The organism is Bacillus sp. K2I17, from assembly GCF_002209985.1.
In the GTDB taxonomy this organism is placed as follows: domain Bacteria; phylum Bacillota; class Bacilli; order Bacillales; family Bacillaceae_G; genus Bacillus_A; species Bacillus_A wiedmannii.
Map to the genome: position 1 here is coordinate 1 of NZ_NJGF01000030.1, position 53,338 is coordinate 53,338.

The 53,338-nt window shown below is 34.9% G+C and carries 25 protein-coding genes and 1 pseudogene; 4 read left to right on the forward strand and 22 right to left on the reverse strand.

Going from position 1 to position 53,338, the window contains the following annotated elements; all coding sequences use genetic code 11:
* The 5 genes from CER22_RS24225 to CER22_RS24245 form a co-directional block, all read right to left on the reverse strand.
* A partial coding sequence (locus tag CER22_RS24225; protein ID WP_142293545.1) for a TetR/AcrR family transcriptional regulator occupies positions 1-270 on the reverse strand: 270 nt, incomplete at its 3' end.
* Between the two features lie 39 nt (positions 271-309).
* Complete coding sequence (locus CER22_RS24230; protein ID WP_088609770.1) at positions 310-1,512, reverse strand: MFS transporter; 1,203 nt, start codon at positions 1,510-1,512, stop codon at positions 310-312.
* Positions 1,513-1,586: 74 nt separating this feature from the next.
* Positions 1,587-2,636, reverse strand: coding sequence for a Gfo/Idh/MocA family protein (locus CER22_RS24235; protein ID WP_088063402.1), 1,050 nt, complete (start codon positions 2,634-2,636; stop codon positions 1,587-1,589).
* Between the two features lie 17 nt (positions 2,637-2,653).
* Positions 2,654-3,514 carry an HAD-IIB family hydrolase gene (locus CER22_RS24240; RefSeq protein ID WP_088063401.1) on the reverse strand — a complete coding sequence of 287 codons (861 nt, stop codon included), beginning with the start codon at positions 3,512-3,514 and terminating at the stop codon, positions 2,654-2,656.
* The gene (locus CER22_RS24245) at positions 3,501-4,826 is read right to left on the reverse strand and encodes a DegT/DnrJ/EryC1/StrS aminotransferase family protein (protein ID WP_088063400.1); all 1,326 of its coding nucleotides are present in this window, start codon (positions 4,824-4,826) and stop codon (positions 3,501-3,503) included. The genes CER22_RS24240 and CER22_RS24245 overlap by 14 nt, the downstream gene beginning before the upstream one ends.
* Positions 4,827-4,924: 98 nt before the next feature.
* Between CER22_RS24245 and CER22_RS24250 the strand changes: the two genes are divergently transcribed.
* Positions 4,925-5,914: a LacI family DNA-binding transcriptional regulator gene (locus CER22_RS24250; protein ID WP_088063399.1), complete on the forward strand. Its 990-nt coding sequence runs from the start codon at positions 4,925-4,927 to the stop codon at positions 5,912-5,914.
* 174 nt (positions 5,915-6,088) lie between these two features.
* Here CER22_RS24250 and bla read toward each other — a convergent pair whose 3' ends face one another.
* Both bla and CER22_RS24260 read right to left on the reverse strand, forming a co-directional pair.
* A complete protein-coding gene (gene bla / locus CER22_RS24255) occupies positions 6,089-7,036 on the reverse strand; it encodes a class A beta-lactamase Bla1 (RefSeq protein WP_370513124.1) in 948 nt (315 codons plus the stop codon).
* Between the two features lie 207 nt (positions 7,037-7,243).
* Positions 7,244-9,379, reverse strand: coding sequence for a peptidoglycan D,D-transpeptidase FtsI family protein (locus tag CER22_RS24260; RefSeq protein ID WP_088609771.1), 2,136 nt, complete (start codon positions 9,377-9,379; stop codon positions 7,244-7,246).
* 349 nt (positions 9,380-9,728) lie between these two features.
* Here CER22_RS24260 and CER22_RS24265 point away from each other — a divergent pair, with 349 nt between their 5' ends.
* Positions 9,729-11,450 carry a peptidoglycan D,D-transpeptidase FtsI family protein gene (locus CER22_RS24265; protein ID WP_088063396.1) on the forward strand — a complete coding sequence of 574 codons (1,722 nt, stop codon included), beginning with the start codon at positions 9,729-9,731 and terminating at the stop codon, positions 11,448-11,450.
* A 46-nt stretch (positions 11,451-11,496) separates the two neighbouring features.
* Here CER22_RS24265 and CER22_RS24270 read toward each other — a convergent pair whose 3' ends face one another.
* From CER22_RS24270 to CER22_RS24330, 13 genes and pseudogenes are all read right to left on the reverse strand, one after another.
* Positions 11,497-12,324, reverse strand: a complete 828-nt coding sequence (locus CER22_RS24270) for an anti-sigma factor (RefSeq protein ID WP_088063395.1) — start codon at positions 12,322-12,324, stop codon at positions 11,497-11,499.
* Complete coding sequence (locus tag CER22_RS24275; protein WP_060488847.1) at positions 12,314-12,847, reverse strand: RNA polymerase sigma factor; 534 nt, start codon at positions 12,845-12,847, stop codon at positions 12,314-12,316. Before CER22_RS24275 ends, CER22_RS24270 begins: the two co-directional genes overlap by 11 nt.
* 601 nt (positions 12,848-13,448) lie before the next feature.
* Positions 13,449-15,416 carry a penicillin-binding transpeptidase domain-containing protein gene (locus tag CER22_RS24280; protein ID WP_088609772.1) on the reverse strand — a complete coding sequence of 656 codons (1,968 nt, stop codon included), beginning with the start codon at positions 15,414-15,416 and terminating at the stop codon, positions 13,449-13,451.
* Positions 15,417-15,810: 394 nt separating this feature from the next.
* Positions 15,811-15,882 (reverse strand): annotated as a pseudogene (locus CER22_RS34135) (SDR family oxidoreductase); the annotation flags it as partial.
* A 189-nt stretch (positions 15,883-16,071) separates the two neighbouring features.
* Positions 16,072-16,794: a thioesterase II family protein gene (locus CER22_RS24285; protein ID WP_088063392.1), complete on the reverse strand. Its 723-nt coding sequence runs from the start codon at positions 16,792-16,794 to the stop codon at positions 16,072-16,074.
* A complete protein-coding gene (locus CER22_RS24290) occupies positions 16,781-17,485 on the reverse strand; it encodes a 4'-phosphopantetheinyl transferase family protein (protein ID WP_088609773.1) in 705 nt (234 codons plus the stop codon). The genes CER22_RS24285 and CER22_RS24290 overlap by 14 nt, the downstream gene beginning before the upstream one ends.
* A 362-nt stretch (positions 17,486-17,847) precedes the next feature.
* Positions 17,848-32,730 (reverse strand): non-ribosomal peptide synthetase, encoded by a 14,883-nt coding sequence (locus CER22_RS24295; RefSeq protein WP_088609774.1) that lies wholly within the window; start codon positions 32,728-32,730, stop codon positions 17,848-17,850.
* On the reverse strand, positions 32,727-39,197 hold the full coding sequence (locus CER22_RS24300) for a non-ribosomal peptide synthetase (protein WP_088609775.1): 6,471 nt from the start codon (positions 39,195-39,197) through the stop codon (positions 32,727-32,729). Before CER22_RS24300 ends, CER22_RS24295 begins: the two co-directional genes overlap by 4 nt.
* A gap of 2 nt (positions 39,198-39,199) precedes the next feature.
* Complete coding sequence (locus CER22_RS24305) at positions 39,200-43,756, reverse strand: non-ribosomal peptide synthetase (RefSeq protein ID WP_088609776.1); 4,557 nt, start codon at positions 43,754-43,756, stop codon at positions 39,200-39,202.
* Between the two features lie 13 nt (positions 43,757-43,769).
* Entirely contained in the window at positions 43,770-45,023 is a 1,254-nt protein-coding gene (locus tag CER22_RS24310) for an MFS transporter (protein ID WP_088609777.1), read from the reverse strand.
* A 1,085-nt stretch (positions 45,024-46,108) separates the two neighbouring features.
* Positions 46,109-46,699: an SGNH/GDSL hydrolase family protein gene (locus CER22_RS24315; RefSeq protein WP_088609778.1), complete on the reverse strand. Its 591-nt coding sequence runs from the start codon at positions 46,697-46,699 to the stop codon at positions 46,109-46,111.
* 311 nt (positions 46,700-47,010) lie between these two features.
* Positions 47,011-48,336 (reverse strand): D-alanyl-D-alanine carboxypeptidase family protein, encoded by a 1,326-nt coding sequence (locus CER22_RS24320; protein WP_088609779.1) that lies wholly within the window; start codon positions 48,334-48,336, stop codon positions 47,011-47,013.
* Positions 48,337-48,802: 466 nt separating this feature from the next.
* Positions 48,803-49,462 carry a CatB-related O-acetyltransferase gene (locus CER22_RS24330; protein WP_088609780.1) on the reverse strand — a complete coding sequence of 220 codons (660 nt, stop codon included), beginning with the start codon at positions 49,460-49,462 and terminating at the stop codon, positions 48,803-48,805.
* 453 nt (positions 49,463-49,915) lie between these two features.
* Here CER22_RS24330 and CER22_RS24335 point away from each other — a divergent pair, with 453 nt between their 5' ends.
* Positions 49,916-50,386: a DUF5065 family protein gene (locus CER22_RS24335; RefSeq protein WP_088609781.1), complete on the forward strand. Its 471-nt coding sequence runs from the start codon at positions 49,916-49,918 to the stop codon at positions 50,384-50,386.
* A gap of 585 nt (positions 50,387-50,971) precedes the next feature.
* Here CER22_RS24335 and pepD read toward each other — a convergent pair.
* Positions 50,972-52,441: a beta-Ala-His dipeptidase gene (gene pepD, locus CER22_RS24340; RefSeq protein ID WP_088609782.1), complete on the reverse strand. Its 1,470-nt coding sequence runs from the start codon at positions 52,439-52,441 to the stop codon at positions 50,972-50,974.
* Positions 52,442-52,657: 216 nt separating this feature from the next.
* Here pepD and CER22_RS24345 point away from each other — a divergent pair, with 216 nt between their 5' ends.
* Positions 52,658-53,047, forward strand: coding sequence for a YxeA family protein (locus tag CER22_RS24345; protein ID WP_060488821.1), 390 nt, complete (start codon positions 52,658-52,660; stop codon positions 53,045-53,047).
* An 18-nt stretch (positions 53,048-53,065) separates the two neighbouring features.
* On the opposite strand, the gene spoIISB is transcribed toward CER22_RS24345, so the two are convergent.
* A complete protein-coding gene (gene spoIISB, locus CER22_RS33205; protein ID WP_046959435.1) occupies positions 53,066-53,242 on the reverse strand; it encodes a stage II sporulation protein SB in 177 nt (58 codons plus the stop codon).
* Positions 53,243-53,338 lie beyond the last annotated feature (96 nt).

Genomic DNA, 53,338 nt, shown 5'->3' on the forward strand with positions numbered 1-53,338 from the left:
ATAATCAAGTAAAAATATTTTTAATCTTTCTTTTGCTGGCACTTTAATATCATCTAAAATAGAAAAGGTGTCTTGAAAGCTAATTAATAAGATTTTAATTGTTTCACTAATCAATTTTTCTTTTGAGCCAAAATGGTAATTTACAAGCGCAATATTTGTATCCGACAATGCCGCAATTTTTCTTATTGTTACACTTTCGAAGCCTTCGTCTTTAATGAACTCCAATGTTGTATTTACAGAATTTTTAACTTCATCAATCTTTTTGGAAATTCCAAATATAATTATCTTTTTCACATTTTAAAAATTTTTCTATAAATTTTTCATATTTTCTACTTTTTTGGCACTTTCATTACTGTAAGTGGAAAATTTTCTCATTTTCAAAATAATACAACCTAAACTAAATGCGAAAAGTGAAAATATCCCAAAAGTAACCTTTATAGTATTTAAGGACAGACTCCAGCTAATTAGAAAAGATACTAGTGCCCCCCCTAAACTGGCCGATGCAATAAATAAACTAGTCACTTCATCAATATTATTTTCCATAATACGGGAAGCTAAGATTAATGTTATTGGAAAAACACCCGCTATAACTAAACCAATAATGAATATGATAAACAAATACATACCTGTACCTTGAACAAAGGGGAATAGAAATAATAGAATCACTAATGTAAAGCAACTAGATGTAATGTATGTCCAATAATTAAATTTATGAGCAAACTTACCTACAAGTATTCTTCCTATAACTATGGCTAGCCAAAAACAAGATATACTTACTGAACTGATTAATTCATTATTGGTAAGAATCATTATTGTAGATAAAAAATTTGCAAGATTGGTTTCTATGCCTGCATATAAGAATGCAAAAAGTGAAATAAATACTATAACTTTCATCTTTTCACTTTTAAATTTAAGAGTGAATGAGGAAAGGGATGCTCCTCCCTTTTCATTTTTTTGAGGAGAAAAATTTAGAAATTTTGTACGTCCAAGCATGTACCAAACAAATAGTGTAAAAATAAAGAATAGTAATATCCCATAAAGAATAAAATACCATTCATAAAATTTTGTAATATAATTAACTAGTAACGGAAATCCTAGCGCCCCAACCCCAAACCATACTTCGAGAATACTAAATTTAGCAGCACTATTCCTTTCTGCTGAAATAATAAAGGAACCCACCGTAGTTTCTAACAAACCTGCTCCATAGCCTAATACAAAGCAAATAACGGCTAAATATGCCCATTCTTTAATATATATAAAACCTCCTAGGACGATGGACATTACTAAAACACCTAATGTTATTGTTTTAAAATAATGATACTTTCTTACTAGTATGGGTGAACTTAGAACACCAAATAAAAAACCCGTAAATTGAAAAAATATTAAAACACCTAATTGATCAGGAGTTCTTCCATAATATTGTATTAATGAAGGAATTAAACTACCTATGCAAACATGTATTATTCCTACAATAAAATAAAACAAGCAACCATAATAAAATATTAACCGCACCTTTTCTCAACTCCAATCCAAAATAAAAACAGGGATTTAAGTAAAAGTTTTAAACCCCTGTTTTTACCATAAAACTAAATAGTTGCTACAGATCGTTCTTTATTACTACTGCTTTTATCAAAAAACATATCCAATATTACTTGTGAACGAAATCCATCTTCAAATGTTGCTACAGACTTATTTTGCCCACCTTCCGCAGCCTTAGCCCATTCTATAATTTCACTTCTAAAAGAATCAGACCATTCAAAAATCTCGTTTTCTGGATCGACTAGTAAAGGTAATGGTAACGGGATTTCATGTTTTTCCAATCCATCAAAGAGTATATATTTATTTGGCTCTTTAGAAGAATACTTATATTCTTTCTTCGTACCTATTACCTCTATACTAAAACCACAATCGTCAAGAAATGAACTTTTAGATGTTGTAATATTAACAAAAACCTTATTTTTCAATTGGCCATAAACCTCAGCATAGTCATCAACAAAAACTGGTTTACTTTCTTTTTCCTTAACATTTGTTTTAATTTTAGTTCGAACAGTATCCTCTCTGAAATCACTCTCAAATAAAAACCATAATAAATCTATTAGATGAATTCCTAAATCTCCCAAGGCCCCGCTAGTTCTATTACTTTGAAAATCATCTCGCCAAGTAAACGAAGTTCTCCTAAAAGCGCTATTCTTTTTAAAATGCAATCTTACCACTACTATTTCCCCTAATTCTTCATTTTGAATTAATTGTTTTAAAGCCTTAACATAAGAAAGGTGGCGATAGTTAAACCCCATTGAAGCGACTAAATTAGTATTTTTTGCTATTGTCATCATGTATTTTGCTTCTTCACAAGAAATTGCCATTGGCTTTTCACATAACACATGTTTGTTTTTTAATAACGCTTGAACAGCTTGAGATCTATGACAAAAATTCGGTGAAGATATTATTACCCCATCAACTACTTCAAGTAACTCTTCATAGCTATTAAAAACCTTCCCACCAAAATTCCCTACCAACTTTTGGGCATTCTCATTATTAACATCATACACTCCAACTAATTTACAACTATCAACAGTTGATAATGCTCTAGAATGAGCTCTTGCAATACTTCCTGCACCTATAATCCCAATATTCATTATATGAACATCCCCTTTTAATTAATAATGTGCTTTAGAGTATTTAAAATTCCAATCGAGTATTCACCTTCAGCTAACATTGAGTGTGTGTTTTTGGCTTCTTCTGTTGCATTTTCTACTAAATAACCATGTCTTACAGCTTGTAGCATTCTTAAATCATTCCCACTATCTCCAAAAGCAATGGCATTTGTTTTATCTAGTTCGTACTTGTCTAAAATAAACTTCACTATCTCATCTTTACCTGTTCCAAGTGGAATAAAATCTACATCATAGCAATTTTCTGGATCACCAGCTAGTGGATTACATTTGTTAATATTAACTCCCACTTGGAATATTTCTCCGATTTCTTCTATCTTTTCTAAATTCTTTGCATCAATAAATTCATTTTGCTCTTCATAATAAAAATTAAATTTGTACTTAGAACTTCCTAATTGTGTCTGAGGTCTTAAAAAAATTTCATATTTTGATTCTAGCAATTTAAGAATTCTTTCAATCTTTGAAGAATCAAAACCACCCCCTATAATTCTCTCCTCCCAAATTTGATCATCTATAGTAGTCCCATTACTATCAAAGTACGTTATTTCTGTACCTAACCCACTCGCCACAAAATGAGGGAAATACTGAATACCACCCTTTTTCATTTTTTCAACAATTGATTCTAAACTACTTCCCGTTACCCAACCAATTACTAGATCCCCTTTACTTCCTTGTTCATACAAATACTTTTCTAACAATTTCATATTGCTTCTTTTAGAATCATCCATGTTATGAGGATAATAAGTTTCATCAAAATCACAGAACACTACATATTTAGGCTTTTTAACCTGTGGTAGTCTTTCAAAATTTAAAGACTTTAAAACTTCATTACTTATTGACATTGAATAATCCCTCCAAAACGAAATTTTGCTCTTCTAACATCATATTTGGGTGTAAAGGTAAATGTAATATTCCTTTATGAACTTGCTCTGTATTTAATATATTGTTTTGCAAATCATTTTCCTTTATCCACTTAGTATTTTGTTTATGAGATAATACCGGATAATAAATATCTGTTTCAATGTTATACATTTGGTACAATTTATTTTTCAACTCGTCTCTTCTTCCATTTTCAACTCTAATCGGAAAAAGGTGCCAGACATTATCTTCTGTCATCATAGGTAGCTTAATTAATTCTCTATCCTCTAATTCCTTTAAATCACGTATATATCGTTGAGCTAAATACGCTCTTTTTAAATTGTTATATGATAAGTACTTAATTCTTTCCAAACCAATAGCTGCTTGCAAATTATCAATTTTAGAATTGAATCCAAAGTCTAATACCTTTTTATTTTTTTTATCAATCTCAAATCCATGATAACTATATTGATTGCAACGAATTGCAAGAGTTTCATTATTAGTAACTATTGCACCTGCCTTACCACATACACCAAAATTCTTATATGGATTAAAACTAAGGACAATTATATCTCCATATTCTCCAAGATTTGAAGAACCAATAGCTTGACATGCATCTTCAATAACTGTTAATTGATATAGATCCGCAATTTCACGAATTTTTTTCATTTCACATTGTTTACCATACAAATGTACAGGTAAAATGCATTTAGTTTTTTTGGTTATAGCTTCTTCTATTTTAGATGGATCAATACAATAACTCTGCTGATCTATATCTACAAATATAGGTTTTGCTCCGACTGCTAACACGGCATTTTCAGTAGCAGCAAAACTATTAGCTGGCATAATTACTTCATCTCCCGGCTGAATACCAATAGATAACAATGACACCATAAGGGCATCTGTACCACTACTTGTTGCAATTACAAACTTTTTATTTAAATAATTTCCGATTACTTCTTCTAGCTTTTTTGAAAATGGTCCACTTGTAAATTGACCTGTCGGTAAGACATCTTTTAAAACTCCTATAATTTTTTCAACCTCATCTTGAGAAATCAACCGATTAACTGGCATAAATTCTATTTTCTGTATATTTTTTCTGCTATAATTGAAAATATCTTTTTCTATATCAATATCTATTTTCAATTTATTTTCCCTAAATAATTTCTCTTTCATCTTGTGATTCGGCAATATATTACTAATTTCAAATTCTTTTTCTTTTGTTTCCCCCTGTAGGCACTTTAATAAAGCTAAATTGTCTTTACTATGTCCAGAAATTGTAGTAAGAGTTTTCACGTTAAATCACCTCTAAGAAATTATTTTGAAAATCATGAGTAGACTATATTTTATGTTATCGATTACATGTCAACATTTTTTTTACGGAGGGTTTCTCTATGGTAACAATTAACGAAATAGCTAAATTATGTAATGTATCAAATGCTACGGTTTCAAGAGTTCTAAATAATCATCCATATGTAAATTCAGAAAAACGTGAGAAAATAATAAAAGTAATGCAAGAATTCAACTATACTCCTAGTTCTATTGCTAGGAATCTTAGGATAAATAAGACACAAACCATTGCTCTATCAATTCCAAATATAGATCATCCTTTTTTCGGAAAATTAGCTAGAGAAATTTCTAAAGAATTATTAAAACACAATTACAAATTGCTAATTTATCAGACTTTTTATGAGAAAAAAATAGAGCTAGAATTACTTTCATTACTAAAGAATAAAGCTGTAGATGGTGTAATTCTCGCATCCCTAGAAAATAGTTGGGAAAATATAGAGCATTATTTAGCATATGGGCCCATATTACTTTGTAATGAGTATGAGGAAAATGCACCTATTCCAATAATTTGTTACGATGAATTTGAGGCTGGATACAAAGCTGTTAAACATTTAATAAACAAAGATCATAAAAAAATTGGCTTTTGTTTTGATTCTCTTAATAGTCAAGCACAATTAAAACGCCAACAAGGATATTTGCATGCCTTAAAAGAAAAGCAATTACCATTCAATAAAAATTGGCTGTTTGGAGATGCAATTACTATTGAAGATGGATTTAGAATTTTTGAGAAATTAGATAAATTAAAAGATAGACCTACTGCATTATTTACTGGAAATGATCAAGTTGCTGCTGGAGTCATTAAAGGAGCTACTATAAAAGGATATTCTATTCCAACTGACTTAGCTGTTTGTGGTTATGATAATCAATTAATTTGTACAGTTACAACTCCAACAATTAGTACCATCGATATTCCAATTGTTGAACTGAGTAAACGTACCGTTAACGAGATTCTACTATATATAAATACAGATGAATCTATTAAACGTAAAATTATTGAATATCCTACAAACTTAATTATCCGTGAATCGACATAATTAAAACAAAAGTTTCTGCTTAAACTTATCTAATAAATAAAAATAAAAAGAGGACGTAAATAATAATGCGTCCTCTTTTTATATCAAATTAAATTAATCCATCAAAATGCTTTTCACATTAAAAAAAATCACTTTCCAAGTTCATATTTTATTACATAATGAATTGAGAGATTATCACTTAAGAGCCTTAACTATAACTTCAGTTGCCTCTGCAATGAGTTGATTATCATAAGTAGCTTCTTTCTCATCTTTACTAGATAAAATTGCGATAATAATTGGTGCTCTATTTGGCGGGCAAACGATAGCAATATCATTTCGTGTCCCATAACTTCCAGCACCGGATTTATCTGCAACTATCCAGTCAGTTGGTACGCCTGCACGAATAAGTTTGTCTCCTGTAGCATTTCCTTTCATCCACCCTGTAAAAATGTTACGTTTATGAACCGGAAGCACATTTCCGACCGTAAAGGCTTTCAGATTCGTAGCAATTGCTTTCGCTGTACTAGTATCACGAATGTCTCCTGGAATAGCCTCGTTTAATTCTGTTTCAAAGCGATCAGACATAGTAACCCGATCACCCATCTGTCTAAGCGCTTTTTCATATCCTTTTGGTCCGCCTATTTTGTTAAATAAAATGTTCCCTGCAGTATTATCACTGTTACGAACAGCAGCCTCAGCAATTTCTCCTAGTTTCATTCCAGTATCTACATGTTTCTCGGTAACAGGTGAATAATCCACTAAGTCTTCTTTCGTATAAGTAATAACTTCATTTAATTTCTCAGTAGAGTTTTGCTGTAGTAATACCCCTGCCGCTAACGCCTTGTAGGTTGATGCAAAGGCAAACCTTTCGTTAGGTCGATAAGAGATTGTTTGATTTGTACCAGTATCAATCGCATATACACCTAATCGTGCATCGAATTTTTTCTCAAGTTGAGAGAACTCTTTATACGTCGCCTGATGTTTATGCTTCACTTGTCCTGTCTTTTCTTTCGCCTCAACTTGCAATGGCCCTCCTTTAAAAGCTTCTAAGCTTGTAAGACTTAAACCTAATATACCAACGCATATACCTATTTTTAGCATCCTCTTGTTTTTCAAGATCATCATTCCTTTCAAATTCTTAATACCTTTTTATACGTACACATAATAGACAATCACCGAAACAAATCTGTTCCATAAACTTAAAAAACTTTATAACTAGTATCAGAGGTATTAACAAAATAAGTGATAGCAACTATGATCGCCACTATCGCTTATTTCACATCTCATCTTTTTACTTATTAGTGCCTTTATATATACAAGGGCTCTTCACCTGAGAAAAGTGCACAAATTTTACTCGTTTTGATTCGAAGCATCTATACCAGCAACTTCACCATTTATACGCTGCTGTTTCAAATCAAAGTATACATCTAAAACTTCTTTTCCAATTATAGAATTAATTCCACTTTTATCGTTATGAAGCCATGGAACTACTACAGAAAATGCTACTTCTGGATTATCATATGGAGCATATCCAACTAACGTTAAGTTGTAGCATTCCATACGTTCTCCTTTTGCATTTCTACCAATTGGATCATCTCCACCATATACAGTTTGAGCTGTCCCTGTCTTTCCTGCTGGTTTATATGGCGCGTTTTTGAAATACTTCACGCCAGTTCCATCACCTTCTTGGAATACCCATCTAAACCCTTCTTTTATCCGATCAATATGTTCTGTCTTCATATCAATTCGATTTAATACGACAGGCTCTATAGAGCGTATAACTTTGCCAACCTCTTCTTCTTTTATTGATTGCTCTCGTATTTCTTGTACAATTTGAGGTTGCATTCTATACCCCCCATTAGCAATCGTTGAAATATATTGCGCCAATTGCAACGGTGTATACGTATCATACTGCCCGATAGAAAAATCTAGTAAAAAACCAGGCTGACTATCTACTTTTCTAGTTTGTCCAATTATTTCATTCGGTAAATCAATACCTGTTGGAACTCCTAATCCAAATTGTTTAAAATAATAGCGCATCGTATCAAATGCTCCTTGTTTTATATCCAACGAACCATTTGGTACGTAATTAACTCCCGCAATTTTTAAAGCTGTCTGGAACATGTATACATTCGAAGATACTTGTAGCGCTCGTAAATCATTAATATTACCAAATCCGGATACATTCCACGATTTCTTAGCTTGTGTACCTTTAAATTTCATGGGTGCATCATAAAATTGATCTCCTGGCTGTATTGCCCCTGTCTCATATCCAGTTAATAAAGTTGCACCTTTTACAGCTGACCCTAGCTCATACGAAGTTGTCATGTTACCTAATGCCAAATCCTCAATCTCTAATTTCCCTTCTTTTTCTACAATCTTTTTGCCTGCCATAGATAGAATCTGTCCGTTATTTGGATTCGTCATGACGACAAAAGCTCGGTCCAACAGTGGCTCTGAACTCTTAAACGCTCTCAAATTTTTCTCTATACTTTCTTCCACTTTCTTTTGTAATTCCATATCAATCGTTAATGTTAAACTATTACCACTTTTTCCTTTAGAGATTATTTCTGTGTTTATAATGTTTCCTGATTTATCAGTAATGTTTTTCACTTCTTCTTTTGCACCGTGCAAGACATCTTCATATCGTTGTTCAATATAACTTTTTCCTACACGATCATTTCGGTTATATCCACGTACCAAATAAGAATCTAAGTTTTCTTTCGGTAATCCTTCTTCACTACTCGTAATATTACCTAACACGGAACGAAATAAATTACCATTTACATAATTACGTTCCCAATCAACTGTTGCATCTACTCCTGGAAACTCAGCAAGGTTTTCACTTATTCGCGCATACTCTTGATCTGTTACATCTTTTTTTATAATTTGTGGTGTTAGTTGATAACCTGAACTCATTTTGCTTTTAATAGCTAACACCTTTAAATCTTGTGCTGTTAATTCTGCCAATTCTAATTCTGTAACACGACTTCGTCTTAAGTCTTCTATTTTTTTATCTAACTCTTTTCCCTCTATTCCCTTATCTTTTAACTTTTTTATATCTTTTTTAGTAATCATTGTCTCCGCACGTTTCGTATTCAACTGCATCCAAAAATCTTTTTTATCGATATCTGTTAATTTATTTATATCTTGTTCAGACATTTCAAGCACTTTCGCTAAGTCTGTTGCTGTTTTTAAAATATCTTCATTAGTAATTCCCTTTACCCTTGTATACGTAATTGTGCGAAGAGATTTATTATTAACAACTGTTTTCCCTTCTCGATCTAGTATTTGTCCACGTGGAACTGGAATGCTAGTTGTTGCATTTTGACTGCTTTCTATTTGATTCTTATAAGCCTCTCCCTCTACGATTTGCACCTTTCCTAGCTGAACAATAATAGCTGAGAATAGTAAAAATATGCAAAGGAACATTATATTTAATCGAATAGATATATACGTCTTGTTCTTTCCTTTTTGATTCCCCATAAATCCTCCATTTAATTCCTTATATGTTACATACCGATGGCCGGTTATAAATATCGTTTCGACTTTTTTGCTAAATCCTTGTTAGCATTCATACCTTTTCGTTTAGCTACGTAATTCATAACTCTCCTTTCCTATTTTCTCTCTATTTTTTGTCGCTAGCATTAGAAATGCTAAACTATATACTGGCCCATATAAAACTTACACATAGATTTGCTAAAAACTTTTCATACTGATTATTCCTTTCTTCATGCTGTAATACTTAATAGACAATCTAAATAATAAAGTTGTTCCACATTTACAAAAAAAATAATTAACTATAAGATGAAATAAGCTAAAAAGGGAGGGTTTTATGTTACATACAAAAATAAAAAGATGGAGATTTATAGCGATTCTTTCTATTGTAGGTTTGATATTAATAATTTTGTTAAAAAGCCATTTCTTTTCAATTACTATCGAAACTTCTTCGGCCGAAAGAGGACAAATACTTGATCGAAATGGTGTAATACTAGCTACAAATAAGAAAGTTAAGTCTTTATATTGCACTTTTAATGATGAGAAGCTATCGAAACAAGATACAGCAAACACATTAGCTTTTTTCAATCAATTTTCAAGCGAATTTCAACATGACATTTCTACAGAGGACATAAAATCTCAATTACAACAATCTTGTAAAAAGCAGACTATGAATGATATACCGTTATACTCTGACATAACTGAGAATGAACTTGCATTCATAAACAAAAACAAACCCAATAATGTAATAATCAAAGATGAAGTGATTCGATATTATCCTAAACGTGAAATTGGTTCACAGGTAATTGGGTATGTAGAAAATGACCTTAATGTACCCGTTGGAAAAAGCGGGATTGAGCTGCAATATGAAAATGATTTAAAAGGAAAACCCGGAAAAACTCTTATTTTTAAAATGAATAATAAAAAGTTCTTATGGAACATTCAAAAAGTACAAAAAGGAAAAGATATCTGGCTAGCTTTAGACTCTAAGTTGCAGCAAAAAACAGAGGAAGCATTAAGATCTCAAATCAAGAAAATAACTGATGTTAATGCTGGTTATGTTGTGGTAACCGATGTGAAAACTGGCGCAATTTTAACTATGGCCAACTCAACAGTGTTTGATCCAAATACATTATATGAACAAGTATCATCTAAAAAAGAAAACATCAAATCACTTTCGCAAAATAAAGCAATTCAAAAATTAAAGTATGGTGAATCTTATGTAAATATGGCCTCAACTATAAAGCCACTTACTATTTTAATTGGATTAAACGAAAAGCTTTTTCAACCTGAAGATACTTATTTAGATAAAGGTACTTTTCAATATGATAATCAAAATAACATTACGAATGCACCTGGAACGCCAACAGGTGAGATTACACCGAGGCAGGCTATCATTAATTCATCTAACACATTTATGACAGCAAAAGTAGCTCTACCCTTATTCAACCAAAATAATGGGAATATAGAAAAAGTTGCACATATATGGACAGAGTATTTAAAGCAATTCGGCCTTCGTTCTAAAACTGGGATTGATTTACCTTTTGAAGAAGACGGACAATATGAATTTCATCCAACAAACAAGTTTGAAAATGGTATCTCCGCCTTATTAAATGCCTCTTGGGGAGGAAATGAAGTACACACTCCTCTTCAACTTGCTCAATATGCAGCAACTTTAGCAAGTAAAGGTGATAAATATAAACCTCAAATCGTAAGTGCTATTATTGATCAAAATGGTAAGGAAACAAAAAAGTTTAAACCAATTTTAGAAAGTTCAAATTGTTACCCGGTGAAATTTTGGAGTGTCGTGCAAGGTGGGATGAGCCAAAATATAGAGGAAATTAAAAACTTACCCTTTCATGTCGCAGGTAAAACAGGCATAACAGGTGCTCCGAATGAGCAAGAAAGAATGATAAACCATTCTCTTTTCATTGCATATGCTCCTACCGAAGATCCACAAATTGCCGTTTCTGTCGTTATTCCTGGTAGTAATTCAGAAAAAAACATTGCTGCTCTCGTTACATCAGAAATTTTAGAGTACTGGAATACTCTTCAATAAGAGAATAAAAACATAGAGGAAGGTTCATTAAAGTGAACCTTCCTCTTTACCATATAGAATCTATATTCGTTATTTTCCATTTACCTTCATGATCCCTTTCGAACATGAAAGAATATTTAATATCAGTTAAAACATACTCTTTTTGTACATATCCAGTATTACCGCTAATTGTCGATACTTTTATATATCCATTATTCTGCACTTTTTCTGGAATCCAAGCTTTTACCATTTCATTAGATACTTCATATAAAACTTGTGATTCTCGCTTTGGTTCAGCTAAAATTTTCGTTTTATTTCCAGTAACAGTTGCATATACATAATGCGCTTGCTTTGGTTCGTTACTTTCTGTCAATCCACTTGGTACTTTGTATGCTTGCTTTGAATCATTTGTAAATTCTCCCCCCATGGTAAGAGCAACTTGCAACTCATGAAAAATATCTTCATCAAATTTCAATTCATCCTTCTTATAACTCTTCCCTTTAAATAGAACTTCATCATTTAACGCTCTATACAAGTCATTTTCATTTTTTGAATTTGTACTTTGATATAATTCATTCATAAATTGTTTTAATGTTGGATCTTGAGCAGACTCATCTTTAGTTTTAGGCTTAATTTGTGTACTACTTTGGACCGGTGATTTATTATCATCAAGCCATGGTTGTTGAACGATAACAAATAACATTGTACAAACAAAAACAACTATAATTGGCAGAGCTTTTTTACGAAACGGTCTTTTATGTTTTACAGAATTCACTTCATTATTTTCATATATAGACTGCTTTATTTTAAAAATAAATTCTTCTTCATCTTTACGATTCTCCATTGGACCTTTTTTTAATTTACTATACCAGTCAGGATTTTTTTTATTGTTCATCACTACTACCCTCCCCTATTAATTTTGAAACCTTACTTCTCGCTCGGCTTAATCTAGATTTAACAGTTCCAATGGATACTCCCAGTGTTTCAGCCATTTCTTCATAAGATAATTCATATTTCGCGTCTAAAATTATTATTTCACGGTGTTTTTTAGGTAGTTTTAAGACAACATCCCACACTTCATTCATTTCCTCTTGCTTGAAAAACTCTCGTTCTGCCGATGGAGATTGCTTATCGTCACTAAAAAAACCTACTAATGATATCCTTTTAAAATAGGAGGATTTCAAATAGTTTATTGCTGTATTTCTTGTAATTTTTAATATCCACGTTTTAATAGATGACTCCTTTCGAAATGAATTCCAATTTTTAAATACCTTTATAAACACATCTTGCGTGATATCATCTGATAAGTGTGGATCTTTCGTAATAATAAATGAATAATTCCATACATCTTGCCAATAGTCTTTTATAACATAGTCAAGCTCATCATGAATACACTTTTCAATAAACGTCTCTTCCATTTCCACACCTCGAACTTATTTGAATAAAGATAAAACTACCCTCACTTTTATTATGGTTTCAATATATAGACAAGATACAAGTTTCATTTGTTCCATTGTTTATCTTTTTTTGATAAAAAAATCCTCCTAAAAATGTAAAGGTGTGCGATTACTTTCATAAAATAATCATCTATACATTCTTTTACATGACAGGCTCCTAAAAACAAGTAAAGCATACAATGTTAAAAATACACTCATAAAAAATCTGATTATTATTTGTGCATTTCACGCAACACTCCACTTGTATCACCTTTTTTCTTAGAGCATACTTATTTGTGTGCTCTATTTATGCTTTACTAAATAACCGTTTTGTTAAAGTTTAAAATCCCCCTCACTTGTCCCTTTCAATTTGTTTTACTCTTCTATTTACTATTAGCAATACCAACCTTTCAAAAATGAAAACAAAGATAAGTTATCATCTTTATTCAGCCACAACAAAAAAGCATTCTCGATTAAGGAGAATGCTTTTTCGAAACTTAATTGTTCTTTGTATTGCTCAATTTATACGCTCGTGTGAAGCAAACAATGAATGTAGTAAAAGATTTTACCTTATAGTTACTTATTATTTCTGAAAAACATGTTTTACTTTTTCGCCTGGAACGTTACTCCCCCCTCTTCCTTTTACATCTTCGATCATCATGGTAACGATCATGTCGGACGCATTTGCATCAAAAGCTGCAAACCATCCAAGTTCTTTTCCGTCTGCTTCCTTCGACTCCTTCAGTTCTGCTGTACCGGTTTTACCAGCAAGAGTTATACCATCAACCTTAGCAATTCTCCCCGCGCCATCAGGGTCATTAATGACTTTTATTAATGCGCTCTTTAATATCTCTTGATTCTTTTTAGAAACCACATTTTCTTTCCAATTCCCCGCTACTTTTGCTTCTTTTAAAAGATGAGGCGACGGAATATTCCCTTCATTCACAATCGGTGCATATGTTAATGCTAAATGAAGTGGTGTCATTAATACTTGACCTTGTCCATATCCCGTGTCTGCTAGTTGAATATCATTTTTTATCCCATCTCTTGCAATGATTGAAATAGGAAATTCGTATTCGATTGGTAATTTTTCATGAAATCCGTATTTCTTAAATTCATTTACATACTGATCTTTTCCCATTTTCAAAGCTTGTTGAGCAAAATAAATATTATCAGAGTACTTCATTGCCTTATCAAAATCAATTGGACTAGCTTCCTTCACACGTGTTACATAATAATTTCCCCAAGATGAATCTTTTGCCCACTTTAATCCTTGAATTTTAAATTCTTCCTTCGGGTTTATAGTGTTTGTTTCCAAACCAATTGCACCAGTAATCGTTTTAAATACGGAACCTGGTACAAATGCTTGTGTGAAACGATTCATCATTGGTAGTTTCGAGTCGTTATTCCATGCTTCTCGTTGGGCTTTTGATGCTCCTCTAACTATTGTATTTGGATTATAAGCAGGGCTACTTACAAGTGCAATAGTTTCACCTGTTTTAGGATTGACCGCTGCACTAGATCCTGCTTCATTTTTCATCTCATTAAAGATTTTTTCTTGAATTGCAGCATCAATTGTTAACGTAACGTTTTCCCCTTCTTTTGCTTCTTTTTTTGCTACATTTTTAATCTCTTTTCCATTCTCATCTTCTATAAATACGCGTCCACCTTTTTCGCCACGCAATTTATTCTCTAATACTTTCTCTAAACCTGTCTTACCTACTAAATCATCTGCTTGATACCCTTTTTTTTGAAGCGATTTTAACTCCTCTGCATTCACCTTTCCTATATAACCAGTTAAGTGTGCCGCCGCTTCTCCTAATGGATACGTCCGAATATTTACTGGGCGAGATGCAACTCCTTCTAATTCAATATAATCATTCTGTCTAGTTCCCTCTTTTAAAATACCAATTGGTACAAAGGAGTCTGGTTTTATCCATTTCGCTGTAAGCTTCTGATCGACCTCTTCTATAGACATATCAAGTAATTGTGCTACTATTTCTTTTGTTTGCGCTGCCGTTTCGCCTAGTTTCTCTGGAATAATTCCAACCTCAGTCGCTTTACCATTCGTTGCAAGAGCTTTCCCATTTCGATCATATATTTCTCCGCGTTTTCCTTGTTCTATTTGCATACGTACTTTGTAATCTTTTTTCATAGCTGGAAAAATGAAATCTGGTGTCCAATCTATTTTCCAAGATTCCTTTTCTCTCACGAGTTTTGCTTCATGGATAAATGAAACTGTTCCTCCATCCGTATCCATCTTAACTTCAAAAAGAAAAAGCTCTTTATCTTTAGCATTCTCTCCTTTCGTTTTAATTTTTAAATTCTTAACTCCAATTCCCTCATAGATTTTTTGATATTTCTCTGTGAAATCCTTTTTAGAAATCGTTTTTTTGGCACGCTCTGATAAATGATCATACATATTTGCAAATTTTTTATCATTCCATAAATTGATATATTCTTCAAATGTTTGTTTTGGCGGTTCGTTTTTATTACACCCTACCAACATTACTGCAAAACAAAAGAAAACCAGCATCCATAATTTTTTCAATTCAATCTTCTCCCTTTGTTAAAAATATTTATTCCTTTCTTGATATATTAAATAAAAAATGTTGTAACGCTTAATAGACAGTGTAAGTAATGAGATTGTTCCACATTTACAAAAAATTTCATTTACGCTTAAGTTGCATTGGAAGAGGAAAGTTTGTAAGCTTCTTGCAAACATAAGGAGCGAATATATTTAGCGAACGTTATAAGTATTAGTGTTGTTTTAAAAAATTCATTTAAAATACCTTTTAATTCGTTTTCGTCGATATTATCTTTATAGATTTTTGATACAAAAAATAGAATCCTTATAGTAAGGATTCTACAGTAGAAAATGATAGATTTATTTTTCTTAGCCTGATGATTTGGGCTTTTAAAGTACATAGTACTTACAATTAGCATTATAAGCAAGATCCGCTACTTGCATCGATTAACTCATCAGTTATCCAATGACTGTCTGATGAAGAAAGAAAACTTCACCTTCAGGTAAAGTCAACTTAAACTAAAGTTACTTCATATATTTCACTTAAAATTCCATCAACACCTACCTTTAAATAGTTCGTTTAAACTGCCCTGCCTTTGTTCAAAGATATTTCAGCAATGCCTGTATTTTTCATCTTTAATATTTTTGTTTCTTAGCCATGAGTATAGTTAGAAAATCTCTAAAAACTATTTGATAATCTTTTAGAATCTAACTTTCTTATAATACTATTTGCTATTTCTTCAATATTTTCATTTAGAAAGAAATGATTACCTTCAAAAGAATGAAAAGTACACGTTTTACTTGTGTATTGCTTCCATTTTATTACTTGATCATATGTAGTAAACTCATCCTTTTCCGCATTAAATATAAGAAAATCAATATCACATGGTTGTGTATTATTGTCATGAATATATGTCTCGACAATTTTAAAATCTGCTCTTAGAATAGGTAGAAAAATCTCTATTAATTCTTCTGATTCAAGTACCCCAGATGGTGTACCTCCCATTGCAATAACTTCTCTTTTAAATTGTTCATTAGAAAGATTATGTCGAATATTTTTTATTTTACTATTTGGATGATTTCTACCGGACAAAACAAGAAATTTAGGCAACACATTTTTAGAATCTTGTATTTTTCTAGCTACTTCATAGGCAATCAAACTTCCCATACTATGCCCAAATAAAATATATGGCGAATCATCTATCTGCATAACGATATTATTATAGACATCATTCACCACCTCTTCCATACTTTGGTGCAAACTTTCTTCAATTCTATATCCTCTACCAGCTAACTCTATCGGGACTACCTCAATATATGGATTAAAGTAATTTTTCCATTTTGCGTAACTAAACGCAGATCCCCCAGCATGTGGAAAGCAAAAAAGTTTAGTCTTTTGCATTGATTTTCTCCTTACTTTCAAATTTGTATATATTTTGGCAAATTGTATAAATGTCTTTAATTATTATCTCTTGCGGAAATTCATTCCTTGTTGCACAAGCAGATATCTTATAATTTGGATCAATGTTATATTGTTTAAAGTAAAAGTTTTTAGGTATATTCTTGTATGTAATTAAAGTTCGTGACTCTTTTTTTATAGAGAATGAATTTAACGGGGTATAAAGCCCTTTTCCAATCGTTTTTATATAACTTTCTTTTAATGTCCATAAATCATAAAAATAATTAATTTGTTCATCAGAATTCATATTAGATATTTCATAAAATTCTTCCTCTGAAAAAAATTCATGTGCTAATTTAAAAGCCTCTATTTCTGAAACTTTTTCTATATCAATACCCACATGAAAATTAGCAGTAGTACAAACCACCCATTCTCCTGAATGTGACAAATTAAAATGAAAGTCAGAAAAATTTTCAACAAAAGGTTTTCCATACTCATTATATATAAATCTAATTTCTTCATTATTAATTTTATACTTTTGGCAGATTAGAGATCGGATTAGTAAATCTCCTATCAGGGTCCTATTAATGTCGCATGAATTTAATAAACGCTTCATTCGTTCTTTCTTCTCATTTGAAACTAAGTTACTAAGTTGCTTAAACAAATGACTTTCAATATTCTTTGGTATTTTCACAGCTTGAATTTGTATGATAAATCACTTCCTTTTTTTAAGAATTACTTCATATATGAACGTTACAGAAATTCAAATTCACTTTATTAAATTGCATATACAATAGGAAAGGTGCATATTTACATATCAATGAAAATATGCACCTTTCCTCAGTAATATCATCAGGTATTCGCTTCTATTACAAAGATTTCAGAGCATTTACATCTTACTATGGGTAACTCATTAAGATTTCTATGTCTCTACCAATTTCTTTTTACATTATCCCCTTAAAAAGTAATGCTCTTAATATATTCATTATTCCCTACACTTGATATGCAGGTATTGGGCTGCCCTTTTCGTTCATAGCCTTGCATCTTTTGTACTCTCTAATTTTCCGTTAATAAAATGGATCTCTCTTTTATTCCTTCAAATTCCTTTAATAGATACATAGCTATTTTTTCAACTGCAGGGGAACCCACTATTTCTTCATGTAATCCAGGGACTGAATATCTATTTACTCTTCCTTTTAATAAAGGTCCCCAATCTGTAAACAACTCTTTTCCTTCCTCAGCACTAAAGTAGAGAAGTTCTCCAGAGTATGGTATTAAATCATGCTCTGCCATTATGTTCAGGCATTTCCTATGTGCATTGATAACTTGCTTCAAATTGATAAGATCTGCATCAGGCGGGAGTACTCCTTCCATAATTAATTGCTCCACAAGCATATCTTGTTTATGGACAAGGTCTCCTTCCTGCTCAGTAAGATCTCTAGGAATGAAATGCTCATATATATATGAGAGCATATCCTCACTCGTTTTATAGTCCTGCTTTGAAGGTACTTTTGTATCCATGAGTACCAACAACTCAACTTCCTCACCTTGATTCTTTAGTACAGTTGCGATTTCATAAGCAATTGCACCGCCTAAAGACCATCCTCCAAGACGATATGGGCCTTCTGGCTGAACATGTTTTATTTCTTCAATGTAAAGTTGAATTAGTTCCGGCAAGGTCAACTCGTCAATTTCTCCCTTTTCTATAAGAGGATTCTGTAAACCGTAAAATGAACAATGGTTCTTAAGTAATCTTGCTAGTTGAATGTAACAGAATACATTCCCCATAAACGGATGAACGCAGAAGAAAGGTCTTTTTTCTGATTCTTGTAGTGGAACTAGTGCTGCTACTGATTTCGTCATATCATGCTTATCACGAATAAGGCATGCGATTCCTTCCACTGTTGGATTCTTAATCAATGTAGACACCTTAATTTCTTTTCCAAACTTCTCCCTAATTTTTGAAACTAATTTAATTACAAGGAGAGAGTGTCCTCCTCTATTAAAGAAATCATCATTTACATAGACATCTTCTATCTGTAAGACATCCTGCCAGATTTTAATCAACTGATATTCAATTTCATCCCTTGGAATGATTGGTGTAGAGAAGTTATTTTCTCTTTGAATAGTTAAATTGTTCAATGCCTTTCGATCAACTTTGCCATTCGTTGTAAGAGGAATCTCGTCTACCTTAATAAAGTGTGCGGGAACCATATAATTCGGTACTTGTGTCTTGAGATATTCACGCCAATCATGCATACTACCATCTCCAACTACATAAGCAACCAATCTCTGCTCTCCTAATTTATCCTCTGTTACCAAAACTACTGCTTCTTTTACCAATGGATGCCTCTTTAGATTCGCTTCAATCTCTTCAAGTTCAATACGAAAGCCCCTAATTTTCACTTGATTATCAATTCTTCTCAAGTAATCTAAATTACCATCAGGTAAATAACGAACCAAATCTCCCGTACGATATAAACGCTCTTCTTCATTAAATGGATGACGGATGAATCGCTCTGCTGTTAATTCTGGGCGATTCAAGTATCCTCTCGCTATACCTGCACCACCAATATATAGCTCACCTGTTACACCAACTGGAACAGGTAACAAATTTTTATCCAATACATAAGTTTGAACGTTCGGCAACGGACGTCCAATTGTAACTCTCTTACTATCTGTTTGAATATGATAACACGTTGCATCAACTGTACATTCTGTAGGACCGTATACGTTATAAAAATCAATTTTTCCGGTCTCTACTAGCTGTTCCCATAATGACGGCATGATTGCTTCACCACCGACTAATATCTTACTTGGTACATGAACATCAGCACTTATTTCTAGCAATCCTCCATCTATAAGTAATTGAAGTAATGAAGGTGTCATATCAAACATTTCCAATTTATTCTCCCTAATATAGGACACAAATTGTTCCGGATTAGTGCGAACTTCACTTGGGATAATATATAAACTTGAACCATAAAGCAACATTTGTAATTGCTGAATAGATACATCAAAGGCAATTGACGCATTCAAACCGACGCGCATATTACTAGGTATCTCATGTGAGAAAACTTCTTTTTGTAAACCATATGATAGGTTTATTACAGAATGGTGCTGTACTAAAGCCCCCTTTGGATTCCCTGTCGAACCAGAAGTATAGATAACATACGCTAAGTTTTCCCCTGTTACCTCACATATTGGTGAAAGTTTGCTTTCTTGAGAAAGCATTGCTTGGTCCCTATCTAGGCAAACTGTCTTGATTTCTTTAGGTATCCATCCTAGTAATACCTCATTCGTAACTAACACTTTAATTCCTGTGTCTTCTAAAATATATTGCAGGCGGCTTTCCGGATTCGATGGATCCAACGGAACATAGGCTGCTCCAGCCTTCCAAATTCCCATGAGACCAACAACCATCTCAACTGATCGATCAAAGCAGAGGCCAACTAATGACTCTGTCCTAATTCCACATTTCTGTAAATGATGGGCTAATTGATTAGCTCTTTCATTCAGCTCTCGATACGTTAGTTGCTGTTTTTCATCTACCACTGCCAACGCGTCAGGTGTACGATTTACTTGCTCTTCGAATAGTTGATGAATTACATTCTCACGTGGATAGGATATAGCATTATTATTCCATTCTTCCAATAGCTTTCTTTGTTCAGCTTCCGTAATATATACTAGCTCCGATAGATTTTGATCAATGTTTTTGAGCATTTGCATTAACACTTGTTGTAAATGACCCAGCATTCGTTCAATGGTTACTCTATTAAACTTACTACGGTCATACATTAACTTTAACGATAACTGGATTCCTGGAACTACAGCCAACCCTAATGGGTAGTGGGTTTGTTCTACTCCTTCCAATTCACCAATTTCCAGATTTTCTGAAGCCTCTTCTTTCACTGGATAATTTTCAAACACATATAAACTATTGAACAGAGGTGTTCCTCTAGGAACTTCACTCCACCCCTGAATTTCTGTCAAAGAAGCATACTCATATTGTCTTCTTTCTATCTCTTCCTCTTGTATCTTCTGCAACCAATCCATTACTTTTATATCATCCATCAATTGAATTCGCGTCGGTGACGTTGTAATAAAAGGACCTACGATGTTTTCAACATCAATAATCTCCGTAGAACGCCCTGAGCTTGTTACACCAAAGACAATGTCATTTTCTCCACTATATCGGCTCATGAGATATGCCCATGCACCTTGAATTACTGTGCTCAAAGTAAGTTTATTGCGTTTCGCCCATCCTTGTAACGCTTGAGTCTGCTCTTCTGATAAATACGTAACCTTCTCTGTGTAACCTTTTTCTTCCTCTTTACTTTCTAAGCCCAGCAAAGTTGGTGCAGTAAAACCTTTTAGCTTCTCCCTCCAGAATTGTTCCGCCTGCTCCTTATCTTGCTCTCTTAACCATTGGATATATTTCTTATATGGTGAAGACTTAGGTAACTTCACAGCTTCTCCATTCATTCTCTTCTGATAGACTGTAAGTAATTCATTAAATACTAATGGTAAACTCCATCCATCCAGTAAAATATGGTGATGGGTCCAAACAATCCGATATTCTTCCTCACCTTCTTGAATGACTGTTACCCGCATCAATGGCGCTTCATCAAATTGGAAGGCTTGTTTTCGATCTAATGCCAAAAAGACTTTTCTTTTTCCCTCTATCTCTTCACTTGTCATTGTACGCCAGTCTTCTTTGTTCACTTTAAATGGGATATTTTCATACACCACTTGTACAGGTTCTTCAATTTCGTCCCATACAAATGCTGTACGAAAAATTTCATGTCGCTGAATTACAGATTTCCACGCCTGCTCAAAAGTAGGAATATTCATTTTTCCTCGAATCATAAAACTCAATTGCACTATATACGGTGCAACATGTTCATCCCCTTGGTCATGCAATGTGTGGAAAATCATACCTTCTTGCAAAGGTGATAGTGGATATAAATCAGTAATCTGATTGTTCTTTCCGCGATGCATTTTGTTTAGTACATTTATCAAACCTTCTTGGCTAAGATTAGTCATTGCAAAATCCGAAATGGTCAATGCAGATTCTCTATCTGAAGATTGAATCAATGTACTCAGTTGATAAAGCATATTCTGTGCAATACTTTGAATCGTTGATTTGGCAAATTGCCCAACATTGTATACCCAAGTGAACTGAAGTTTTCCATCCGTTACAACCCCAATTACATCAATTACATGCGAGCGCTTGGAACCGGCAGCATGATCTAAACGCTTAAATTTGTTCTCTGGAATAAACATTGCATCGCTAGAAAACATTTGATCAAATTGTCCAAGATAGTTAAAACTAATAGACGGTGTATATTGCGAGCTTAATTGCTCACACATTGTTGCGTTCATGTAACGCAACACCCCATAATCAACACCCTTATTAGGAATTTTGCGAATTTGTTCTTTAACTGCTTTTAATGCTGCAATTGGCGTATGAGCACTAGTAATATTTAAATGAACTGGGTAAATGCTTGTAAACCATCCCACGGTTCTCGATAAATCAACATCTTCAATAATCTCTTCTCGACCATGTCCCTCTAAATCTACGCTCAATATCGGCTGCCCCGTACATGCTGCCGTAGCTTGTACCAATGCTGCTAATAATACTTCATTGATTTGGACACGGTGAGTGCTTAAAGTCTCTTGCAATAACATACGGGTTTCATTCTCATTTAACACCACAGTAATTTCCTCAGTTACTGCGCTTACTGGATTACTTATAGTACCATCTACCGGCAGTATAACTACGTCTTGTTCCGCCTGCTCCTCCCAGTAATGCAGCACTTCTTGTGATATTCCAGATTCAGCGTAATGATGTAATCTCTCCGACCACTCTTTAAAGGATGTACTTTTCATAGGTAATTGAATTTTCTGCCCTTGGACTGCTTGTGTATACGCTGTTTGCAAATCTTCCAATAAAATTCGCCAAGAAACACCATCAACGGCTAAATGATGAATTGTCCAAAATAATCGGCCAGCGTGCTCACCTTCATCAAAATACACCATTCTCATTAACGGACCATCATGTAAATTCAAACTTTCTTGTGCAATATTAATCTCTTTTTGAATAACCTGATGCCAATCAGCTTCCGGCACTTCGTCTAATGAAATGACAGTAAGCATCAATTGCTCTTCTATTCCTTCATTCCACTGTTTCCAAACCCCATTAGGTAAACGTTCATATCTTAAACGCAGGGCATCATGATGAAGTAGAAGGTTACCCGCTGCCTTTTCAAGTGATCCTATGTCCAATTTCTCTTTCGTTCTAAAGAACATGGATTGATTCCAATGATGTGGGTTAGGATGATTTTGTGCAAAAAACCTTTGCTGAATAGGTGTAAGTATCGTCTCTCCAGTTATAATTCCCTGTTCAGCTTGTACACCTTGTTCTTCTTTGACTACTTGCGCCAACTCAGCAATCGTTTGGTGTTCAAATATTTGTTTTGGTGTCAATTGTAAACCAACTTGCTTCGCACGAGAGACAATCTGAATGCTAAGAATTGAATCTCCACCAATTTCAAAGAAGTTATCATTCATACCAATACGTTTTGAACCCAGCACACGTTCCCAAATGATAGAAAGCTTACGTTCATGTTCATTTCTTGGGGCCACGTATCCTTCTTGTGTTCCTTGATAATCTGATATAGGTAACGATTTCCGATCAATCTTTCCATTTATGGTTAGCGGTAATTCTTTCATTTCGACAAAGTAGGAAGGTATCATATGGATTGGCAGTTTTGTTTTAAGATACTCTCGCCATTCTTCTAAACTGCCTTCGCCCACTACATAAGCTACCAGCCTCTTATCTCCCGACTGATTTTCCCTAACTATTACAACTGCCTCTTTTACCAAGTAATGCTCCTGTAAGGTGGACTCAATCTCTCCAAGTTCAATTCGAAATCCTCTAATCTTCACTTGGTTATCTATTCTTCCTAAATAGTCTATATTACCGTCAGGAAGATATCTCACGAGGTCTCCTGTTCTATATAACCTCTCGCCTTCTTTGAATGGATTTGAAATAAATCGCTCGGACGTTAATTCTGGACGATTCAAGTATCCCCTTGCTAGACCTGCTCCTCCGATATAAAGTTCCCCCATCACACCAACTGGAACTGGCAACCTATTTCTATCTAATACATAAGTTTGGACGTTAGGCAATGGACGCCCAATTGTTACTCTCTTGCTATCTTTTTTGATATGATAGCATGTTGCATCAACCGTACATTCTGTAGGACCATATACATTATAAAACTGTATTTTATCAGTCTCTACTAGCTGTTCCCATAATGACGGCATAATCGCTTCACCACCAACCAGTACCTTACTTGGAACATGAACGCCATCGCACGTTTCTAACAATCCGACATCTATAAGTAATTGAAGCAATGAAGGTGTTATATCAAAGATTTCTAACTTGTTCTCCCTAATATAAGCTACAAACTGCTCCGGATCACTTCGTACTTCATTCGGAATAATATACAAACTTGAACCATAAAGCAGCATTTGTAATTGCTGAATAGATGCATCAAAGGCAATTGACGCATTTAAACCGACATGCATGTTAGATGGTATCTCATGTTCGAAAACCTCTTTTTGTAAACCATGCGACAAGTTTAGTACAGAATGATGCTGTATCAAGACACCCTTTGGATTCCCCGTTGATCCTGAAGTATAGATAACATACGCTAAGTTTTCTCCTGTTACTTCACATTTTGGTGAAAGAATGCTTTCTTGTGAAATCATTGCTTGATCCCGATCTAGACAAACTATCTTGATTTCTTTAGGTATCCAGTCTTCCGATGACTCGTTCGTAACTAATACTTGAATTCCAGTGTCCTCCAAAATATATCGTAGGCGACTTTCTGGATATGATGGGTCTAATGGAACATAGGCTGCTCCAGCCTTCCAAGCTCCCATAATACTAACAATCATCTCAACTGAACGCTCAAAGCAAAGTCCAACCAATGATTCATTCCCAATTCCGCATTGCTGAAGATAGTGGGCCAATTGATTAGCTTTTTCATTCAGCTCTCGATACGTTAACTGCTGTTTTTCATCTACCACTGCTACCGCATCAGGTGTACGATTTACTTGCTCTTCAAACAGCTGATGAATCGTACTTTCCTGTAGATATGCTACAGCATCATTATTCCACTCTTCCAACTGTTTTTGCTGTAATCCTGATAATATAGGCAATTTAGCTAATGATTTATCCGGATTTTTCACGATTACATTCAACCAGTTTCCAAAATGTTCGGCCATAGATTCAATAGTTAAACTGTCAAATAAATCAGTCCTATAAACAAAAGTAAGTAATAAACCCTCTTCCACTTCTGCAGCAGTTAAACTTAAATCAAACTTAGCGATTGGAGCGTTACTTTCCATTACTTCTATATTTCTTCCATGTAGTTCTGGTAGCTCTTGTCCCATATTTTGCAAAGTAAACATAGTTTGGAAAATTGGAGAATAGCTTGTATTTCGTTCAGGTTGGATAACCTCTACAATTTTCTCAAACGGAACATCTTGATACTCATACGCCTTCAATGCTTTTATTCGCACTTGGGACAACAACTCTTGAAATGCCGGTGCATTACTTAAATCAGCTCGATAAACCAAGGTGTTGACAAAGAAACCAATCAGCCCCTCAATTTCTCGATAATTTCGATTTGCAATTGGGCTGCCAACAATAATATCCGTTTGTCCCGTATAACGAGCAAGGAAACTTTGATACGATGCCAATAAGGTCATGAAAAGTGTGGCCCCTTCTTGACGACTTAGTTCGTTTAATTTATCCAGTAATGAGCGTGACAACAAAACACTATGAGTTAATCCATGGTGGGTTTGCACTGGCGGACGCGGACGATCCATTGGCAACATTAAGACTGGTAACTCACCAGATAATTCTTCCTTCCAATATGCAAGCTGTTGATTTAGTACTTCATCTTTCAACCCTTCTCTTTGCCACTGAGCAAAATCAGCATATTGAACTGGTAGTGGTTCCAGCTCTGCTTGTTTCTCACCAATCGCATTCTCATAAAATACCATCCATTCTTGAAGCAAGATTTCCATCGACCATCCATCCGAGATAATATGATGCATATTACACAGAAGAACCCATTCTTCTTCTGAAATTCTTATGAGTTTCCCACGGAATAACGGCCCTTGTTCTAAATCAAATGGAGATTCTACTTCAGTTTGAATCCATTGCTCCAACCTTCTTTCTCGCTCCTCTAATGAAAGCTTAGTTAAGTCCATTTGCAGAAGCGGACGGAAAATATACGGTTGAATCTGCTGCACAGGATGGCCATCCTCTTCATAAAATACAGTCCGCAAAGATTCATGACGCTCTATCAACTGATTCCATCCCAACTCCAATGCCTCAGGTAACCAACTCCCTGTAAGGCGGCATGCCATTGGCATATTATAAAGTGCACTATTAGGTGCAAATTGATCAATAAACCATAAGCGCTGTTGGGCATAAGATAGTGGAATATTATTTCCTCGTTCCATCGGCACCAGTGGTGGAATTTCTCGTTTTTCGCTCCCCTTACGTAACTGATCGATTCGTTTCGATAATGCCTCGACCGTTGAATATTCGAACAGTTCACGTACTGGCAATTTGATTTGAAAGACTTCCTGTAAGCGTGAGACCACTTGTGTAGCAAGTAGAGAGTGACCACCAAGCTCAAAGAAAGAATCCTGAACACCAATGTCTCCTATTCCTAGCACCTGACTCCACACTGAAGCGATAAGTTCTTCCAGCGGAGTTCGTGGATAGACAGTATTTTTGGCAGATTGTTCACTAAGTATAGGCAATGCCTTCAAATCAAGTTTCCCATTCGGTGTAAGTGGTAAAAATTCCATTTCAATAAAGTTAGTTGGAACCATGTAATTAGGTAAATGTGTTTGTAGATATTCTCGCCATTCACGGACACTACCTTCACCAACTACATAAGCTACTAATCTCTTATCACCTTGATAATCCTCTCGTACCAATACAACTGCTTCTTTCACAGAAGAATGCGCCTGCAAAACAGCTTCTATTTCTCCCAATTCAATTCGGAAACCACGAATTTTCACTTGGTCATCTATACGTCCATGGAACTGGAGATTACCATCAGAAAGATAACTTGCTTTGTCTCCTGTGTAATAGAGACGTTCTCCTGACTTGAAAGGATGTGGAATAAATTTTTCCTTTGTAAGATCCGGACGATTAGCATATCCACGTGCAAGACTCTTCCCTCCAATATAGAGATCTCCAATTACACCAATTGGTACTAGCTGAAGATGAGAATCTAATACATAAACTTCTGTATTCGCAATCGGTCGACCAATCGATGGCGTACCTGTTGTCACTCCTACAGGTACATAACAATCTGTGGTAACGACTGTATTTTCCGATGGACCATACTGATTAATTACCGCAAAAGGAATATCGTTAGATGGATACTGCGTTAATTGATCCCCACCAGTAATGATAAAACGAAGATCCGTTTTATCTGGCCAAGATAATTTCAAGAGTCTTTCCAGAATAGGCGTAGGTGCAAAGCTAGCTGTTATTCGTGAATCAATGAGCCAGTCCCTTAGTGCTTCTGGATTAATTCTCAGTTCCTCTGTTGACAAGTAGAGTGCTGCACCAGCAGTTAGATACGGCCAAATCTCCTGAACAGCCGAATCAAAAGCAACACCTGCAATCTGAGTCGCACGATCCTCTGCTGAAATACGATAAACTTCTTGATGCCAAGAAACCATATTTATTAATGAGCGATGTTCAACCATGACACCCTTCGGTTTTCCTGTAGAACCAGAGGTATAGACAATATAGGCTAAGTTCTCTGGATTTATTTGACGTGTAGGTGCGATTACGCTTTCCACCGTTAATTCTTCTAACCTCACCATTTCGACGTGCGCAAAATGTCCTTCTTGTCCATCCGCCGTCACTACAAATTGAATTCCTGCATCTTCAATCATGTATTCTAACCTTGATTTTGGATACAACGGATCTAAAACAACATAAGCTCCACCAGCTTTTAAAATGCCTAGTAAACTTGACATTAGCTCAGCTGACCTCGGAAGATAAACTCCCACCACTGACTCTGGGGCTACTCCCTTTCGCTGTAAAACATTTGCCAACTGATTTGCTTGTGTATCCAGCTCACCATAAGTCCACTGTTTTGTTTGATCGACTACCGCAATCGCATCAGGACGCCTCGCTACTTGCTCCTCAAATCTGTCGCAAATAAGACCCTGATGAGACATTTCCATTACAGTGTCATTCCATGTTTCTAATAACAATGTACGTTCGTGTTCCGATAGCATGCTCAGGCCATGCAACGGATTTTGTGGGCGATGAGAAACTTCATGTAGCCATTTCTCAAAGTGTCCTGCCATCCGTTCAATAGTAGTAGCATTGAATAAATCCTTATTATACTCAAAAGTAAAAAGTAATCCCTCTTCTGTCTCAACTGCCATCACACTTAAATCAAACTTTGCAATTGGACTATGGCTTTCTATCATTTCAATACTTCTACTAGATAACACCGGAAACTCTTGTTTCATATTTTGCAAGATGAACATAGTCTGGAAGATTGGCGAATGACTTGTACTTCGCTCCGGTTGCACAACTTCTACAATTTTTTCAAATGGGATATCTTGATATTCATACGCCTTCAATGCCTTTTGACGAACCTGATACAGTACATCTTGAAATGTCGGTCCACCACTCAAATTAGCTCGATAAACTAGCGTGTTAACAAAGAAACCAATTAGTCCTTCAATTTCTCTATAATTCCGATTCGCAATTGGGCTTCCGACCAAAATATCTTCTTGTCCCGTATAACGAGATAGAAAACTTTGATATGCAGCCAACAGCGTCATGAAGAGTGTAGCCCCTTCTTTTCGGCTAAGTTCATTCAATTTATCATGTAGCGTGCTTGGCAGAACCAGAGTGTATGTCGACCCGTGATGAGTTTGTATTGCAGGACGCGGGCGATCCATAGGAAGTTGGAGTACAGGAAGCTCCCCAGACAATTCTTCCCTCCAATATTGGAGTTGTTGATCAAGCACTTCCTCCTTTAGCCATCCTTTTTGCCACTGAGCGAAGTCGGCGTATTGAACCGGTAATGGTTCAAGTTCCGCTACCTTTCCATCCGTTGCTTCCTCATAAAATGCCATCCATTCTTCAAGTAGGATTCCCATTGACCATCCATCTGAAATGATATGATGTAAAGTACAAAGGAGTATCCATTCTTCCTCTCCCACGTGCAAAATACTTGTCCTGATTAACGGCCCCTCTGTTAAATCAAATGGCACTTCTGTTTCTTGTTGAATGAAACGTTTAACCTCTTCTTCTCGGTCTTCAGAAGAAAGCATAGTTAAATCCGTTTTCGGAATTGATTGAAAAGCATACGGTTTAATTTGCTGTACGGGTTGACCGTTCACTTCGTGAAAGACCGTCCGCAGTGATTCATGACGTTCTATTAGTTGATTCCATCCCATTTCCAATGCTTCAAGTAGCCAATTCCCTGTAAGGCGACATACCATTGGCATATTGTAAAGGGCACTATTAGGTGTAAATTGATCAATAAACCATAAGCGTTGTTGAGCATAAGATAGTGGAATAGTTTCTCCTCGTTCCATCGGTATTAGTGGCGGAATCTCTCGTTTTCTATCTCCTTTACGTAACTGATCTACTCGCTTTGCCAGTGACTCCACCGTCGTACATTCAAATAGTTCACGTACTGGTAATTCGATTTGAAAGATTTCCTGTAAACGTGAAACTACTTGAGTAGCTAATAGTGAGTGACCACCGATTTCAAAAAAGGAATCCTGTACACTAATATTTTTTATTCCTAACACTTGGCTCCATACGGAAACGATGAGCTCCTCCACTGGTGTTCGTGATGAAGTAATATCTTCACTTATGAACTGTTCTTCCAATTCCAATAAGGCTTTCCGATTCACTTTACCATTTGGAGTGAGTGGCATCCCTTCAATTTTGAAGAAGTATGCTGGAACCATATAATGTGGCAATTGCTTCTTGAGATATTTACGCCATTCTCCAGTATCTCCTTCACCCACTACATACGCTACTAACTGCTTATCTCCTGGTCGATCTTCCCTCACCAACACAACAGCCTCTTTTACAGATGGGTGATCATGTAAAGCTGCTTCAATTTCCCCCAATTCAATTCGGAATCCTCTAATTTTGACTTGATTATCTATTCTTCCAATATATTCTAAGTTACGATCATTCATATATCTCACCAGGTCACCCGTTCGATATAATCGTTCCCCATTCTTAAAGGGGTGCGAAATAAAACGTTCAGTAGTTAAATCTGGTCGATTGAAGTAGCCACGTGCCAATCCTACTCCCCCAAGGTAAAGTTCCCCTGCCACACCAATCGGGACCACTTGTTGATATTGATCTAACACATACAACTCTGTATTATCAATCGGACGACCAATCGGAATAAGCATTGGTTCTTTTTCTAAATCACAATCATAATAAGTCACATCCACAGTCGCTTCAGTAGGACCATACAAGTTAATTAACTTTGTTTGTTGAACATTGTAAAAGATCCCCTTAAATCGTCGAACCTGCTCAGTGTTTAACGCTTCTCCACTAGTAAAAACTTGAATTAAAGACGATAGATCCCTTTTCGAATTATATAGTTTCATATAATCTAAGAAAGTAGATAACATCGACGGAACAAAGTGCATGGTGGACACACGATATCGTTCAATGTATTCCTCAATCACCGCAGGATCTTTCTCTCCTCCTGGTGGAAGCAAACAAACCTGCGCCCCTACAAATGACCACCAAAACAATTCCCAGACAGAAACATCAAACGAAAACGGTGTCTTTTGTAGGATTGTATCCTCCTCGGATAATGGATATTTTTTCTGCATCCACTGTAAGCGGTTTATAACGGAATGATGTTCAATCATTACTCCCTTTGGATTTCCCGTCGAACCCGAAGTGTATATGATATAAGCTAAGTTATTTGCTGTCACTCCACTCACTGGAGCTAAATTACTCTCTTTAGAAATCATTACTCGATCCCGGTCTAAACAAATTGCTTGAATACCTTTAGGTAACCAGTCCTGTAGTGCCTCTTTTGTTAACAGCACTTGAATTTGTGAATTCTCCAAAATGTATCTCAGGCGGTTTTCGGGGTAACTTGGGTCCAGTGGGACATAAGCCCCACCTGCTTTCAAAATTCCAAAGAGACCAATAATCATATCAGGAGAACGTTCAATACATATACCGACTAATGATTCAGGTCCGATACCTCGTTTTTGTAGAAAATGTGCCAATTGGTTCGATTTTTCATCGAGTTCTTGATACGTTAGCTTTCCACCCTCATAAACTACCGCCACTGCATCAGGTGTCCGTGAAACTTGCTGCTCAAATAGCTCATGAATCATACAATCATGACCATAAACTACGTCCGTATCATTCCATTCTTCTAGGAGTTGTTTTTGCTCAGTGTCCGATAACATTGACAGCTTTGTATATGATTCATCTGGATGATACGTGATTTCATTTAGCCAGTTCTCAAAATGGCCTGCCATACGTGCAATGGTACTACTATCAAATAAATCCGTATTGTATTCAAATGAGACAAATAGACCTTCTTCCACTTCATAGGCAGTTAAGCTCAAATCAAATTTAGCAATAGACATATTACTTTCTACCATTTCAATACTTTTACCAGACAAATCTAGTCGTTCTTGTTTTATATTCTGTAGCGTAAACATGGTCTGAAAGATAGGCGAATGACTCATGCTTCGTTCAGGTTGCACAGCTTCTACCACTTTTTCAAATGGTATATCTTGATATTCGTAAGCTTTTAACGCCTTTTTCTTTGTTTGGCTCAAAATCTCCCGAAAAGTAGGGGTGCCACTCAAATCTGATCGGTAAACCAACGTATTAACAAAGAAACCAATTAATCCTTCTACTCCCTTGTGGTTCCGATTTGCAATCGGACTACCAACTAGAATATCTTTTTGTCCCGTATAACGAGCAAGAAAGCTCTGGTATGCAGCCATTAAAGTCATAAATAAAGTAGATCCTTCTTGTCGGCTTATATCCTTCAATTGACTAAGCAATTTATAAGGGAAAATTACGTGATGCGTAGCCCCAGAGTAAGTCTGCTTAACCGGTCGAGGTCGATCCACTGGCAGTTGTAAGATAGGAAGCTCACCAGACAATTCTTCCTGCCAATACGTAAGCTGACGATTTAGCACATCACCTTGCAACCACTCCTTTTGCCACTTCGCAAAGTCTGCATATTGAATGGATAATGAGCTTAATTTAGCAGGATTTCCGCCCGTTTCTTCTTCATAGAAAGCAAGTAATTCATTCATGAATATACCAATGGACCAAGCATCAGAAATAATATGATGCATCGTACACAGTAATAACCATTCATCCTTCTCTAATTGAACAAGCTGATTACGAATTAAAGGACCATTCATTAAATCAAATGGTTCTTGCGCTTCTCTCGCAATTAAACTATCTACCTCTTTTTCTTTTACTTCTAGAGGAAGTTGAGAGTAATCTCTTACAGGTAATGCTCTAGGAAGGAATTCGACAATTTGTTGCACAGGTTGTTCTCCTACTTCTTTAAAAACAGTTCGTAATGATTCATGGCGTTCAATGAGTCGATTGAATCCCTTTTCTAATGCTTCAGGTATCCAATTTCCTTTTAGATGCCATACCGTTGGAATATTATATAAAGAACTGTTTGGATTAAATCTGTCCATAAACCACAAACGTTGTTGCGCATAAGACAACGGGAGTGCTTCTTTATTCTCCTTTTTTTGCATTTGCTTCTGAAGCCATGCTCTCTTCTCAGGAGAAAGTGAACTCAGCTTTGCAAGTAAATCACTTCTCATTTTTTTACCCCTTCCTCAATCAAATTACTCTCGAATATCCCTTGTGCTTCTTCCTCTGATAACTCTTCTAATTGCTTAAGCAGTTCCAGTAATTCTTCATCATTACTCACTTCTGCTTCTTTTTGAATATAGTCTTGAAGACTTACATTCTCCTTACTATCATTCTGCATTTCTTGATTTTTGTTATCGAGCAATTGATCAATCTGTTCTGCCAATTGCTGCACCGTATGAAACATAAATAAATCATGCAATGGTATCTCGATTCCAAAAGCCTCTTTAAGATTAGAAACGGCTTGCGTAGCAAGTAATGAATGTCCACCAATTCCAAAAAACGAATCCTGAATTCCGATGTTTTCCATACCTAAAACTTCATGCCATATCGAAACAATTGTTTTTTCCGTAGACGTACGAGGAGCAATATAACCACTTGCTATCTCCTGTTTCTCTGGTGTTGGTAAAACCTTCCTATCAATTTTCCCATTAGGAGTGAGTGGAAATGCATTTAATCCAACAAAATAGGATGGAATCATATAATTTGGTAGTTGGTCCTTGAGATAATCACGCCACTTTTGAGCATCCCCGTCTCCTACAACATAGGCAATCAAATGTGGATCGCCAGGATAATCTTCCCGCACCATCACAATAGCTTCGTTAACTAATGTATGCTTTTGTAATACCGCTTCAATTTCTCCTAGTTCAATCCGGAACCCACGAATTTTCACCTGATGATCAATTCGTCCAACATACTCCAAATTTCCATCTGGCAAATACCTTACTAGATCTCCAGTCCGGTATACTCGCTCGTTTTCTTTAAACGGATGCGGTATAAATCGATTTTTCGTTAAGTCAGGGCGTTTTAAATATCCACGTGCTAACCCTGATCCACCAATGTACAGCTCACCAACTACACCAATTGGAACCATTTTTTGTTCAGCACTCAGTACATATACTTCTGTATTGAAGATTGGTTTACCAATTGGTGGTACCCTATGCATGACACCCTTTTCTAATTCCATATACGTGGAATACGTAGTATCTTCAGACGGTCCATATAAGTTGTATACCTTCTCAATCGTACTTCTCTCGTATAAATCTTGAACAAGCGGATATGGTAACGGTTCTCCAGCCAAATTCATTACCTTTACTGAAGAAGGAATTGTCTTTGCTCGAACCAGTTCCTTTGCTGCCGATGGCACAGTATTAACCAAAGTCACACCTTTGGTAGACAACTTGTCTAGATGTAGAGCATTTTCAGCGACAATCACCTTCCCCCCCATCGTTAAGGGAACAAATACTTCAAAAACGGATAAATCAAAAGATAGTGAAGTTGAAGCTAATACTCCCGCTAATGCCTTTCGGGAATACGTGTGATGCGCCCAATGAATCATTGTTACTGTATTCCTGTGCTCAATCATTACTCCCTTTGGATTTCCAGTGGAACCTGAAGTATAGATAATATAGGCTAAGTTATCGCCCGTCACTTCACTCGTGCATACCGTAGTAACTTCTTGTTCTATTTCTGATCGATTACGATCAATACAAATGACGTTGACGAATGTAGGTATAACCATTTTTTGTTGTAACTTTTCCTGTGTCACCAGTACCTTTATTTGAGCATCTTCTAAAATGTACTGCAGTCGACTTTCCGGATATGCTGGATCAATTGGGACATATGCTCCTCCTGCCTTCATAATTCCTAAGAGACCGACAATCATCTCGGATGAACGTGTAACACAAATCCCAACTAATGATTCGCATGTAACACCATTTTTTTGTAAATAATGTGCCAACTGATTCGAGCGTTCGTCCAACTCTCGATATGTTAGTTCTTCATCTTCGCACACTACTGCAATTGCTTCTGGTGTTTTTTCCACTTGTTCTTCAAACATTGTATGAATCATGCTATCTTCTATATCAATAACAGCTAATTCATTCCATTCCTCTAGTAGTTGCTTATATTCTATTTTCGATAACATATTCAATTCTGATAATAAACATTTTGGATAAGAGGCAATTTGATTTAGCCAATGTTCAAAATGACTTACCATACGTTCAATGGTTGTATCATTAAACAAATCAGTATTATATTCAAAGGTTAGTGATAATCCTTCTTCCGTCTCAGAAGCAAATAAACTCAAATCAAATTTTGCAACAGAAACATGGCTTTCCATGAGTTCCATTTGTCTTTCAGATAGCTGAAGAAACTCTTGTTTCGTATTCTGTAAAGTAAACATGGTTTGGAATATTGGTGAATGACTTGTATTCCGTTCCGGCTTTACGGATTCTACCACTTTCTCAAATGGAATATCCTGATACTCGTATGCTTTTAGTGCTTTTTTTCTTACCTGCGACAAAAGTTCTTGGAACGTCGGGTTTGAACTGAAATCAGCTCGATAAACTAACGTATTTGCAAAGAGACCTATTAATCCCTCAATCTCTTTCACATTTCGATTAGCAATCGGGCTTCCAACTATGATGTCGTCCTGTCCTGTATAACGAGAAAGGAAGCTTTGATACGCTGCCATCAATGTCATAAATAAAGTGCATCCTTCTTGCAGACTTAAATCTTTGAGCTTTTCCTGTAGGGAATTCACCACTATTAAAGACTGACTTGCACCACGATGGGTTTGAACTGCAGGTCGAGGACGATCCATCGGTAATTGTAAAACCGGTAGTTCCCCAGACAATTCTTCCTTCCAATATTGAAGGTGCTGATTCAAATTCTCTTCTTTTTGCCATTCCTTCTGCCACATGACAAAATCTGCATATTGGATAGATAACTCCTTCAATTCCACCGGTTTGCCGCTTAATGCTCCTTCATAAAAAGCCATCCATTCTTCAAGTAAGATTCCCATTGACCATCCATCTGAAATAATATGATGCATCGTACAAATGAGAATCCACTCTTCACTGTCCACTTTCAATATGCGTGTTCGAATTAGAGGACCTTGTCCAAAATAAAATGGTTCCTCAGCTTCGTTTTGAATGAGCCGTTTCATTTCTCTTTCCCTATCTTCCAAAGAGAGATCTGTTAGATTCGTTTGAGGGATATGCCCGAATACATGAGATTGAACCTGTTGAAAAGGTTCACCCTCTTGTTCTAGAATTATCGTTCGTAATGATTCATGACGCTCCAACAATTGATTCCATCCGGCCTCCAATGCTTCAATTGACCATTTACCTGTTAAGCGACACGCTGCATGAATATTGTACATAGCACTATTTGGCATTAATTGATCAATAAACCATAGACGTTTCTGCGCATAGGAAAGTGGAATAGCTTCTTCCCGTTTCATAGGTACAAGAGGGGCAATCTCTCGTTTTTTATCTTCTTTTCGTAACTGATCTACTCGTTTCGCCAACGCTGCCACTGTATCGTGCTTGAAAAGTTCACGTAAGGGAATTTTGATTTGGAACAATTCTTGCAATCGAGAGACAATTTGAGTAGCAAGTAGTGAGTGTCCACCACGTTCAAAAAAGGAATCCTGAATACCAATATTCCCCACCCCTAACACTTGACCCCAAACCGAGGCAATAAGCTCTTCCGATGGCGTCCGAGGTAGAACATTTAAATCTCCAATAGCTTGATCATCAGGTGCTGGCAAGGCCTTTCGATCAATTTTCCCATTCGGAGTAAGCGGGAAGTGTTCTAGCTCTACAAAGTGTGCTGGAATCATATGATTTGGTAATTGGTTTTGTAAATACTCTCTCCACTCCTCGGTATTTCCATCGCTTATTACATATGCAACCAATCGTTGATCACCTGGACGATCTTCTCTAACTAATACAACAGCCTCTTTAATAAACGAACATTTTTCTAAAGTCGCTTCAATTTCTCCTAATTCAATCCTAAAACCACGCATTTTGACTTGATGGTCCATTCGACCTATAAATTCTATATTTCCATCAGTTAAATATCTTACTGAATCTCCTGTTCGATATAGTCGTTCCCCCAATCGAAATGGATGTGAAACGAATTTTTCAGCAGTAAGATTCGGACGATTTAAGTATCCACGCGCTAAACCAGCACCACCAATATATAACTCACCCTCAATTCCTATTGATTGCAGGCGTTGATTTTGGTCTAATACATATAATTGCGTGTTCTGTATTGGCCGCCCAATAGAAACAAATTCTTGATTAGGCTGAATATCAAATGCATTCACATAAATAGTGGCTTCAGTTGGTCCATAAAAGTTGGTTAATTTCACTTGTCCACTATAATTCCATTTTTGCTGAAATCGTCTAACTAACCCTGAACTTAGTTCTTCCCCACCAGAAAATACATGGCGTATGGACGAACAATTCATGTTCAATTCGATACGATTGAAGTGATCTAAGAAAACTGATAACATCGAAGGTACAAATTGAACTATAGTAACCTGATGTTTTTTAATCACTTCAGCTATAATAGAAGGATCTTTTTCTCCACCTGGAGGTAGGAAAGATACACTTGCACCAACGTGAATACCCCAAAACAACTCCCAAACAGAGACATCAAATGAGAATGGCGTTTTCTGCAAGACCACATCCTTTTCAGAAAGTGGATATTTATGTTGCATCCATTCTAGATAATTGATTACTGAATGGTGCTCAATCATTACTCCCTTTGGATTCCCTGTAGATCCTGAAGTATACATAACATACGCTAAACTTTCTCCTGTTACACCACTTATACATGGGGTTGATTTTTCTTTTTCAATTGCAGTGTAATCTTTATTCATACAAATCGTTTCAATATTTTCAGATATAAACGAATTTTTAGAATAATCTTCCATCACTAGTACTTCGATCCCAGCATCCTCTAATATATATCGAAGCCGACTCTCTGGATAAGTAGGGTCAAGTGGAACATACGCTGCTCCTGATTTTAGAATCCCTAATAACGCTATCATCATTTGTAATGAACGTTCCATATATACCCCAACTAGAGACTCTGGGCCTACACCATGCTTTTGTAAATAATGAGCTAGTTGATTCGCACGCTTCTCTAACTCTTTATAGGTAATTTGTTCATTTTCGTAAATAGCCGCGATTGCTTCCGGTGTTTTTTTTACTTGCGCCTCAAATATCGTATGAATCATGCCTTCAGCCGAATAATTTACTTGAGTATGATTCCATTCCTCTAGTAACAGTATCTGTTCTTCCGCTGTTAAATGAATAATTTCAAAGAGTTTTGAATCTAGGTTCTTCGTCATCTGAATTAGTATTTGCAATAAGTGATTCTGAATCCGATTTATTGTTCCTTCATTAAAATAGCTTCGATCATACATTAACTTTAAAGTAATTTTCTTACCGGGCATTACAATGAGTGTTAAAGGATAATTGGTTTGTTCCGCGCTTTTAATATCTAATAATCTTAAATCTTCATTTCTCTCACCTTGAATTGGATAATTTTCAAACACATACAAGGTATGAAACAAGGAACTATTTCGTGGAACCTCACTCCATCCTTGAATATCTATCAACGAATTATACTCATATTGTCTTCGTTCCATTTCTTTCATTTGTATTTTACGAAGCCAATCTACTACTGATGTATTATCCGTTAATCGAATTCTAGTAGGTAAGGTGTTAATAAATAACCCCACCATATTCTCTGCTCCCATTAAATCAGTAGGACGTCCAGAGCTAGTTACGCCAAATACGATGTCACTTTCACCGCTATACCTACTCATCAAATAAGCCCATGCACCTTGTACTAACGTATTCAACGTTAATCGACTATTTCGTACCCACTCTTGTAAATTCTCAGTAAGTTCCTCAGATACTTGATAAACACACTCTCCATAGCCCTTCTCTTGTCCTTGGTTCTTTCTTTCCATTGCTAATGGCGTAGGTGCATAGAACCCTTTTAATTCTTCTTTCCAAAATTCCTCTGCTTGACTTTGATCTTGTTTATTTATCCACTGGATATATTTTTTATAAGGAAGAGATTTAGGAAGATTCAATAATTCTCCCCTTATCATCTTGAGATAAACTTCCATCACTTCACTAAAGACCAATGACACACTCCATCCATCTAGCAAAATATGATGATGTGTCCAAATAATCCTCGTTTCCTCATTTGCCTCTTTAATCGCAGTGACTCTCATCAATGGTGCTTCATCTAATAAAAATCCTTTTCTACGATCTGCATTTAAAAACTGTTGTAATTTCTTCGCCCTTTCCTTGTGTGAATGGGCGCTCCAATCCTCTTGATGAATAGTAAAAGGAAGACGTTGGTAAACCGCTTGTAGTGGTTTTTCTACTTCCTCCCACACAAATACTGAACGTAAAACCTCATGTCGATGAATAACATATTCCCAGGCCTTTTCAAAAGTAGCAATATCCAATTGCCCCCCGAGCAAGAAACCTACTTGTACAATATAGGAAAATGAATGTTCATCATCTTGATCGTATAAAGTATGAAACAGTATTCCTTTTTGCAAAGGTGATAAACCATATATATCAATAACGTCTCCCATTTTTACACCCTCTTCTTTGTTAATTTAAGTAATACTTTGCTCAAGCTTTCTTCCGTAAGATCCTCTGCATCAGCAAAATCTGATACCGTAAAAGCAGACTCTGTTGTTGGTTTATTTATAAGTTGACGAAGATGCCTCAACATACCATCTGCTATCAATTGAATTTTTAATTTAGAAAACTGTTCTCTACTATACATCCAAACAAAATGTAACTTTTCATCTTTCACCATTCCGATAACATCAATTAGATGAGATGGTTTGGAATCTGGATCATGATCTAAAAATGTAAATCCTGTCTCTTGCATAAACAAAGATTCCCTTGAGAAAACCTGATCAAATTGGCCCAAATAGTTAAAACTTATTGAAGGCTTTTGCTGATAAAACGGAAGTAATCCTTTATTCAAGTAACGTAAAATACCATAGTCAACTCCACGATTCGGAATTCGACGCAATTGTTCTTTGACAGCCTTTAACCCTTCAATAGGTGTTTGAGTTCCTTGAAAATTGAGATGAACGGGATAAATACTCGTGAACCAGCCCACTGTCCTTGATAAATCAATACCTTCAATTACCTCTTCTCTTCCGTGTCCTTCTAGATGAATAGAAACCGTTTGCTGATTTGTACAATCGACGATAGCTTGTCCTAATGCCGTTAATAGTACCTCATCAATCCTTGTCTTATGAGTTACTGGAACTTCGTGTAACAATTCATATGTTTCTTCTATTCCTAAAGTCCCTGTCACTTGATCAATCGATTCTTCTGTTGTTTCTTGTATTGGATAGTCCATTGGAATTTTCATCGTTTCTTTTTCTACTTGTTCATTCCAATAATCTTGTACTTCTTTCGAAATACCCGAATCACTGTACGTCTGGAGTCGTTCAGACCAATCTTTAAAAGATGTACTTTTCGCAGGTAAGCGAACTTCTTGACCTTGTTTCATCTGGTTATATACCGTCTGTAAATCTTCCAATAGAATCCTCCATGATACTCCATCTACTACTAAATGATGAATCACCCAGAATATTCGATCATTTCCAGTCAAGTTATCCTCAAAGTACACTATCCTCATTAACGGACCAGTAACTAGATTGAAACTAGCTTGATTAATGTTCATCTCTTCTTGTATTATTGTATTCCACTCTTTTTCATTAACTTGATTCCGTTTTACAACATGGAGTACTGACAGCTCATCAGTCCCTTCATTTCTCTGCCTCCACGTTCCGTTTGGTAACTGTTTGTACCGGAAACGTAAAGCATCATGATGTTTGAGTAAAGTTACTATCGCTCCCTCTAGTAACTTCACATCGAATCTTTCTTTTACTCTTAATAGCATTGATTGATTCCAATGCTCCAGATGTGGATGTTCTTGCTCGAAGAACCAACACTGAATTGGAGTAAGAGACACATCACCTATCACAATTCCCTGCTCCGCTTGTACTCCCTGCGTTTTTATAGCCACTTGTGCCAGCTCAGCGATAGTTGGGCATTCAAATATTTGCTTTGGAGTAAGTTTTAACCCCACTTGACTTGCTTGAGATATGATTTGAATACTGAGAATCGAGTCGCCACCAATTTCAAAGAAATTATCATAGATTCCCACCTTTTTAACACCTAATACTTGCTTCCAAATGGTAGTCAGTATCTGTTCGTTACTATTCCGAGGGCCAACAGATTCACTATTAATCTGCTTTTCCTCCGGCATAGGTAAGGCCTCACGATCAACTTTACCGTTAGCTGTAAGTGGAATAGCTTCCATCACCACAAATCCCGAAGGAACCATATAACTTGGTAGTTTCGCTTTAAGATACTCTCTCCACGCATCTACATTTCCATCTCCTACAACATATGCTACTAATCTTTTATCGCCTGGCTGATCTTCTCTTACAATTACAACTGCCTCTTTTACAGATGCATATGTATGTAAAGTAGACTCAATCTCCCCAATCTCAATTCGGAAACCACGTATTTTAACCTGATGATCAATTCTTCCACGATAATCCAGATTTCCATCTGGCAAATACCTCGCTAAGTCTCCTGTCCGGTATAATCTCGCTTTCGGATCACTACTAAATGGATGAGATATAAAACGCTCTGCTGTTAATTCAGGTCTCTTTAAATACCCACGTGCCAGTCCTGCCCCACCAATATAAAGTTCACCATCAACACCTATAGGAACAGGTTGTTGATAAGCGTCCAGTATATACACTTCTAAATCGGGAATCCGCTTGCCAATATTACTTCTTGAAGCATGCTGCACATCTTCTAGAGTAATTGGATAATATGTAACATGAACGGTAGTTTCTGTAATTCCATACATATTAATTAACTGTGGTTTTTTCTCCCCATACATTTGAAACCACGGTAACAAGCTAGTAGGTTCTAACGCTTCTCCGCCAAATATGACATAACGCAGTTGCAAATTTTTATTCATATCTTCTTGTTCACACACTTGTATTAATTGTCGAAATGCGGAAGGTGTCTGATTTAGAACTGTGACTTCTTCCTCCACCAATAATTGATAAAAATCCTTAGGTGATCGACTAATCCAGTACGGAACAACAACTAATTTCCCACCATATAATAATGCTCCCCAAATTTCCCATACTGAGAAATCAAATGCATAAGAATGAAAAAGCGTCCAAGTATCTTTTTCATTAAACTGATACCAACAATCCGTTGATTTAAATAACCGAATGACATTGTGATGCTCTATCATAACACCCTTTGGATTCCCCGTTGATCCCGAAGTATAGATCACGTATGCTAAATTTTGGGAACTGACATCAGAAACCGGTAAAGTCTTACTTTCTTTCCCAATCTCATCTTGATCACGATCCAGGCAAATCGACTCAACATTTTCTGGTAAACATTTCAATTCTTTTAAACTTTCTTGCGTTACGAATAACTGAATGCTAGCATCTTCTAAAATATATTGAAGTCGCTGCTCTGGATATGTTGAATCAAGTGGAACATAAGCCCCACCAGCCTTCAAAATCCCTAAAATACCTACAATCATTTCGAGGGAACGTTCAACGCACAGTCCCACTAAAGTATCAGGTCTTACTCCCTTTTTCTGCAAATAATGAGCTAACTGATTTGCGCGTTCATTAAGCTCTCTATAAGTAACTTTTTCTTTTCCATACGTAACTGCAATATCGCGTGGATAGTTCAACGCTTGCTGTTCGAACAATTCATGAATAGTTACTTGAGATGGGAAATCCAGCTTAGGATTGTTGAACTCAACTAAACTTCTTCTTTTATCTTCATCAGAAATGATTTCGATTTCAGCTACCTTCTGCTTTGGTTTTTCAAAAGTGTTTTCCATTATCGCTAACATCACGTTAAAAAAACGTTTTATCTCTTCCTTAGAAAATAGCTCCTCACGATAATCAATATGTACATGTAAAGAGTCAATATCAATTAGATTTTCAATATGCACTGCAAAATCTTGCACCTCTTCATGGTTTGGAATCCATAGTGAGTCACCACTTTCATCACGATCCCTATAATCAATCGTAGTTCCGAAAAGTCTCACATTACTATTATTCTCTTTATTAATCTGCTTTAATAACAAATCAAATGGATATTTCTGGTGTCTCAATAATTTGCTTTGTTTTCTGGATACCCTACTAATAAATGAAAGTACTTCTTCTTCCGGATCAATATCCATTCTTAAAGGAACTGTACTCACCATCATTCCAATCAATTTTCGCTCCATTTTAGTCATACGATTGCCGTAAGCCATTCCTAAACCAATATCAAGCGATGAGGTCCACCGATACATGGATAACGAGAAAGCAGCAACAAAAAAAGTGTATAAACTAATTTTGTAATCTTCAGAAAATTTTTCTATCTTTCTCTTCAAATACTCCGTTAATATAAATGTCTCACGTGATGCTTTGGTACTAACTTGGTACGTATTATAGGGCTTCAATCCGGTCACAGATGGCAGTGTTTTAAATTCCTCTAACCAGAATTTTTGATCTTTTTGAAAGCGACTACTATTCAAGTATGTTTGTTCATTAGTCAGAAATTGAACATATGAATTTTCACTTTCGCCTTCCTCATTCTCGTTATACATTTCATAATAATATTTTGCAATCTGCTCAGTAAATATTTGAATTGATAAACCATCCATAATAATATGATGAACATTTCCAAAGACTGCACATTCATTATCGTTTAATTTTATTAAAGCGAAATAGTATAAATTTGAATTAAATAATGTAAACGTTTCTTTTGTTTTCTGCTCAATCCATTCCTCAAGCAAATTTGTATTCTCCACATTACTGAAATCAAAAAACTCAAATTCTTGTTCTTCATGTTTAATAAAATATTGTTTCGGTTCCTGATGCCCATTTTCTTTTAACCTAATGCACAGACCGTCATTTTCACTAATGACGCGATTCACAACTTGGTTTAATTTTGAATAATTCATTTTTCGATGAAGTTTAAATAAAAATCTTAAATTACATATTCCTTTATCAGAATGAATAACTTCTGTATACCATATTCTTCGCTGCGGATGGCTTAATGGATAACATTCCTCATTGGTCATAAAAATCTTCCCTTCAAAAATTATTTGCTCTTATAGGTTCGTGTTTATGTTTAGCCCATAAATATTTCTGCAGTGAAACTCCAATTACTCCAATGATAACAAGCCCAATCCCTCCATAAACATAAAGTTGAGTTACTCCGAACAAATGCACTAATGGGCCACTCATAGCAGGAGAAATAATTAAAACTGCGTTTGTTAAACTGCTTTGAATACCAAATACTCTTCCTACTTGATCTTGATCCGATTCTATTTGTAAAATGACTTGATTAGATACAAGCATCAGCCCACTTCCAATACCAGCGATAAAACTAATTAAATAGGCCAAAACGAAGACCGTACCGGGCGTTATCAAACCAATCCCCCCAAAACCAATTCCCATTAAAACCATACCTCCACATACTACCCAGCCATATTGAAATTGTTTTAATTTCTGAGTTAGTAATGCACCAAGTATTCCGCCAAGACCAATAATAGAAATGATATATCCCATTTTACTTTTATCATGTGGGAATAAGCTCTTAAATAAAGTTGGGAATTGTGAGTCTACTAATTGTAATACTGCCACGGCTATTGTAACAAAAATCATAGTTGATAATATTATCCGATTAGATAACACATAACCCCACCCTTGTACCCAAGCGGTCCAGGTACTTTGTTTTTGCTTTTCAACAAATTCTTTCGATATAGTTTCTTTAAATTTTATTGTGGGTATCAGAACTAAGGTAGCTAATAAACAACTTATAGCTCTTATAATGAGGCAGAACTCTGGTTGAAACCAGCTCAGCAACATGCCCCCTATAAGTGGGCCTACTATCTTGGTACCCTGCTCTACTATTCCGTTGATACTTACTGCTTTAGTAAGCAAATCCGGGGAGACAATCTGTCTTGTTAGTGTTTGCTGTGCAGGATAATAGAAAACAATAAAAATGGAACGAATCATTAATGCCACTAAGAGCCAGTGGATATCTTGTACAAATAAAAGAGCAATCGTTATTAGACCAACCATTAGATTACAGAACATCATAATTGGAATTTTTCTAAAACGATCTGCAATAACACCCGCCCATGAGCCAAAAATAATTCCTGGAAGTGCATATGCAACAGGAATCAATCCAATCATAGTAGGATCTACTTCCCATTCAAACCCAACTATAGTCATAATCGCTAACATATCAATAAAAACACCAAGCATAAGCAATGAATAGGCAGAGAAAACTTGTAAATAAACCCTATTTCCTAATAGGCCTTTTGAATCAATAGTTTTCATAAAAGCAAGCTCCTTAGGTTACTAATATAAACGCTTTTGCGTATAAGTTACCCCTTTATTAAACCTAATTAATCATTATAAAGATTTCACCTAGAATTTAACTTCGTCAAAACCTAGACTAATCTCAAGGTTCAGCGTATTTTAAATAGTCAGATAAATTTGAGTACACCTATTTCTTTGTCTTTATATCAACTGTTACAAAATAGACCTTTACCTTACACTAAAAACAGTTAAACATTAACTTAATATAACCATTTACAGTTGTTGCACATTCAATTCACATCCTTTTTAAAATTGGCTTTTTTCTATCTCAAATACTATCACACAAATATTTCACCTACTATATTCATAAAGTTGAAATATTTGAATCAGAAAATTCGGATAAAAAACCAAATCCACAAATCATAACAAACTATTATTTAGTTATATTTTCATTTTATAGATAGCTTTAACCATAAGAATATTAAGAATTAAGTTTTTTAATTTTATTAACATAATAGTTTATAGAGACTATAAATCCTACTAAATAAAAAGGTACATATACAATAAAGTATATGTACCTTTCCCTATCCTACATATTTTCTATTCAAATTAATTCCAATAACTAAAATAGATATTAAAAATATAATACTAACAATTACTAATGCACTCATAACAAAGATTGAATAATATATAGTATTGATTTTTTTACATTTACTACCTACTTAACTTATTGGACATTACTGCTTCAAAAAAATTACACATTATACGCAATCGGGATAAATCCCCAAAATATGATTTGACTATGTTATTATATAATATTGTTATGAATATATTTTAAGGTAATGTAACATCAGTTTTTCTATAAAAGAACTTAATTTTTATGTAGTACGAATTTATTTAGTAATATAATATATTAATTTAGGTATAAGAATGTTTAAAGATCACCTATTTCCGTAGGTGATCTTTTCTTGTGATACTGCATTTGTGCACTACTGTAGAAATATATCGTAGATACACTTTATTTGCTAAATTTTTAGTTCTTTCCATTTATTAAAAAACATAGCTTAATGCAATTAATATCATATTTGTTAAATTGCAAACAATTATTTTGTCTTCTGTACAGGCAAACTACTAAAAATCAATTCAGCAACTTTTACATATCCTTTTGAGTTTGGATGAATCAAATCCGTAGACCAAAGCGTATTATCATTTACTAAATGATGATTCCAAAAATCAACATGATGAAGCTTATACTCTCTACTCAATGAAAGTATAATTTCATTTGCCTCTAATAATTGTTCTTTTAACACTTGTTTTTTTTCAGAAGAAAAAGGAAGCCGAACTGTAAAATCTGGAAGGCTTGCAATAATAATATCAGCATCTGTTTTACTTAATGTATCTATCATAAATTCCATATCGTTCTTATATGCTTGATGATCCCAACGTCCTTTTAAAACATCGTTTGCACCTGCAATTATACTAACCAAATCTGGATTAAACGTTAATGCCTTTTCCAATTGCTGTGAGCGAATTTCTTTAGTTACTAACCCACGCTTTGCAAAATTAGCATATTCTATATCGTTTACACAGAGTTGAACAAAATGATCTACCCAGCTTTTTAATTCTATTCCCTCAACTTCATCCCCTATGCCCTCTGTAAAACTATCACCAATCGATACAAATCGCTTCCACATATGTAGTCCCCCTTTTTGTATTCATATCTACACTATATAATAGTTTACAGCGTATATCTATTTTCATTGTGATTTAATGGAATATTTAATATTTTTATCATGTGTAACTTTATTAAACTATCCTTGCATCAGAACCCTTTAAATCGAAAAATCCATACAAAAAGAATAGCGTTTTTTGATTATATGGATACAAACTTATTTTAGCTTGATAGCAATACCAAAAATTCCGGAGGACCAAATTTGTAAATCAATGCAATCTTTAATTCCAAGCCGTCCACATAAAAATCTATAATACTTTGAAACTGTTTGTTTCAAACTATAAAATTAGCTTTTACTATATCAACCGTACTATCCCACATACCGCTAAAAAAAGATCCTATGTTACGCATAAAACGTGTAAACCAATTCGCTTGTTCTATATCAGATTTTGTTACAAGGTCTACTTGTAATGATTTACCTGATAAGAACCCAGGATCTGTACTATCTTTAGGCGAGATAATCATTTTACTAATTGTTACACCTTTTTTAATAGGTGCTTCTTGTTCTTCATTCAATACTTTAAATTCCTCTTTATATACGTCTTTGTTGCTCTTTAGCATTGGAAGTGAAATAGCTTGCTTCGTTTGAACTACTACATCTTTGTCTTTTGCATTTGCTACTCTCACTGTTTCATGCCCGTTTACTACTGAATCTTTTTCATAGAGCTTCTTCACTTTGAAATTCGCAAATCCATAATCATATAATTTCTTTGTTTCATCAAAACGTGCTGTATGAGAGTTTGCTTTTATCACTACAGATATTAGACGCATACCGTTTCTTTCTACTGTACCAGTGAAACAATCACCGGCTTCTGGAGTAGTTCCTGTTTTCAAACCATCTACACCTTCGTATTCCTTAATTAGACCTTTTAACATCGAATTAAAGTTCACCATATCAATTGGATACTTACCACCCTGTTGGAATGTTTTTTTAGGGATTTTTGCTGTATCTAATATTTTCGGGAAATCTTGAATAAGACGTTGCGCTAAAATTGCACAATCTTTTGCAGACATTTTATTTTTCTCGTCTGGAGTTGTCCCTTCTGGGTGATGTCCTTTTAAATCTTGGTTTGTTAAACCTGTAGAGTTTACAAATTTATAATTTTTCATTCCAAACTCTTTTGACTTATCATCCATCATTTTTACGAAATTGACTTCTTTTCCAGCAATCTCTTCAGCTAAAGCAATTGTCGCACCGTTTGCAGAGTAAATTGCCATTGCCTCATATAACTCTTTGACCGTATAAGAGCCACCATTTTCTAACGGAACGTTTGATAATGATCGATCTTGCGAAATCTTATATGCATATTCAGAGATTTTAACTTTTTGATCCCATTTAAGTTTTCCTTTCTCCACCGCTTCATGAACTAAATATTCACTCATCATTTTTGACATACTAGCAATTGCTAATAATTCATCTGCATTTTTTTCATATAAAATTTTTCCGGAATTTGCTTCTACTAAAATTGCTGATCCTGCTTCTACGTCTATGGCAGGAACTGTTTCCGCTGTCGCTCTTCCAGATGTAACAACTATGCTACAAAATAGTGTAAGCACTGTTATTATTACAATAAATCTCTTGCAAAACATATCTTTCACTTCTGTTACCTCCAGTATCTTTGTACTCAAAAAAAACGTTATTTTAACATAATCCTTCAAAAAATAGACAACGTTATCAAATTCTAAATATAAGACATTAGGACCACTTTCATATAGAACATCTCATCCCACCCTTTTAGACAGACTGACACTTAGTACCCACACTTTTAACACCTTTGTATTTTTCAAAATGATTCGCACTTTCATATTTTTTAGGATTACACTTAATAGACAATATAAGTAATACATTTGTTCCGTATTTACAAAAAATAAAACCAGTGTGTCCTGATTAAATATCGGGGCACACTGGCAGCTAAACATTCGTTTATTAGCTATCAAGGATTTTAATTATTTAATTCAGCTATTTGCTATACTCATACTAGAGATGAATTTTCCTTAGTCTAGACTATTAATTTTTTATAATAAAAAACTACATCCTATATAGAATGTAGTTTATTTCACAGACCTATCTATTTTTTACTTCCTTTTTATAAAAATCATATAATAGTTTAATAGATGAGCTAGATAATATAGGCATTGCCTTCTCAACTAATTCTCTATTCCAATCAAACCAACGCATTTCCATCAGCAGATTCATTTCTGTATCAGTGAACCGCTTCTTTATTTCCTTAGCAGGATTTCCACCAACTATTGTATACGGCGGAACATCTTTACTTACGACAGATCCTGCTGCAACGATTGCACCTTCACCGATTGTAACGCCAGGCATAATAATAGCATTCATTCCAATCCAAGCATCACTTTTAATGACTGTATCACCCTTCGGTTCATATGAATGTTCAATTTGCTCAGCGAATGGATATACTGTAATCCATTCTGCGTGATGATTATGATTACCGCCCATTAAAATGACTACTCCACTAGCAATACAAACATAATTCCCAATAATGAGTTTATCAAGATGCCATCCCATCTGTTCAATTGGATTGAAAAGTGTTCGGGACTTAGCATCTCCCCACAAATACCTTACACAGCCATCTTCAAAATTTTGATGACCATAATAACCTGAATAATAGGAGTACTCTCCTACCTCAATGAGTGGATTTGTTACTATATCTTTTAAATACTTCGTTTCTGACCAATGATTATATAATGGATGCTTCATAACTTTATTCCTCGCTTCTAAGTATTGTAGATCTTTGTAATTTACTTAGAAGCTTAATACGACTGCTACATTTTTTAGCTTTCTCAAACGACGAATCATTATATTCAAGCCTTTCTTTTATAATAAAAAAATCATAACGTGATAAATTACATAAGTCAAATTGTAAAATTATGTAATGAAACTTAGAGTGTGAATTGAAATTTAACATTAAAACAATCGAGTTTTCAAATAACAAATCCCAATTACATATGATAAAGATTTCTTAACTATACATCTAACTTCTTTCCTGTATTAGCCGTAACTTCCTCGATATAGTCCTATTACATTTTAATTTGTCTGATAAATCAATAAATGTTAATATGATTATAGAAGATATTATCATCCATTAGATTTCACAGCTAGTTTTTCACAAAAACGATTTCTGAATCCTTAAGTAAATAGGAGGTTTAGAACATGAAACTTTTAAGGCAATCAACAATTATTGGTGCATTAACTGTTGGAGGATTTTTATTTTCGAATACAATTGCTACACTCCCACCTGTGTCTGCTGAATCTCAACTTACACAAAAAGAATCACGATTTTTAGATAATTGGCAGTGGCAAAGCTATTTTTTATTACATCATAATGCAGATTTTATAGAAGAGTTAGCAGTTGGTGACTTAAAACATGGAGATACATTCGATGTTACTATATTTACTGGTGGTAAAGATACTGGTATTGTAAAAATATATCAATTGAGTGGAAATGAAAATGATGAAATAAACTTGCATAGATATAAAACCATTTATGACTCGGGTTTGAAACATAATTATGGTAGATTTGTAACACCTATTACTAAGGCTTATAATCCTGGAACATATGTAGCTGTTATGAAACTTGGAGAAAATTATTATTATGGAGGCAGCTTTAAAATCTCAAAATAATTAAATCTCATCAAAAAATATTTGATACTATTTTTATTGGACAAAAACCATTTTAAAAGCTCCTCTACCTTATATAAGATAGAGGAGCTTTTTGATTATTTGCCCTTTTTAAGGTTAAAAAAATGCTTACTCTCTTTATAAATTTGCATTTTTATTCAATAACTATTTCGAGTTCTTTAAGTTCTACAAATAGAATATGCAATAGTGCATATTTTATTTGTTCACTCTTTAAAAATGCGATAATTTGTTTATAAAAATATTTAAAATTAGTATTGGAAGGAGAATATTACATGTCTTTCTATTCTTGGTCTCCTCTTATTTTCTTAATAGTTGTTGCAATTAGCATTTCTATTCAAAAGTCTAAGAAACAATAATTGATTATTTGGAGGTGTAAAGATGTCATTTGCAGCATGGGGTGCAATTTTTATGACTTTAATCGGAGCAATAACTGGAGCAGCCTTTGGTACAATATCCTCTAGAAATAAAAGCAAGAATTAAATACTAACGTAAAAATGAATTTCTAATAAAACGCTATACAAAAAGTAGCCTATAAAGTTTTATAGGCTACTTTTCATTTCATTACTATTATTTAGCCAATTCCTTCGTACCTTTCATTACATCAATGAAGAACCCCCAGTTATTCACAACAGAAGAAATACTAATATGTTCATCTGGAGTGTGAACATTGAATATATCTGGACCGAATGAAATTGCATCTAATTCAGGCATCTTTTGAACGAATACACTACATTCAATACCTGCATGCACTGCAAAGATTTCAATCTCTTTATTATATTTTTCTTGATGCACTTTTTCAAACAAATTACGAATTTGTGAGTTCGGATTGTATGGCCATTCTGGATACTCTGACTCTATTTCAAATGTTGCACCAACTAATTCGGCGATACATTTAATCTCATCTGCAACATGTCGTTTTAAACTACTTACAGAACTTCTCACTTCGTTACGTAATTTAATTTCATCTTGCAACGTTTCAATAACGCCTAAATTTGTTGAACTTTCTACTAGACCTTTAATATCCAAGCTCATACTTTGAATGCCGTTTGGAATTAAGAATAATGATGAAATAAGTTGCTTTTGTGTCTCTTTAGCAAATACTTTTTCTACTTTTTCATCCAATTTTGTAAGTGTAACATGAACATCTGGATCAACAGCACGCATTTCTTCTTGTAATACTCTTGTCCAAGATTCTAGTTTTTCTTCCACTTTCTCTACATCTTCTGTACGTAATACAATTGTAGCTACACTTTCACGCGGAATTGCATTTGTTTTTAATCCGCCGTGAACTTCACTTATTTCAAATTGAATATTTGCTAATAAATCACGTAATACTCGTCCTAATACTTTGTTCGCATTACCACGTTGTTTATCAATTTCCATACCAGAATGTCCGCCTTTTAAACCACCAACATATAGACGGTATGCATCCGTATTCACTGGCGCTTCATCCCATATTACTGGAATTGTTTCTACAGCTTTCGCACCACCTGCGCTACTTACAAGTAATTTATGATCTTCTTCAGAATCGATATTTATAAAAATCTTTCCTTCAAAGTGATTTGCATCAACAGCGAAAGCTCCGCCCATTGTCGTTTCTTCTTCAGTAGTAATAACTACTTCAAGTGCTGGATGCGGAATGTCTTTTGCATCTAATAGAGCTAATGCATACGCAACTGCAATACCATTATCAGCACCTAAAGTCGTTTGATTTGCATATAACATGTCCCCAATGATTCGTAATTCAATTGGATCTTTTTCAAAATCATGTACGGTTGCTTGATTTTTTTCACATACCATATCCATATGACCTTGAATGATAATAGCTGGTACATTTTCATAGCCAGCAGTTGCGTCTTTTTTAATAATGACATTCATTGCTTCATCTTGAATCACTTCTAAGTTACGCTCTTTTGCAAAGCCCACTAAATAATCACTAATTTCTTTTTCATTACCCGATCCTCTAGGAATCTTTGAAATTTCTGCAAAATGATAAAATACAGGGTGCTTTGTTAATTGTTCTAAAGTAGAATACATTTTTAAGCTCCTCTCAAAATGACAAAATAATATGTAAGTCTTTTATCATTATACCATGATTCATTATTTTACCTTTCTTTTAACTTTTTAATATATTGTTCATTTTATGGACAACACTCTTACAACATTGTAAGGGGGTTGTAATCTAAATCGATTTTTCTCATTTCATAATAGCCGTATACTGTGTAAAGAAACAAATTGAAGGAGATAAAGAAAATGAAAAGGTTTTTAGCGATTATTACACTATGTTTATTATTTTCTAGTTTTACTATTGGATGTGAAAGAGCATCATTAAATCGCATTGGTAAAGATGTATATTACGTACAGATACAAGGCGAAGGAACTATCGAAAAAGTTGAAGGTAAAAACTTAAGAAACTACACACTGCCTGCTTATGACGAAGACGGAGTAAAAAAACAAATTACATTTAGAAGTAAGAAAGCATCAAACGAACATAAATTAAATGAAAATGCATTTTTATGTCTTTATGTAGATCAAGATGATAAGAGTAAAAATGAAATATCATCAATTGAAGTGAAGTCATATGAAGAGGTTCAGGAAGCTGACTTACCTGCAAAAGTAAAAGAAAAGTTAAATGCTAAATAAAAAACAAAAGAAAATGCACTATGCATTTTCTTTTGTTTTTTTCACTCGTATATATTTTGAACCGCTATTATTCATCAGTTTCTCTAAACGATTTATATTTTCTGTTAATGCACCTTTCACAAGAGAGAAATCTGTATTTGGTTCTTCTTTTTTTTCTTTAAAAAATGAAGACTTTTGTACATTTATTTCAGCCATCTCTTCTCCCCCTTTTCAAAAAGATACAATCTTCTATTTATATTATATCGCAAATGTACGCAGCATGTACAAGTATCATTTTCTTTTTAATTCTTC

Excerpts from the sequence above, each read along its gene's own strand:
- pepD (WP_088609782.1), bottom strand. The coding sequence starts at position 52,441 with ATGTATTCTACTTTAGAACAATTAACAAAGCACCCTGTATTTTATCAT.
- CER22_RS24235 (WP_088063402.1), bottom strand. The coding sequence starts at position 2,636 with ATGAATATTGGGATTATAGGTGCAGGAAGTATTGCAAGAGCTCATTCT.
- CER22_RS24270 (WP_088063395.1), bottom strand. The coding sequence starts at position 12,324 with ATGAACAATAAAAAAAATCCTGACTGGTATAGTAAATTAAAAAAAGGT.
- CER22_RS24250 (WP_088063399.1), top strand. The coding sequence starts at position 4,925 with ATGGTAACAATTAACGAAATAGCTAAATTATGTAATGTATCAAATGCT.
- CER22_RS24335 (WP_088609781.1), top strand. The coding sequence starts at position 49,916 with ATGAAACTTTTAAGGCAATCAACAATTATTGGTGCATTAACTGTTGGA.
- CER22_RS24300 (WP_088609775.1), bottom strand. The coding sequence starts at position 39,197 with ATGGGAGACGTTATTGATATATATGGTTTATCACCTTTGCAAAAAGGA.
- CER22_RS24240 (WP_088063401.1), bottom strand. The coding sequence starts at position 3,514 with ATGTCAATAAGTAATGAAGTTTTAAAGTCTTTAAATTTTGAAAGACTA.
- CER22_RS24260 (WP_088609771.1), bottom strand. The coding sequence starts at position 9,379 with ATGGGGAATCAAAAAGGAAAGAACAAGACGTATATATCTATTCGATTA.
- CER22_RS24295 (WP_088609774.1), bottom strand. The coding sequence starts at position 32,730 with ATGAGAAGTGATTTACTTGCAAAGCTGAGTTCACTTTCTCCTGAGAAG.
- CER22_RS24285 (WP_088063392.1), bottom strand. The coding sequence starts at position 16,794 with ATGCAAAAGACTAAACTTTTTTGCTTTCCACATGCTGGGGGATCTGCG.
- CER22_RS24315 (WP_088609778.1), bottom strand. The coding sequence starts at position 46,699 with ATGTGGAAGCGATTTGTATCGATTGGTGATAGTTTTACAGAGGGCATA.
- CER22_RS24275 (WP_060488847.1), bottom strand. The coding sequence starts at position 12,847 with ATGGAAGAGACGTTTATTGAAAAGTGTATTCATGATGAGCTTGACTAT.
- CER22_RS24310 (WP_088609777.1), bottom strand. The coding sequence starts at position 45,023 with ATGAAAACTATTGATTCAAAAGGCCTATTAGGAAATAGGGTTTATTTA.
- spoIISB (WP_046959435.1), bottom strand. The coding sequence starts at position 53,242 with ATGGCTGAAATAAATGTACAAAAGTCTTCATTTTTTAAAGAAAAAAAA.
- CER22_RS24345 (WP_060488821.1), top strand. The coding sequence starts at position 52,658 with ATGAAAAGGTTTTTAGCGATTATTACACTATGTTTATTATTTTCTAGT.
- CER22_RS24305 (WP_088609776.1), bottom strand. The coding sequence starts at position 43,756 with ATGACCAATGAGGAATGTTATCCATTAAGCCATCCGCAGCGAAGAATA.
- CER22_RS24265 (WP_088063396.1), top strand. The coding sequence starts at position 9,729 with ATGTTACATACAAAAATAAAAAGATGGAGATTTATAGCGATTCTTTCT.
- CER22_RS24330 (WP_088609780.1), bottom strand. The coding sequence starts at position 49,462 with ATGAAGCATCCATTATATAATCATTGGTCAGAAACGAAGTATTTAAAA.